The sequence below is a fragment of the Verrucomicrobiota bacterium JB022 genome, from assembly GCA_030673845.1.
Taxonomy (GTDB): Bacteria; Verrucomicrobiota; Verrucomicrobiia; order Opitutales; family Oceanipulchritudinaceae; genus WOUP01.
The window spans coordinates 57,672-115,342 of record JAUTCQ010000024.1; the positions used below are offsets into that span (position 1 = coordinate 57,672).

The window sequence follows — 57,671 nt, forward strand, 5'->3', positions numbered from 1 at the left end:
TGCTTCGAACAATGTTAACGTCAAGGCGTGCGCGCTTGATCTTAATTTTGACGGCCTCTGGCAAATCAAACAATGGGTCGTCAGCATCCCACTTTCGTCCCTCAAAGTCTGGTAGATAATGCGTTCGGGTCAACACTAAAGCTGGCCTCAGCACCCCATCCTTATCTTTAAGCTGCCCCATCACCTCCAATATTGTTGACAAGCGTTGCACTCCATCAATCACATCCCACTTAGAGTCACCTCGTTCCGCTACAAACACTGGAGGGACAGGAATACCTAAGACTAATGACTCTATCAGGCGGGTTTTTTGTTCCGGGCTCCAGCGAAAAAAACGCTGGAAGGCTGGATGCAACTCTAGCTCTCCATCAGCATACATTGCAGCAGCTTCGCTGACTGACATCGAGTAAGACTGAGTGCTTACAACTTTCGAGTTCTGCCTAATCTGATCTTCAAGACTCATAGAGTCATTTTTTCCCTCCCACTATTAATCTGCAAGCCTATTTGGGTGCCCCTCCCCCACCTTTCCCCCTTGCCAACGAGCGCCCGGCTTGCCAGCCTGAGACCTTTTGCCATGACGTCTGCCGAAGTCCGCCAATCTTTCCTGGATTTCTTTGCCAGCAAGCAACACGAGATCGTGCCCTCGGCCTCGCTGCTGCCGACCGCGCCGAATCTGCTGTTTACGAACGCGGGGATGAACCAGTTCGTGCCCTACTTCCTGGGTGATCGCCAGGCCCCCTACAATCGGGCGGCGGACACGCAGAAGTGCATCCGCGCGGGCGGCAAGCACAACGACCTCGACGATGTGGGCTTCGACGCCTACCACCAGACGTTTTTCGAGATGCTGGGCAACTGGTCGTTTGGCGACTACTTCAAGAAGGAGGCGCTCGAATGGTCGTGGGAGCTGCTGACCAAGATTTGGGGCTTCCCGGCCGAGCGCCTGTATGCGACCGTCTACATGCCCAAGGATGGCGACCCGGCCGATTTCGACCAGGAGGCCTACGACGTGTGGGCGGGCATCTTTGAGCGCGCCGGGCTGGACCCGAAGAAGCACATCAAATACGGCGGCAAGAAGGACAATTTCTGGATGATGGGCGACACGGGCCCCTGCGGCCCCTGCTCCGAGATCCACATGGACCTGACGGCCGAAAACAAGGGCGAACAGGTCAACGCCGACAGCCCGTGGTGCATCGAGCTGTGGAACAACGTGTTCATCCAGTTCAACGCGACCGAAACGGGCGACTTTGTGCCGCTGAAGGCCAAGCACGTCGACACGGGCATGGGTTTTGAGCGCGTCGCCGGCATCATCGCGACGACCAAGGGTTTCAAGGAATACAAGGTCCCGCCGAGCAATTACAATGCGGACCTGTTCGAGCCGATCTTCCGCAAGATCACCGAGCTGAGCGGTCGCACCTACGACCGCACGCTGCCGGTCGACCCGAAGCACCCGACGGAAGTGGAGATGAAGGACATCGTCTTCCGCGTGCTGGCCGACCACATCCGCTGCCTCTGCTGCGCCATCGCCGACGGCATCCTGCCGGGCAACGAGGGTCGCAACTACGTGCTGCGCCGCATCTTGCGCCGCGCGGTGATGTATGGCCGTCGTCTGGAGTTGAAGGCCGGTTTCTTTACGGAGCTGGTCGATCCGGTGGTGCAGACCCTTGGCGGCGTCTTCCCGGAGCTGAACGAGCGCCAGGACATGATCCGCAAGGTGATCGCGAGCGAGGAAACCGCCTTCGACCGCACGCTCGACCGCGGCATGGCCGAGTTTGCCAAGATGACCGAAGGCCAGAGCGAAGTCAGCGGCGTGCAGGCCTTTACACTTTACGACACCTACGGCTTCCCGCTCGACCTGACCCAGATCATCGCGGGCGAGCGCGGCCTGAAGGTCGATACGTCAGGCTTTGAGGTGGAGATGGAGAAGCAGCGCGAGCGGGCCCGGGCCAACCAGAAGAAGGAAATCGTCCGCGTGACCGACGATTCGAGCGCCAAGGCCACGCCGTTCGTGGGTTACGACCCGCTGCAGTGGCGCCAGCTCGACGCCCAAGTGCTCGACGTAGTGAAAAACGGCGACCGCACCTTCCTCGTCTTTGCCCGCACCCCTTTCTATGCGGAAATGGGCGGCCAGGTCGGCGACCGTGGCGAGGCCCGCATCGGCGGCCAGACGGTCAAGATCCTCGATACGCAAAAGGACAGCGGCGGCACCTTCCTGCACGAGGTCGAACTCGACGCAGCGACGGCTGCGCAGGCGGAGTCCTGGATCGGCCAGTCGGCCCTGTTGAGCCTTGACCTGCCCAACCGCCACCAGATCCAGCGCCACCACAGCGCCACGCACATCCTGCACTGGGCCTTGCGCACGGTGTTGGGCGACCACGTGCACCAGGCGGGCTCTTACGTGGGCCCCGACCGCCTGCGTTTCGACTTTGCCCACTTCGAGGCGATCAAGCCGGAGCAACTGGCCGAGATCGAGCGCCTTTGCAACGAGAAGATCCTCAGCAACGACTCGGTGCGCTGGTACGAAATTGCGTTCGACCAAAAGCCGGCGGACGTCGTGGCCTTCTTTGGCGACAAATACGGCGACCGCGTGCGCGTGGTCGAGATCGGCGGCACGGTGTCGGTCGAAGCGGCCGGCCAATCCTACGAGCTGACGGATCGTCCCGAAGGCGGCTGGTCGGCGGAGCTTTGCGGCGGCACGCACGTGCAGGCCACGGGCGAGATCGGTTTGCTGAAGGTCCTCGCCGACAGCGCAGTGAGCGCCGGCACGCGCCGGATTGAAGCCGTGGCCGGTGAAGCCGCGCTCCGGCTGGCCAACGACCGCTGGAATCTGGTCGACGGCCTCGCCAAGCGTTTTTCGAGCAAGCCGAGCGAAGTCGAAGGCCGCGTGCTGGATCTGCAGGACCGCCTCGCCCAAACCGAGCGCGAGCTGAAGCAACTGCGCGCCAAGGCCGCGGCCGGTCAAGCCGAAGAGCTGCTGAGCCTGGCCAAGGATAAGGACGGCCTGAGCGTGCTCGCGGTGGTGCTGGAAGTTGGCAACCCGAACGAGCTGCGCGAGCTGGGCGCCAAGATCCACCAGAAGATGCAGAACGGCCTCCTCGTGGCGGCCAGCGTCTTCGGCCCCAAGGTGACCGTCTGTGCATTCGCCTCCGACGCCGCGATCAAGGCGGGCTTCAAGGCGGGCGACATCATCCGCGACTTGACGAACGAACTCGGTGGCAAGGGCGGCGGCAAGCCCGACTTTGCCATGGGCGGCGGCACCGAACCGGGTCAGCTCGGGGGAGTGCTTGCCAAGTGGCAGGCCAAGGTGGTCGACTAATCGCGCGCCAGCAGGTCTTCAATGACTTGCTGCAATTCAGCTTTCGCTTCTTCGGGCGAAAGCTCCTTGTTTGCGGCGGCATGGGATAACCCCTCCGCCGCTCCCAGCATGGCATACATTCCTGCCATGCCGACGGCACCGGCTTTTGCCACGGCGTCCAGCGCCCGCTTGCAGAGGTGCAAAAAGTCGTGGTCCGACTGGCGCTTGACCGCCTCCAGTTCCGGCGAGGTGCCGAGCGCGGCCACGAGGCCCGGAATTTCTTGGGCCTGCGCCATCACGCAATCGACGTAGCCGACCGCAATGACCTTCGCAACGCCCTTCGGTGTAGGGGCTCCCTGCTCGAGCGCGGTTTCGATCAAGCGGGTCTGCCGCACGTCGAATTCTCGATAGAGCTCGATCAACAAGCCGGTGCGGCTTTCGAAGTGGTTATAGGCCAGCGGCTTGGTCACTCCCGCTTCAGCCGCGACTTGCGCGAGGCTGAGGGCTTCCGTGCCTTGCTGGCGAATCAGGCGCCAGGCCACATCGAGCAGTTGTCGATGGCGCTCATCCCAGGACAGGCGTTTCCGGGCCCCGGCTTCGTCGATGAAGTTGGAGTCGCTTGACATATTACCGACGGTAACTTACTTTAGGTAACTTTATATCCACTTGAATCTTTTTCAAGCGCCCTATCCATGCACGTTTTGATCGTATACTCTCACCCGAAGCCGACTTCATTGACCGCAAGCTTAGCCAAAACGCTCGCCAGCGCAATCGAATCATCTGAGGGATCCCATACTGCAGAAATTGCGGATCTTGCCAGCGAAGGCTTCGACCCTCGTTTCACCGAGCGCGACATCACCGTGCAGCATGGTAAATCGGATCAGCTACCCGAGATCGTGGCCGAGCAACAGCGGATCGACCGGGCGGACGCTCTGGTGCTGGTCTACCCGGTCTACTGGTGGTCGTTCCCTGCCCTGCTCAAGGGCTGGATCGATCGGGTGTTCATGAACGGGTGGGCTTATGATGATCGCACCGAACCGGGAAAGGTCAGGAAGCTACTCAGCCGCCTGCCTGTCCATACCATCGCGCTGGCCGGGGCCGACGAACGCACCTACGCCCGCCACGGCTATTTCGGCGCGATGAAGCTGCAGATCAACCAAGGCATCTTCGACTACTGTGGGGCTACCGTCCGGACCTCGGAACTGGTTTTCGAGTTCGATCCGGAAGGCGCGCTGCAGACAGCGAAGGATCTGGCCTCGCGGATCTGCGGAAAGCAGTGAGGGATTGAGAAGCGGCTACGATGGGCTAATGTCTGCCCATGCCAACGATGCGAGAGTTGATGTTGTCCGGGCAGCCCTACCGGGCCGACGACCCGGAACTGGTGGAGCTGCGTATCCGCGCCCGACGAATCGCCCAGCGCTATGCCCAGCTTGATCCGGCGGACGACGCCGGCAAGACAGCGCTGCTGAGCGACCTGTTTCAGGCCGACGCGAGCCAGATCAAGATCGAGCCTCCTTTCAGCTTCGATTACGGCTGCCACACACACTTTGCGGGCGAGGCGTATTTTAATTTCGGCGCTGTCGTGCTGGACGTCGCGCCAGTGCGGATCGGCCACCGCTTTCAAGCCGCGCCTGGTGTGCAGATCCTCACCGCCACCCACCCACTTGATCCAGTCGAGCGCGCCAGCGGGTGGGAGAGCGGCCAGCCGATCACGATAGGCGACGACGTGTGGCTGGGCGGTGGTGTGATCGTGCTGCCGGGGGTGACGATTGGGCATCGCGTGGTCGTCGGCGCCGGTGCGGTCGTGACCAAAGACGTGCCCGACGATGTAGTCGTGGCAGGCAATCCGGCTCGGGTCATTCGCCGGTTGCGGTAACTTTCGTGTCAACTCCCAACCTGCGGGCGATCTTTTGTGCGGTGTTCAGGCGGGCTGCCGTCAGGTCCGCACTTGCGTCGCGGGCGGCTTGGAGAATTGATGCAGGCGCACGCTCCGGGGTCCCGCAATCAAAAGGCGGCTCCGGTTCGTATTGCATCCGCAGTTGAACTTGCTGAGCGACCGCCTCGCCCCGCAGCAGTGCAGCCAGGCGGAGAGCCCCGTCGATCCCCGCCGTAACGCCTCCAGCAAAGATCCACTTGCCGTCAGTAACGACGCGGTCACGCACTGGTACGGCGCCGAAATAAGGCAACAGGTCGATTGCCGTCCAATGCGTCGTCGCGCGTTTGCCAACCAGCAACCCAGCCGCGCCGCACAAAAGCGCACCTGTACAGACGGAAAGGATGTGGCGCGCCGCCCGGGTATGGCGACGGATGAAATCCAGCGTCTCATCGTCTTCCATCAGCGCTTCCTGCCCCGGCCCACCGGGAATGAGCAGCACATCGACCTCTGGCATCGCTGCCAGCGTGGTGGTCGGGCAGATACCCAGTCCGCGATAGTCGCATACCGGCTCCAGCGTCTTGGCGGCCAAATGGAGCGATACGTTGGGGAGAGACGCCAGGACCTCGTAGGGCCCGGTCAAGTCGATCTGGTCGAGCCTCGGGAAAAGCAATATCCCGATCTGGAGGGGTTCGAAGTCCTGCGCCGTCATGGGCTTGATCCTGCAAAGCTCTTTGCTGCGGGTCAACTGCCGCCGCGCCTCTACGCTTGCCATCGGGGCGCGGGTATTTGAGGGTGTGGGTTTGCACAGCATGGATTGGCGGCGATACCTCAACTACATCCGGGAGCAGCGTGGGCGGCTCCTGATCGCGATTCCTTCGGGCGCGCTGGCCGGTGCCTTCAGCGGTTTCGGCGTCCCGTTCTTTATCCAGAAGGTCTTTAGTCGGCTGCTGGGCGAGGAAGGCCGCGACGTGGGCCTTTGGGTCGTCGTGGGCGTGGCCGCGCTGCTGCCGCTGGCGTTCCTCGGGCGTGCGGTGTTCATGTATCTGAGCACCGTCTATTCGTCGAAGGCGGCGGAGTCGCTGCTGCGCCACTTGCGGCATGATCTCTTTGCCAAGCTGCAGACGCTGCCCCTCGCGTTCTATGAGCGCCATCAAGTCGGCGACCTGATTGCGCGGGTGCTGGGCGATGCGCAAGTGATCCAGGGCACCATCCGCAATGTTTCCAAGGACTTGTTTGTCCAGCCCTTTGTCGCGATCGGTGCGTTGAGTTACCTCGTGTATCTCTCAATCACCCAAGCGGATGTAATCTTTCTACTTCTGTTGCTGCTGTCGATGCCGGTCATGCTGCTGCCGGTCAGCTTTGTCAGCAAGCATGTGAAACGACTGAGCCGGAAGAACCAAGCCGCGATGGGCCGCTTTACCTCGATCCTCGCCGAAAACATGCGCGCCCTGATGGAGGTGCGGACCTTCAATCTGGAGCAGCGCGAGCAGCAGCGTTTCGATGCGCAACTGGAGGAAAACGAGAAGCTGGCGGTGAGAACCGACCAGTATTACGGCCTCCACCAGCCTTCGCTGGAGATGATCGGCTCGTTTGTGATCGCGGCTGCGTTCGTCTACTCCCAGCGGGTAGCGCTCGGCATCGAGATCTTCATCGCGCTGGCCGTGGCCCTCTACTTTACGGGCGACCCCATCCGCAAGCTCTTCAATGTTTGGGCCAACTTGCAGCGGAGCCGCGGCGCGCTGGAGCGCATCGAGCAGCTCTTCTCCGAGCCCGAGGTGATCAGCGATGCACCTGACGCCGCGCCCTTGTCCACGGCAACCGGGCGGGTGCGCTACGACAACGTCAGCTTTCACTACAACGTGGAGGATACCACAGTGGCGGCGGCACTCGACGCGGTATCGGTCGACATCCAGCCCGGCACCGTCTGTGCGCTGGTCGGCCCAAGCGGCGCGGGCAAAAGCACTTTCGCCAAGCTGCTGATGCGCCTCTATGACCCGACTTCGGGTACGATCCTGCTCGACGAAACGGGCCTGCGCCTGGTCAAGCGCTCCGATGTGCGCCGTCAGATCGCGGTCGTGCCGCAGTCCCCCTTCCTCTTCGATGGCACTGTCGCCGACAACCTGCGGATCGGCAAGGCCGACGCCACTCGTGAAGAGATGGAAGCAGCCGCCCGCGCTGCCTACGCGCACGAGTTTATCGAGCGTTTGCCGCAGGGCTACGACACGCCGGTGGGCGAAGATGCCACGCGCCTCTCCGGTGGACAGCGTCAGCGCCTCGCCCTTGCCCGCGCTTTCCTCAAAAACGCGCCGATCCTGGTGCTCGACGAGGCCACCTCTGCCCTCGACGCAGAGAGTGAGCAGAAAATCCAGCAGGCGCTTGAGCAGCACGTCTCCGGCAAGACGGTGTTCATCATCGCGCACCGCTTCAGCACCATCCGCCTGGCCGACCGCATCCTGCTCTTCGAACACGGCCGCATAGTAGGCGACGGCACCTTCGACGAACTGCTCTCCCACCCGCTCTTCCGTAGCCTCTACGAGAACCAGCGGGCTTGATTTCCATACGGAGCGTTGACACTGATGCCCCTCCCCCTCGAATCACCACCCAAGCGGATCCTGATCATCCGGCTGAGCGCGATTGGCGACGTCATCATGGCGTCGAGCGTATTGCCGGCGTTGCGGCGGCAGTGGCCGCAGGCGGAAATCCATTGGCTGACCGAAGAGTTGGGGGCCGAGCTTTTGCAGGACCACCCGCACCTCAAGCGCGTGTGGGTCTGGCCGCGCCGACAGTGGAAAAAGTGGGGCAAGGAGCGCAAGTATGTGACGCTGGTCCGCGAGACCGCACGCTGGCGGCGCGAACTGCGGGAAGCCGGCTTTGATCTGGTGCTCGACTTGCAGGGGCTCCTGAAGAGCGCCGCCTTTGCCTGGCTCACGGGCGCAAAGGAGCGGATCGGGCTGCGGTCGCGTGAAGGTTCGCACCGCCTGATGACGGCGGTGGTGCCTGACAACCCGAACGAACCGGGACCATTTTGCCGCGAGTACCGCCAGATGGTCGCCGCCTTGGGCATCGACCCGGACTGGTCGCAGGTAGACCTCTATGCAACGCCCGAAGCGCGGGCACAGGCCGCGCAGGTGCTGGCCTCGGCCGAGCCGGGCGCGCCGATCCTGCTCTTCCCTTTTACTACACGGCCGCAAAAGCACTGGTTTGCCGACCGCTGGGCGGAGCTGGCGCATTGGCTGGCGCAGGAATTCAACCGCCCGATCTGGATCCTCGGCGGGCCGTTCGATGTCGAAGCCGCGCAGGCCATCGCCGCCGCGTCCAACAGCCCTCTAGTGCACGTCCGCGCGGGCTGGGAAACGAACCTACAGGAGAAGATCGCGCTCGTCTCGCAGGCGGGCTTGGCGATTGGCGTCGATACGGGCCTGACGCACCTCGCGGTGGGCCTCCGGGTGCCGACCGTCGTGCTGTTTGGCTCGACCGTGGGCTACTTGCGCACCGATCCCGGCCCCGGGACCGTGCTCTACGATCACCTCGACTGCTCGCCTTGCCGCCGCCACCCCACCTGCAACGATCGCTTTGACTGCATGCGCGCGTTCACGGTGCTGCGCGTGGCCGAAGCGGCCAAGGGGCTGTGGGACCAGCAGCCGGTCGAAGCCTAACCGCCCAATACCTCGCGATACAGCGCGTGGTTACGCTCGACGGTCGTTTCGATGGAAAATTCGGACACGGCCAGGTCGCGGCCTTGCTGGCCGAGGCGCTGGCGCAGCTCCGCGTCCGCCAATAGGCGTTGGAGGGTGCGGTGCCAAATCGGCAGGTCGTCGGGATCGAGCAGGTAGCCGTTGACGTCGTCGTGAATGATCTCGGGGATGCCGCCTGCCTTGCCCGCCACGACCGGCACCGCACAAGCCGAAGCTTGCAGCAGCGAAACGCCCAGGCCCTCCAGGTCTGCCGGGTGGACAACAAGGTCGAGGCCGGGCACGAGCGCGGGCAGATCGCCGCGGAAGCCGGGCAGAATGATGTGGCGCTGCAGCTCCAGGCGCTCGATCTCACTTTGCACAGTTTCGAATTCGGGGCCTTGCCCGAAGAGGATGAAATAGACGTTGGGGAACTCGCGGATCAAGTCGCGCGCGATGGCGAGCAGGCGGTGGTGGCCCTTGCGGCGGATGAACTGTGCGATCATGCCCACATAAAGGCCGTCGGCGGGCAGGCGGAAGAGGCGCTGCAGGCACTCGCGGGCCGGCTCGCGCTGCGGGCGGTATTGATAGACGTCGACGCCACTGCGGATCGTGCGGAGTTTGGGAGGCGGCACCCCCTCTTCGCGCAAGACCTGCGTAATGCGCTCAGAGATGCCGACCACGGCGGCGGCCTTGCCATAGCGCAGCTTTACCAGCCAGCGCGGCTCGGGGTTGTCGACCCGGCGGGTGATGATGTGAGGCACGCCGGCACTGCGCGCGGCCAGTGGCCCCCACAGATCGGCGCCCCGGCGCGAATGCACGTGCACGAGGTCGGGCTGCCAGTCGCGGATCACCTGACGCAGGCGGCCATACATGCGGGCATCGACTTCACCCGACCACGCGGCACCGTCAACCCGGGCGCCCGCGACGACCACTTCGGCAGAGAGTGGGCTGCGGGCATCGGACAGCAGCATATTTTCCACACCCAGCCTCTGCAGTCCACGGATCAGGTAGGCCACCTGGAGGGCGCCGCCGTAGAGGTGCTTGCCGGTTTCAACGTGCAGGATGCGCATGGCCAAAGCAGAAGCATTGCAAGGCGGGAAGGCAACGCCGTAAGCGGTTCAATTCAACCTGATATAGCTTACCCGGCATTCCGGTGGGGTTTGAGGCCTATGAATGCCGGATCTTTTAGCCTAACGCCAAGGAATGAGAACCATCGAAGCTTGCCAACCCCAGCGATTTTGCGTATAAGCGACGTTATACCAAACACTTCGAATCACGTTCTCAATGGATAGCAAGACTCTCGCGATTATCTCGTACATCACTATCATCGGTTGGGTTGCCGCCCTCGTGCTCGACAAGGAAAAGGATCCGCTGGTGCGCTTCCACCTCCGCCAGTCGCTGGCCCTGATCATCCTGGGCTTTATCTGCGCCTTTATTCCGTTTTTGAACCTCATTCTCTGGATCGTACCCTTCGTCTTCTGGATCATGGGCTTGATCTCGGCCATTCAAGGCCAGCAAAAGCCGCTCCCACTGATCGGTGAGCCGGCCCAGAAGTGGTTTGCGAACCTCTAGGCATACGACAGATCGCTTTGACAAGCCTCGGGTAAAACCGAGGCTTTTTTGTGCAAAAGACATTTGACCCGATAAGTATGAATTAATAATTATTGGCAAACACTACCCCTTGATTACCCCTATGAAGTTTGCCCCCTTATCGTGGTGTGCCTTGATCGCCGCCCTGCCCTGCCTCGTACATGCCAACCTCGAATTGCGCCAGCAGGTGGCAGATGCCGTCGGCCATGCCTCAGAGCGCTGGGACTCTGTCGTACGCACTCGGTTGACCACCCAAGAGACGTTCGTCGCCTACACTAATGAGGCGGGCGTCTGGCGCACCCAGAGCGACAGCGTCTGGACGAGCGGCTTTGCGCCCGGCGCGTTCTGGTACCTCTGGAGCCTGACGGACAACCCGACCTGGGCCGATCGCGCGGCGCGTTGGGATGCGGGCGTGCGCTCTCGCGCCACCGCGACCGACAACGACACGGGATTCCAGATCTACTGCGCCTTCGGCACGGCGCTGCTCGTCAATGGGGACGTAGACGAGTCTGATTATACCTCCGTCATCGTACAAGGGGCCCAAACCTTGGCCAACCAGCGCTGGAACCCGACCATCGGGGCCTTTCGCGCCTGGCCTGCGGAAGCGAACAACCCCACCGCCACACCTTTTGAGGTGAACATCGACATGATGATGAACATGGAGATCATGCTCTGGGCGGCAGAAAACGGGGGCAACCCGCTGTGGGCCGACGCCGCGATCTCCCATGCCGATATGAGCTGGACCGATCTCGTGCGCGACGATCATAGCACCTTTCATGTGGTAGACTATAACCTCGACGGCACCGTCGACTCCAAGCGCACGCACCAAGGCTGGACGCGCGATTCGACCTGGACGCGTGGGCAGGCCTGGGCCGTCTACGGCTACACGATGCTCTATCGCTACACCGAGCTGCCGCGCATGCTGGAGCGGGCGGAGCAGACCTTCGACTACTACTTGGAACAGACGGCGCTACAGAGCGACGACTATGTGCCTTACAGTGACTTCGATGCACCGATCGACAGCCGCAACCCCCGTGATTCTTCCGCCTCGGCCATCGTGGCCTCCGCTGCGCTCGAGCTCTACATGATCACGGGTGAGGCCAAGTATCGCACCGCAGCGGAAAACATCCTCAACACGCTGACGCAGCCGCCTTACCTGACCAAGGGCACCAGCTACGAATCGGCCATGGCACTGGGCTCCGAAAAGTGGGGCGAAGGCGAAGTCGGCACCATGACGGGCGACTATTACCTGATCGAAGCCCTTTGGCGCTACACCAACTGGATCCCGCAGGACGAGCTTGAAGCCTGGCGTGGCTACGACGTGCTGGAAGGCTATTGGAGCCCCACCGGCGACTTTCTACGCCTGCTCTATATCCTCAATGATCCGTGGGTCTACAGCCCTCGCGTCAAAAACTGGATCTATCTGCCAGAAGAGAACATGCACGATGAAGGGGCCTGGATCTACCTGCCCCGGCCTTAATCCGGCAGTTCCACATGCTCGGCGAGCTTGCGACGCAGCTCGTCGAGCAGCGCGGGCTCCATTGGCTGATAAATATCTTCGATGAAGAGGCAGACGATGCGCTTGCCGCTCGCGGCCGCCCGGTGGTCGCGCAAGATGCGGTCCTTGTGATTCTTCTCCATCACGAAGATCACGTCGGCCCAACCTAAATCGCCCGCCGTCAGCTTGACCCGGGCATGGCGGGCGACGCCGCGCGAACGTACCTGATAGCGCTGAGAGGCGGCAAACATCCGCTCGGCCGTGACGCTGCGGATGCGGTTTTGCGCGCAGACGAAGAGCAGCTTCTCCGGTTCGGGCACGTGGTTACTCTTCGCGTTTCGGCTCCGCCATCAGTTGGCCGAGGCGCAGCAGATTGCCGCGCTTGGCTGCCTTGAGCAGGCGCAGGAAGATTTGGGCGGTCAGGAAGGCGTCACCCGGTGCCGTGTGGCGGTCGTGCGCCTTGAGGCCGAAGCGGCGACACAGCCCGTCGAGCGAGTAGTCATGCGATTCGTCGTCCTCGAATATGCCCAGGTCGGCCAGCAGCAGGGTCAGGTTCATGGTGTCGACCCAGAGGTTGCGCAGCTCGAAATCGAAGTGCTTGCGGCAGGCGACGTTGAGCATCTCGATGTCGTGCGCAATGTGGTGCCCCACGATGATCCCGTCGCCCAGGTAGCGGAGAAACTCAGCGAGGGCTTCGGGCTCGGGCATGCCTTCCTCTGCAGCTTCCTCCCGCGTGATGCCGTGAATCATGACCGAAGCGCTATTGTAGGCGACGGGCAGGATCACCTCAAAGGCATCGTCGAGGCGGATTTCGAAGTCGAACACCACCACGGCGCCGATGGAAATGATACTGTCGCGCTGGGCGTTGAGGCCGGTCGACTCGGTGTCGAGCACGACAAAGCGGACGTTTTCCCAGCCAAGGTGGCGTTCCCACGTCCAGTCGAATCGTTGCTGATAGGCTTTACGGATAGCGGTGGGGTCGATCATGACTTCAGCTTGAGCCCGTAGCGGTTGGCGGTGAATTCGAGGGTATCGAGGATGGTGCGGAAGGCGGTCTTCAGCAGCTCGCGGGTCTCGCGGTCGAGCGAAGCAGGGCGGATGACGGCCCCATCGGTGCCAGCTGCGAGGCCACGGCTGACGCGCGCATAGTGCGAGACGAGGAAGGCTTCGGAGGCTTCGTTGAGCTGGCGCTGCGCCTCCGGATCGTCGGGGAAGAGGATGTCGGCCACCATCTGGAAGCGGCGGTAAGTGGCATTGCTCTCGACATGGCCGGCCTCGAGTGCGAGCACGCGGGCCGTGTCGACCAGCGGCAGCAGTGCGTGGGCCTTGATCTCCAGCTCTTCGCGGATCGTGCCGCGCTCGTCCACCGCGTAGCCTTGGAAGATCGTGCGCGGGGGCTGGTGCAGGAGGCTGTCGCTCGCCATGTGGTAGATGAAGCCCGGATTGTCACGCAGGTTGCGGATCATGCTCTCGCGCAGGGCCTTGGCCAATGAGCAGCCTTGCACGAGCGGGCGGAAGTCGAAGGCGTCGCGCGCGTTGAAGACGTTTTGCTCCACCGGGTGCGCAATCATCGCGGCAAAGCGGGCCTGCATCGCGCTGAGCGGCTGGCACCACTCCGGTCGGTCGGCCAGCACGCCTTGCGGGCTCTCGCGAAAGCCGCACTGGCGCAGGCCATCGCTCACGCGTCGGGCCAGCTCGCGGTAAAACGCGCGCACTTCGGTCGCCCGCTCCGGGGGTGGATCTTCGTAGATCAACGCATGGTAGACGGCCGAGCGGATCAGAAGTTCGTCGCGCCCGCCGCTGCCCATCATGAGCCACGAATAGCGCTCGGCCGGCTTCTCGTAGCCCTCGGCCTTCATCTGCTGGAGGCAGAGCTTGACGAGGCGGCGGTTGAGCCGGCGGTTGAGCACCCCCGTCATCTCCAGCAGCCAGGGGAAGGCCATGCGGTCTTCCATGAACTCGAGGATGAGCGCCTCCAGGCGGTCGCGCATCGCGCGGAGCGTCAATACGTCGGGCGAAGTGTCGATCGCCTGCCCCAGCACCGTGGGGAAACGGCCATATTGCAGGAAGAGGTTGCGCTCGGTGATGAGGCCAATCACGGGTGCCTGCAGCGTGCCGTCTTGCGTCACCACCAGGTAGGGATGGCCCGACTGGGTGAGCTTGATCAGGATCTGCCCGGTGTTGTCGCGCGGGCTGCAAGCGACCAGACGTCGTCGCATCACCGTGTGGGCAGGCGCGTCGGGGTTGCACTCGCCATGGGCCAGGCGGTCGCGAAGGTCTGCGTCGCTGATGCCGCCCATCGCGTGGCCAGCCGCGTCCACGATCACCACGCACTCAAGGTGGTTGCGGCGCAGGAGCTTCGCGATCTGGCGCACCGGCGTCTCCGGCGGCACCGTGCAGAGCATCGCCTGTGCAGTCTGCTGCGAGCGCTCGACCTCGAACAGCCCGCCTTTGCGTAGGGTAACCGTAGCCAAAGGCCCCACGCTGGTCATGCGGACGTTCCCGGCAGTGGCGGCCTGGGTAACCCACGGCGGGTTGGTGCCCGAGCTGCCGCTCGTAATCGGCAAGGGGTTGAGCGTAAAGTAGATCGCGAGGTAGCGGCGGGCTTGGGAGGAACGCTCGCACAAGCGTGAAAACTCCTCGCGCGGCAGGCCGTACAGGATCGTCTCGGCCTCGCTGTAACCCGTGTGCACGTAGTGGATCTCGCCACTGAGCCCCATCAGCCCCAGCAGGTCGCCTTCGCCCCGCAAGTCGACCAGCTCCTTGTCGTGCTGTTCGTCCACAATGCGGACGCGGCCCTGCTTGATCACGTAGATATAACGGTCGCGCGGTTGGCCATGGAGGAAAACGATTTCTCCTGCTTCGTGGAACTTGACCCGCCCTTGGGCCGCCAGCGCGGCCAGGGCATCTTCCGGCAGATACTCGAAGGGCGGATAGTTCTTCAGGAAATCCGCGATACGCTGCGCAATACTGGCGGCTTTCATGGAATACCGACAGGCTGAAGGCGCTGGGCACCAGTAGCAAGGGCAATCGAAGCGCGTAAGGCCGCCACCACACTTTATCATAAAAATGTGACAGAGTTTCACATCCTTCGCCGACTCTTAACCTGAAAAACCACATTTGGCACTTGCAACGACCCCAATGTAGACCAACTGGTATGTCTACCTCTAATATCATGGCTACTCAACCGCTACTGCAACCACTTCAACTCGGGGCGCTGGCCTTGCCGAATCGCGTCGTGATGGCGCCGCTGACACGCATGCGCGCTACACCGGAGGGCAATGTGCCCCGGCCGATTAACGCTGCCTATTACCGCCAACGCGCTTCCGCAGGCCTCATCATTTCCGAAGCTTCGCCCATTAACGCCTACGGCCATGGCTATGCGCTGACTCCGGGCATCCATACCGACGAACAGGAAGCGGGCTGGAAGCAAGTGGTGGAAGCCGTGCACGAGGCTGGCGGACGCATCTTCCTTCAGCTGTGGCATGTGGGGCGCCTGTCGCACCCCGATCTGCTGCCGGGCAACAGCTTGCCCGTGGCGCCTTCTGCCCTGCCCGGCCTGGGCGAATCGCCGACTCTGGAGGGCATGAAGGCTCGCCCCACCCCACGCGCACTCACGACCGAGGAGGTCGAGCAGACGATCATCGACTTCCGCCACGCCGCCGAACGGGCGAAGCGAGCAGGCTTTGACGGCGTGGAAATCCACGGTGCCAACGGCTACCTGCTCGAGCAGTTCCTCAGCGACAGCTCCAACCATCGCGATGATCGCTACGGTGGCTCGCTCGAAAATCGCGCGCGTTTCCTCCTGCAGGTGACTGAGCAGGTCGTCGATGTATGGGGCAGCGACCGGGTGGGTATCCGCCTCTCGCCCGACAATACCCACGGCAATATCGCCACCACCAACCGCTTTGAAACCTACCGCTACGTGCTGGAAGAGCTGCAACGCTTCAATCTCGCGTATGTACATCTCGTGGAGCCGCGCGTCGATGGGAGTCAGGATGTTGAGCGGGAATCGGACCTCTATGCACGTAACTTCCGCCCGTTTGTGGTCGGCCAGACGCGTCTGATTGCGGCCGGCGGTTTTACCCGTGAAAGCGGCAATGCAATCATTGCCAATGGCGAAGCCGACGCCGTGGCCTACGGGCGACTCTATATTGCCAATCCCGATCTGCCGGAACGCTTTGCGGCGGATGGCGAGCTGAATCCTTACGACCGGGACACCTTCTATGGGGGCGATGAGAAAGGCTACCTCGATTACCCATTCATGGAGCGGTCAGCCTTGGATCACGAATGAAGAAGCCTTCAAATCGCGACACGTTATTCTACAGCAAGCTAGGGGTTTACGAACGGTAAAATCCGCTGAAACTTTCAGGTGACAGCCTCAGATGAGGCTTGCCCGAGCCCGCAGCACCCGCCATAAAAATGGTTATAGTTTTGCCCTCGGTTACACCTGTCCTGTTTACGATAGAGCCCCAGTTGCGACTGGGGCTTCTTCGTAGCTAAATGGATCGAAGGCCTTGGGCAGAAAAAAACGCGAGGCAGCCTTCGCTTGTCCTCGCGTTGCAAATCCAGAACCGTAAACGGCTTACACTGTCACCAGCTCGCCCTCGCGCACATCGAACCGGATTGTCTGCCCCGGCTGGATTTGGCCACCGATGATGGCCCGCGCCAGGCGATTCTCCAACTGCTTTTGCAGGAAGCGACGCAGCGGGCGCGCCCCGTAGACGGGGTCATAACCGCGCTCGGCGGCCCAGTCGATGGCTTCGGGCGTCAGCTCCACCTTCAGCTCCTGCTCGGCCAGGCGGCGGTTGAGGTTGTCGAGCAGCAGGTGCACGATGGTATGGATCTGTTCCAGGCCCAGCGGCTTGAAGAGCACGGTGTCGTCGAGTCGGTTGAGGAACTCCGGGCGGAAGGCGCGCCGCAGCTCGGCGAGCACGCTTTCGCGGATCGACTCCGGGATTTCGTCACCCGCCACGCCCTCGGTCAGGAAACGGCTGCCAATGTTGCTCGTCAGGATGATGACGGTGTTCTTGAAGTCGACCGTGCGCCCCTGGCTGTCGGTAATGCGGCCATCGTCCATGATCTGGAGGAGCGTGTTGAAAACGTCCGGGTGCGCCTTTTCGATCTCGTCAAAGAGCACGACACTGTAGGGCTTGCGGCGCACGGCTTCGGTCAGTTGGCCGCCCTCGTCGTAACCGACGTAGCCGGGAGGCGCACCGATCAGCCGCGAGACGCTGTGCTTTTCCATGTATTCGCTCATGTCGAGGCGCACGATGGCGTCTTCGCTGTCGAAGAGGGTGGCGGCGAGCGTCTTGGCCAGCTCCGTCTTGCCAACCCCCGTGGGGCCGAGGAAGAGGAACGAGCCGATGGGCCGGCGCGGGTCCTTGATGCCTGCGCGCGCGCGCAGGATAGCTTCGGAGACGGCCGTGACGGCTTCGTCCTGCCCTACCACGCGTTCATGGAGGATGTCTTCGAGGCGCAGCAGCTTGTCCTTCTCGCCTTCGAGCAGGCGGGTGACGGGGATGCCCGTCCAGCGGCTGACGATCTCGCCGATTTCCTCGTCGGTGACTTCTTCCTTGAAGAGGCTGTGCGTCTTCTGCTCCACCTCCGCGTTCGCCGCCTTCAGCTTGGCCTCGAGGTCCGGCAAGCGACCGTGGCGGATCATCGCGACCTTGTTGAGGTCGTAGTTCCGCTCGGCCTGAGCCATTTCGAGCTTCAGCTGGTCGATCTGCTCACGCAGTTGCTGGGCTTTGTTGACGGTTTCCTTCTCCGCCTCCCACTGGGCACGCAGGGCCTGATAGCGTTCGCGCACATCGGCCAGCTCGCGGCGCAGCTCTTCCAGCCGGTGTTGCGAAGCGGCGTCCTTCTCCTTGGTCAGCGCGGCCTCTTCGATCTCCAGCTGGAGGGTGCGGCGCTGCAACTCGTCGAGCTCCTGCGGCATCGAGTCCATCTCGGTGCGGATCATGGCTGCAGCCTCGTCCACGAGGTCGATCGCCTTGTCCGGCAGGAAACGGTCGTTGATGTAGCGGTGGCTGAGCGTGGCGGCATTGACGAGCGCGTTGTCGGTGATGCGCACGCCATGGTGCAGCTCGAAGCGCTCACGCAGGCCCCGCAGGATCGAGATGGTGTCCTCGACCGTGGGCTGGTCGACCTGCACCGTCTGGAAGCGGCGTTCGAGCGCGGCGTCTTTCTCGATGTACTTGCGGTATTCGTCGAGCGTCGTCGCGCCGATACAGTGCAGCTCGCCCCGCGCCAGCATGGGCTTGAGCAGGTTGCCGGCGTCCATCGCACCATCCGTCCGCCCTGCGCCCACGATCGTGTGCAGCTCGTCGATGAAGAGCAGTACGCGCCCTTCCGACTGCTTCACTTCGTTGAGCACGGCCTTGAGGCGTTCTTCGAATTCGCCGCGGAACTTGGCACCCGCGATCAGGCCGCCCAGGTCGAGCGAGACCACCGTCTTGTCCTTCAGCCCCTCGGGCACGTCTCCGCGCACGATGCGTTGGGCAAGGCCTTCGACGATGGCCGTCTTGCCGACGCCGGGCTCGCCGATGAGCACCGGGTTGTTCTTCGTCTTGCGTGAAAGGATGCGGATGACGCGCCGGATTTCGGCATCCCGCCCGATTACCGGGTCGAGCTTGCCGGACCTCGCCATGGCGACAAGGTCTTGCCCGTATTTCTCCAGGGCCTGATAGGTGGCCTCCGGATTCTGCGACGTCACCCGCTGGTTCCCCCGAACCCTCTTGAGGGCCTCCCGCACACGGTCGGCCGACAAGTCAAAGCTGTTGAAAAATTTGCGCAGCGCGGCATGCTTCTCCGTCTCCAGCAGCCCTAGGAAGAGGTGCTCGACGGAGATGTATTCGTCCTTCATGCGCTTGGCCTCCGCCTGCGCCTTGCTTAGCGCGTCGTTAAGTGCCTCGGTTACATAAAGGCGACCGGCTTCGGTGGTCCCGCTGACCGCCGGCAGGCGATCGAGTTCGCGGGTCAGGGCAAGCTCGAAGGCGGCAGGCTGCAGGTCCAGCTTTTGCAGTAGCGCGGGCACGGTGCCCTGCTCCTGCGTCACCAAAGCCGCCAACAGGTGCCAGCCGTCGATCTGCTGGTGCTGGCGTTGTTGGGCCTGTTGCTGTGCGGCAAACACTGCTTTCTGGGCCCGCTCGGTAAACTGGTTCAAATCGAGGTTCATTTGCAGCTTCAACTGCATAGCACGGGCCGGGAGGCAGATAAGTCGTAATATTTTCCTTAGTCACCGATCATCAAGCACATGTGAGGCATAAAACCAGATGCGCCCACCGCTGTGCGCGAACAAACGAGCAGATTGCTCGGCACAAGTGAGCCAAAATGGCGCAGCCCTTTCTCAAGCTGGCGTCAGATGCCCGTTAGCCTCTCTCGACTTGGCACAATTCACCACTCACCGCCAAGTCCTCGCCGTTCGCTGAGAGCGATGGTATCAAAAATGCAGAGGCGCCGGTATACTATGCGAATGTCTCTGGATCTCGATGTGCGCCTCGCCGCGCGGCAAATCCCCGAAAACGCCAAGCCTGCGATGTATCAGCGGTGGGTGTCGATCCTGTTTGCGCACTGGGCAATCGAGCCGGAAGAAATCCAGCGCACCCTCCCGTCGGGATTGCAAGTCGACACCTACGACAGTAAGGCCTGGTTGGCACTCGTCCCCTTTTTCATGCGCGACGTGCAGCCGACCTGGGCGCCTGCGGTACCCGTGATCTCCAACTTCCTGGAGCTGAACGTGCGTACCTATGTGATCGACGCTGAAGGCAAGCCCGCCGTCTGGTTTTACTCGCTGGACTGCAACCAACGCCTCGCGGTGCTGCTGGGGCGGCAATTTTTCCACCTGCCCTATGAAGTCTCCCGCATAAAAGCCAACGAGCCAAAACGTGCAGGCGACTGGATCGACTACCAGTGCCAGCGCCGGGGAGCGCCACACGAGGCCCGCTACCGCTATCGCGGCTTGCCAGTCGAGCCCGTAGAAGCGCGCCCGGGATCCCTCGAGTTTTTCCTGCTGGAGCGTTACTACCTCATCAGCGAACACGAGGGGCGCTTTTACCGAGGTCAGGTGGCGCATGAGCCTTACCGTTTTCGCCCGGCTGAGCTGGAACGCTGGGATTTGACGCCCTTAGCGCAGGCGAGAGTGCCCGCCCCCGTGCGTCCGCCCGACCACGTTTGCTACATCGACGACGTGCGCGTAAAAGCCTACAAGGTCGAACCGGTGCGGGGCTAAAGAGGCCCTACCCGACCCGCACGCCACTGGTGCGCAGGGTGCCGCGGGTGACGCCAAGCTGGCTGACGAGGTTGAGTTCGCGCCAGAGCGTTTCGCCGTCGATCTCGCCGCTGAGCAGGCGCTCGTAGCGCTGCACCGTATCGCGGATCACGCTCGGGCTCTCGTCGATAAACTCCACGCGAAAGCGGCGGACGCCCAGCTTGAGCAGATGCGGCACAAATTCGGCCCCCGTCTGCGTGCGGGCGTTGTAGAGCGTATTGCGGCAACCGGCATCGGCCCGCAGCAGGTGCTCGGCCCCGGTCCGGTCGCGCAGGTGCACGCGCTTCTTCTCGCACGGGCGGCCACAGTCGCGGTAGTCCTTGCCGCTGGAGAGGAAGGTACAGAACACACAGTGCTCCATGTGGAAGAGCGGCATGTGCTGGTGAATCGTCACCTCAAACCATTCCGGCGGCGCGCTCTCCAGCAAGGCCGTCAGCTGCCCCACGTTGAGGTCGTAACTGGCGGTGAGCGATTCCAGATGGAAGCGCTCGCGCAGGTAATCGGCGGTAAGCGCATTGGAGACGTTGAGCGAAAAGTCGCCCCGTACTCGGTAATCGCCCGGCAACGCGCGCAAGTGCTCGTGGTTCCGCGCGAGGAACCCGTCGGGCTCGGCACTGCGGCAGATGCGCATCACGTAGTCTTCGCCCATCTTGTACATGCGCGGCGGCATCACCCACAGGCGGACTTCGCGGCCCGTCTGCTCGCGGTAGGCGCGCACGGCGGCCATGGCATCGCGGAAACGCTTGGGGTCTTCGAACTCGGCGTAGATATCGCGGTGGACAAGCGGCAGCGCGGCATGGAGCTGCCCCAGATCGCGCACCACCAGCACCAGCTCGGGCGTCACCGAGCCCTGCGGCTCACGCGCGAAGGAAAGCGTAGGCGTCACCTCCTCATCGCGGACCTCCCAGCGCGGCGGCTGCGCCCGCACTTCCAGCAGGCGATCGACCACCGCGCGGCGGAGGCGGTTCAGCTCGCTTACCGGCAGGATCAGGCCCGGCTCCAACTGGTTGTCGACGCTGCTTTGGGTAAAGGGGCTGTCTCCGAGGCGACCAAGCTGTTTCTCCAGTCGCTCCTGGTCGAGCGGCTGCTTTTGCGCCACTTCCAGCGGCAGGGCCGAGCTTTCGCGCACGACGTTGCCCCGCTCGTCGCGTCCTTCGAGCGACAACGGGCCTCCCGCATGGCCAAACACCGTCCAGCGAATCGGACGCCGGTGGTTGGGCTGCTCGGTCTCAAAGCTCTGGCGCAGACGTTTGTCGAGCGAAGGGTCGCTCGTCTTCCACACTTTGGCCCCGGGCTCGACCAGGCTCCAATCGAGGTGCTGGCCCTGGAACGAAAGCCACGTCACCCCGCCCTTTTGCTCCACCGCTTGCACGCGGGCACCGGTTTCGCCCTCTTCCGAGCGGCCCAGATCGAAAACCACGCCATCTTGGGGTTGCACGTGTGCCAGCCCTTGCACGGCCACGCGCTGGCCGCGCACCTCGCGCACTTCGCCGAGGAAAAAGCCGCGCTTCTTCGCAAATCGGGCGTGCACGAGTTGCTGATTGTCGATCCCGCTCAGCCAGCCGGTATAAAGACCACGCGAAAAGGCCATCTCCAGTTCGTAACGTTCCTCTGGGGTGGTCGTATCGGCCGACTTTTGCTCCCCGAGCGCCGCTACCGCACGGTCCACCGCCTGCCGATAAACGCGGGTGATGCTGGCGACGTATTCCGGACGCTTGAGGCGCCCTTCGATCTTGAGGGACGCCACCCCAGCCTTGATCAGGCCCGGGATCACGTCCACACCCGCCAGGTCTTGGGGACTCAGGAGATACTTCCGGTCTCCCAGGTCCTGCAGCTCGCCGTCGGAGACCAGCTCGTAAGGCAGGCGGCAGGCCTGTGCGCATTCGCCGCGGTTGGCTGAACGCCCGCCGAGGGCTTCGGATGTCAGGCATTGGCCGGAGTAGGCCACACAGAGCGCGCCATGCACGAACACTTCCAAAGGCACGGAAGTCTCACGACCTTTGAGGGCCTCTTGCATCTTTTCGATTTCCGCAATCGAACACTCCCGCGCCACCACCACGACCGACGCGCCCAGCTCTTTCGCAAACTCGACGCCCGCATCGCTCGTCACGCTCATCTGCGTGCTGGCGTGGATCGGGAAATCGGGCGAGATTCGGCGAATCAGGCGGCACACGCCCACATCTTGCACGATGGCGGCATCCACTCCCGCCGCGATGGCCGAGCGCAGGAAATCTTCCGCCTCCGCCACCTCGTCGGCAAAGACGAGCGTGTTGAAGGTCAAATAGCCCTTGACACCCCGGCGGTGCAGGTAGGCCATCAGTTCCGGCAGATCGGCCTCGGTAAAGTTGTCGGCCCGCATCCGTGCGTTGAAGCGGTTGAGGCCAAAGAAGATCGCGTCGGCCCCGTTTTCGACCGCCGCCCGGGCACAGTCCCAGTTGCCTGCAGGGGCCAGCACTTCGGGCACGCGCACAGGAGTCTCTACAGGTGAAGGGCTGATGGATAACGACATGGGCTCGACAAAAACACGAAAGGCAACGGAGAAAACGAAAGCCGATAATGGTGAGCGAGACTTCGTTTGCTGCGTTGCCTTATTTGCTGGCTGCCGCGTGGCGGCAAAATGGCGCTCCCATAGGGACTCGAACCCCAACTTAGGCCTCCGGAGGGCCGCGTGCTATCCATTACACCATGGGAGCGAAAGAATTTGGAAGTGTGGGCGAGCCACTGCTCCGAGTCAAGACACCAAATGCAGCCTTCCATCATTTGAGAGGAAGCGCATCCAGAGCGGTGGATGTCATCACGCGAAGGCTGCGCAACGATGCGCACCAACGCCCGATTGTGGTCAACCTGAAACCAGTTACCCTGCAAACAACCCCGTCACTTCGGCGTCTCATCCTTCCTACCCCAACCCGTTCTTCATGAAAGCTCCTTTACCCCACCAGAGCATTCGTCTCGCCTCCCTTTTTCTATGTTCCACCCTCTCCCAGCTCAGCGCAGCAGTCCCCGCCTTTCCCGAGGCAGAGGGCTATGGTGCCATGACCACCGGCGGTCGAGGCGGTGCGGTGTATGAGGTGACCAACCTCAACGATAGCGGCGCTGGCAGTTTGCGCGCAGCGGTCGAAGCCTCCGGTGCACGCACCATCGTCTTCCGCGTCTCCGGCACGATCCCCCTGCAGTCGAACCTGCGCATCCGCAACGACAACATCACCATCGCCGGGCAGACGGCGCCGGGCGACGGCATCACGCTCGCCAATTACACCCTGCAGATCAGCGCCGACAACGTGATCGTGCGCTTCATCCGCGTGCGGGTGGGCGATCAGGGGAGCGCAGACGGCGCGGATGGGCGCGATGCCGTATTTTGCCGCGACGTAGAGCAGGTGATGATCGACCATTGCTCCTTTTCGTGGTCGATCGACGAATGCGCCAGCCTCTACCGCAACCGCAACACCACGATGCAGTGGTGCGTGATCGCGGAGAGCCTCAACCGCTCGCTGCACAGCAAGGATGCGCACGGCTACGGCGGCATCTGGGGCGGCCAGGGGGCCACGTTTCACCACAACCTGCTCGCCCACCATGCCAGCCGCAACCCGCGCTTTAACGGCAATGCCGCCCTCACCGGCGAGGCCGCCGTGGACCAGGTCGACATGCGCGCAAATGTGATCTACAACTGGGGCGGCAACAGCAGCTATGGCGGCGAACCTACGTCGGACGGCTTCCTGAGTTCGTTCAACATGGTCAACAACTACTTCAAGCCAGGGCCCGCCACCTCCAGCGACAAGGCCGACCGCATCACTTACCCCGACGACGCGCCCAACGGCAGCCTGATCTACAGCCGCTATCACATCGCGGGCAACATCACCGAGGGTACCCCCGAGACGACCGCCGACAACTGGCGAGGGGTCGATGGCTTGAGCGACGAGCTGAAGGCGGGGATCCGCGAAGACGAGCCGTTTGCCTCCCCGCCCTTGACTCAACAACCGGCAGAGGTCGCCTACGCTTATGTGCTGCAATATGGCGGTGCGATGGTGCCGAAGCGGGATGCCATCGACGAGCGGGTGTTGAACGAAGTCGCCACCGGCACGGCCACCTACGGCAACAACGGCATTATCGACTCACAGAGCGAAGTGGGCGGTTTTCCGGAGCTGACCTCGCTGCCGCCCCCCGACGACAGCGACCACGACGGCATGCCCGACGCCTGGGAGCTCGCCTACGGTCTCGATCCGAACAACGCGGCCGACCGTAATGGCGACCTTGATGGCAACGGCTACACGGCCCTGGAAGACTACCTGAACAGCCTCGTAGTCCATGCCTTCCCGGCACGCTCATTCGAGGCATTGGTCGGCAATGGCGAAGTCTCCCTCGAGTGGAGCAATTATCCGAACGACTGCCGCCTGGAAGCCTCGACCAACGGAACGCTCTGGCAGGCCCAGGACGGCGTGGAGGCGGGCTCGCACGGCGCAGCCACGGCAACCGTCGAGAGTAGCAGCCCCCGCTACTTCCGCGTGGTCCAACCTTTTGTGAGTAATCATTCAGCAGCAGTGGAGTAAGTAATACAGGCAACTCACGCAGTGTGAGAGTAGTAAAAAACGCCGCACGATCTGGGGATCGTGCGGCGTTGATTTTTTGAAAAAGCTGGCAGGCGGCTCGGCTTACGGCTTGATCACGACCGAGCTGCGTTGCGCCCCCTGCCCGATCACGGCGGCTTCCCTGGCTCCTTCGAGCTTGCTGGCCTTGATCTCCACATCGCTCGGCTCGGAGCCTTCGAGGCGCACAAAAGCGGCGGTGCCTGGCGTGGCCGTGGCGTTGCGGATCGTCACATCGGTCGCGTGGTCGAGGATAAAAGCGGCGCCCTCCGAGGGGTTGATCTCGACATTCTCGAAGGTCACATCGGTCACGTTACGGAGGAACGCGCCCTTTTGGGAGCGGATCCGGATGTTCTCAAAAGTAACGTCTTCGATCAGGGAATCCTTCATGCCCACAATCTTGATGGCTTCGGGCGCGCCGTCGCCTTCGATGTTGCGGATATGGATGTTGCGGAAGACAGGCGGGTGCGGGTTGGTGATCGCGCTCTTGTCGGCCGAATAATCCATGTTGAGGATCACGACTTCGTATTGCATGTCCTTGACCTTCAGGTTCTCGGCCCAGACGTTTTCGACCACCCCGCCACGGTCGGCGCGGGACTTGAGACGCACGGCACGGTCGGTCCCTTCAAATTCGCATTCGTACATGTAGACGTTGCGCACGTCGCCCGACATTTCGCTGCCGATGACGAGGCCGCCGTGCCCGCGTTTGGACGAGCACCAGCGCATGACCACGTTTTCGGTCGGCTTGCCCACACGCCAACCGTCCTGGTTGTAGCCCGACTTGAGGACCACGCAGTCGTCCCCGGTGTCGAACACGCAGTGCTCGATCAGCACGTTGCGGCAGGAGTCGGGGTCGATGCCGTCGTTATTGGGCCCGTCGGTCAGCACCTGCACGCGGCGGATGATGATGTTCTCGGAGTAGATTGGGTGGATCGTCCAGTTGGGGCCGCTGCCGATCGTAAACCCTTCCATCAACACGTTGCGGCAGTTGAGAAACACGACAAAGCTGGGGCGCACGGCATCTTCCGGCGTGCCAAAGATACGTTCCTCCACGGGAATACCCTGCGCACCGGATTGGAAGACGCGGGAGGACTCCTTTTTCTTCCAGCCCCACCAGGCTTCGGCGTTGCCGTTGAGCTTGCCCGGCCCGGTGATGCCGACGTTTTCGCAGTCGCGGGCGTAGACGAGCGGCGAGTAGTTGTAGATCTCGATGCCGCCAACGCGCTGCAGCACCACGGGCAAGTAATCTTCGTAGCGGTCGCTGAAGATGACTTCTGCGCCTTCAGCAAGGTGCAGCTCGATGTTGCTCTTGAAGTGGATGGGGCCTGTCAGCCATTTGCCGGCAGGGACCACCACGCGACCGCCACCTGCCTCCGCACATGCGGCAATGGCCTTGGCGATAGCTTCGGTGTTCTTGATCTTGCCCCCTTCCTTGGCCCCGTAGTCGCGGATATTGACGACGTGGGACCCGAAGTCCGGACGTTGCAGCTCGGGCATGCTAAAGGGGGCCTTGATCGGCGCGATGGGATCACCGCCCCAGAGCCGCCCGTCTTGGGTGTAAGAGGGGGTGGAAACGGCGGTGACGAGGTGCACGAGGGTGGCGCAAAATACGCCGAGGAGAGGAAGACGTAGGGGTAACATGGGAAGGCTAGGCGATGGTAAAGTATTGGAAATGCGCGTGACCGGCCGGGCGACGTTCGTTGCTGGCGGCAAAGAGCCCCACCTTGGCACCGACCCAACGGCTTTCGCGAGCCTGGAATTTTGGCCCGATGGGCTGGTAAACGGTGCCGTCGATGCTCCAGGCAAAGCGGCAGGCCCCACCCTTCGCGACCACGACTTGCAGGTGGCAGACCTCCGCTGGGGCCGGCATTTCGATCTCTTCGCGCTCCGGGCTTCCGCTTTCAGCCTCATGGCAGAGGCGCATGACCAGCTTCAGCCCCTCGCTGGCCTGCACGAGGCCGGCCCAGGCATAGTCGTAGCCGAAGACGATCAGGCCAGCCTGATCGCCCGTGCTCACGGCCTGCAGGTCCAGCACCGTCCGGGCGGTAAAGGCCGGGGCGGGGAATTTTTGCAGGAGCAACTGCGGGGCTTGCCAGAGGCTGGGCTCCAGCTGCGGCACACACGCCAAACGTAGGCCCGTGCTACCGCCCGGTAAGCTGGCCCAGCTGCGTTGCGGGTTGGCCTGCCATTGCCATTGCCGCCCCAACTGGCCAGAGCTGAAGTCGTCGGAAGTGGGCGGCACGGCCACCTTTTGCGCGGGCAGGGCGGGCTTGGGGTGGATCAAGACAGGCACGCCGCAGGTGGCAATATCGTCCGCCTCCCCCATCACCGGCCAGCCGTCTTCGCGCCAGCGCATGGGCTGGAGGTGCACAATGCGGCCATAAGGTTGCAGCTCCTGAAAGTGGAAAAACCAGTGCTCGCCTTCGGGCGTATCCACCCACGCCCCTTGGTGCGGGCCATTGACCGGTGTCTCGCCCTGTTCCAGCACCATGCGGGCTTCGTAGGGGCCGTGAGGGTTCCGAGACCGGAAAACCGCCTGATAGCCAGTCGCCACGCCACCAGCCGGGGCGAAGACCCAGTACCAGCCGCCGTGCTGGTAGAGCTTGGGGCCTTCGAGCGTGTCCCAGCCCTCCATCTGGTTGGCGTCGATGATGACTTTGCCGTCGTCGAGCAGGCCGCTGCCGTCGGGCGCCATCTCGTGCAGCGTCAGCATGTTGTTGATACCCGAGCGGCTGCGCGCCCAGGCGTGCACGAGCCAGGCACGCCCGTCTTCGGCCCAAAGGGGGCATGGGTCGATCAGACCGCGACCGCCCTTGAGTAGATGCGGGGCCGACCAGGGGCCGCGTGCGTCGGTCGCGGTGACGACGAAGATGCCGTAATCGGGGTCGGGATAGAAGATCCAGAACTTGCCCGCATGGTGACGGATCGCCGGGGCCCAGACCCCGCAGCCGGGCTGGTGGCGTTCATAGGCCTCCGCCGGGGTCAGGCGGGGCAGCGCGTGGGTTACGAGCTCCCAGTTGACCATGTCTCGGGAGTGCAGGATCGGCAGGCCGGGAAGGTGGCAAAAGCTGGAGGCCGTCATCCAGTAGTCCTGCCCCACGCGGATGACATCGGGGTCGGAGTAATCAGCGTAAAGGACCGGGTTTTGATAGGTGCCATCGCCGAGGTCGGGTATCCAGGGGCCGGTCGCCTGATGGGCTGTTTCGGTGGCGCGGGTCAGACTCATGTGAAAGGGGATTACGGGGCGGTGATGTTAAAGGGGTTCCAGCCGTCGGCACCGCCGAGGACGTGGAGCGGGGTTAACTGCGCGGCTTCTTTCGGGCTCAAGGTATGCGCCCAGGGCACGCGCTGGGCTTTGTCGGCACCGGGGCCGGTGCTGGCATGTTCAAAATAGCGGCTGGTCTGCTCACGGGCGGGTTGACGCCAGTTGTGCCAGCCTTCGGGGCGGATGTTGGCCGGCAACTGCGTGTGGAGGAATGTCACCGCCGCGTAGTCGCGCCACGGGCGGCCAAAGTAGATCCGCACCTCCGGCGTCTCAGCCGTCACCCGGCAGTTGTGGAACACGTAGCCATGCGGGTGGTCCTGCGGTGTTGAGGCCGCGGTGATGTAACCGTCGGAGAGCGAATGCAGCACGCAGCGCTCGAAGTAGGCCGTGGCCCCGCCAAAAATGTAATCGACCGTGCCCGCGATATAGCAGTCTTCAAAGTAGTGGCGACCGGTGTTGCTGAGAAGGGTGTCCTGATGGCCGAGCAGGCGGCAGCGGCGCAGGATCGCGCGGTCTCCCTCCAGCCGGAGCGCAAGGGCCTGCGAACCGACGCCGAAGCTGTTTTCTAACGTCAGGTCTTCGATCAACACGTCGCTGGCGTCCACGCGCACGGTCGCGGTGGCTCCGGTGCCGATCGGGTTGCCATCGGGGCCTTTGTGGCCGGCGCTGAGGTCGTAAGTGATGACGGTTTGGGCGGCGTCGATCCCGCGCAGCACAAGGAAGTGCTTCTCCGGCCCGATCTGCAGGCGCTCCCGATAAGTCCCGGGTTGGACCAGCACGATCCAGGGTTGTTGCCAACTGGAGCGCGGGGGCATGGCGTCGATGGCCGCCTGCACCGTCCGGTGGGTGCCGCTGCCGTCGGCGGCGACCAGTGCGTGGTACCGGTGCGACTGACCCGCCGCATCGGTATAGACGTGCCCGGCTTCATGGCCGGCGAGCGTGCGCTCCATCCACGCGGCCATCCTGGGCAGCCATTGCGGGTCGTAGTCGTTCCACTGGGTGAGGCGATGCGGGGCGTCTTCGAGCAGGAGCAGGTCGCAGGGCACACCGTAGGTCTGCAGGCGCTGTTGAAAGGCGATCGACTGCGCCAGCGGCACGGTGCGGTCGGCACTGCCATGCACCAGCAGAAACGGCGGCAGGCCGGGCCTGATGAGGTTGATCGGCTGGGTGCCGCGCAGGATGGCCAGCGCCTCAGGCGTCACCTCTTGCGGACGGTCGAAGAGGTCTTGCAGGGCACGGCTGAGCCCACCGCGTTGGGGCAGGTCTTGCTCGAAGCTCGTCACCGGGGCGCAACCGACGACGGCCTGCACACGCTCTGCCGGCCCGCCCAGAGCGGCAGCCATGGCCACGAGGTGCCCGCCGGAGGAGTGCCCCACCATGGCGACTCGGGCAGGGTCGCCGCCATAGTCGGCCGCGTGGGCCTTGACCCAGCGGATGGCCGTAAAGGTATCTTCGAGACAGGCCGGCCAGCGGTGCTCCGGCGCGAGGCCGTAGTTGATCGAAAACCAGACGAACTTGTCCGACAGGCCGTCGAACCACGGGGAAATGTCGGCGCCGCTGTTGGGGCGGTCGGCTCCGCTTTTATCGCCACTGGCCCAGCCTCCCCCATGCACGAGAATGGCGACCGGAAAGGGCCCCTGCCCTTCCGGCACGTGCACGTCGAGCAACAGCGGCACTTCACCGGCACGCCCGTATTCGATGTCGGTGAGCAGCCGGGCCTGCGCCAGCGAACAGATGGAGATACCCAGCAGGCAGAGGAAAAGGCGGGAAAGTGGCCGGAGTAGAAAGAACATCGTAAGGGGGCTAGGCTTTGACGTGGCGCAGGCCAATGACGGGCACCAGCAATTGGATGGCGAGGAGCGACAGCACATACATGCCGGAGAAGTAGGCAAAAACGGCGACGTAGCTGCCCGTGCGCTGCAGGATCTGCCCGGTGAACTCGTTCACGAAACCGCCCGTGAAGTAGCAGACAAAGCCGCCCAGCCCCACAACGGAGCTGATCGTCTCCTTCGGCATGGTGTCGGACACCACACTGAAGAGGTTCGACGACCACCCTTGGTGAGCGGAGCCGGCCACCCCCACGATGAGGATCGCCAGCACTACATTGGGCGCATAGGGGGCGATGAAAACGGGCACGACCGCCAAGGCGCAGATCAGGAGCGAGAGCTTGCGCGCGGAGTTGATCGACCAGCCCTTGTTCATCAGAAAGCCAGCCAGCCAACCACCCGCCACGCCGCCAATGGAGGCGATGATGTAAAAGGCGCTCGTGGCCCACCCGGTGTTCTGCAGCTCCAGATCGAACTGCTTTTGCAGGAAGTCGGGGATGAAAAACTGGTAGAAGCCCCAAGCCGGCCCGGCGAGAATGCTCGCCAACATGAAGGCCCAGACGGGGCGGTAGCCGAGCAAGGCCAGCCATGGCACCTTGCGCGCCTTTTCTTCAAAAACCGGCTGCCCGTCGAGGATGTAGGCGCGTTCGGCTTCGGAGAGGCGTTTGTGTTTGGCCGGGACTTCGTAGGTGTAGCACCAGGCGACGAGCCAGAGCAGGCCAGTGCCGCCGGTGGCATAGAAGGTGGCTTCCCAACCGAGGTGGCTGTAGATCCAGGGCACAAGGATCGGGCACAGCACCGCGCCGACCGTCGTGCCGGTGTTGAAGATGCCGGTGGCCAGCGCGCGCTCCTTGACCGGGAACCATTCTGCCACGGCCTTGATGGCACCGGGGAAGTTGCCGCCTTCGGTCAACCCCAAAGCGATTCGGGCAAACATGAAGCCTGCCGCCGTCATCGGCATCGCCAGCGTCAACATGACGAAGCCACCTTCGGCCCACGAAAACCAAGGGTAGGTGAGACGAAATTCATCGGCCACATTGAGGAAGCCGCAGAGGCCATGCGCCATTGCAGCAAAGCTCCAGGCGGTGACGAAGATCGGCAGGCCTTTTTTCACGCCCAGGCGGTCGATCAGGCGCCCGCCCAGGAGGTAGCCGAAGGCGTAGGCAAAGGAAAAAGCGGCGGCAATGTGCCCGTAATCGGCATCGCTCCACCCGAGTTGCTCGCTGAGGGGGGCTTTGAGGATGCTGATGACGAGGCGGTCAATGTAGTTGACGGCGACGGAAAGAAAGAGAAGCACGCAAACCAGCCAGCGATATTGACCGCCAGCTGACTTGGCAGAAGAAGGAGAGGCGCTCATGGGGTGCGAGGCTCAAAAAGAGGGGTAGGTATATTCGGCAAGGAAAACCGAATGCCTGTTCTCTACGCACCCGGACCGTGCTACTCAACCCAACCGCCTGTGCGCATTGTTGCGCAAGCGCTAAAACCGCTCCGGCAACGACCAGCCATCGCGCCAGCGGCCCGAGAGCAGCGTCTCGTGCGGATGGTCGGGGATGCCCGTCTCGTTGCGGTGCAGCAGGCCGATCAGCATCTCGACTGCGAGCATCCCGATGCGCGCCGGCTCATAGAAAACGCCGGCGCAGCCCAGCTCCGGGTCGGCCTGCAAGTCGATCAACGCCACGTCGTCGGGCACCTTTACGTTCAGCTTTTCCAGCCAGCGCAACACAGGGCCGGCATGCGTAGCCAAAATGGTGCGTGGGCGCTCCCGCAGGTACCATTCCGCAAACTCCTCCTCGGTCGGCGGCGACTGCGGGCAGACGCGCGGTGCCTCGTCGGGAAAGCGCTTGGCGTGAAAGCCCAGGTAGGCGGAGAGCCACTGGTTGCCGACGCGCGGGCTGTCGTCTTCTTCGGAGAAAACGAAGCCGATGCGGCGACACCCACGCTGGTAGCACTGCCGCATGGATTGCCAGGCGGTGTCGAAGTGGTTTTCGGTCACGAAGTTGAGCTGCGGCGAGCGCAACGTCATGCCGAGCGCGACCGATGAGAAGCGCTCCCACGGCAAGTCGATCTCACTGAGGCCCGGGGGCAAGCGCCCGATCAGCAAGCCATGAATGTTACGGGTGGCGAGGATATCGCAAAAGCGCTCGGTCGTCATCCCCGGTTCGGCCAGCCAGAAGTGTTCGAGTGAGTAGCCCAGCTCGCGGGCCCGCTCGACGGCTCCGGGGTAGAAATCAGGCCGGGAGTGGTGCGAGGGGCGCCAGCCATAGCGCGTAGGGTAGACGGTGACGAAGGCGAGCGTCACATGTCGCGTTTCCGTGCCGCTGCGGCGCGACTGCATCAGCGCCGCCACCAGGGGGTTGATCCGGTAATCGTGTTCGTGCGCAAGCTGCTGGATCTTGTCGCGCATGGCGGTCGAGATCCGGGGGTGGTTGCGCAGGGCCAGGGAGACGGTGGAGCGGTGGACGCCGGCCATCCGGGCCAAGTCTTCTAGGGTAACTTTCTCAGCCATACGGGGTAACAGAGGGGGTTAGGAGTCGTGACGAGCGGAGCTTGAGTAAAAGCTGCGGTCAAGTCAACAATGCGACCTGCAGCGCAATTGCTCGCCAAAAAACTTTTACGTATCCGATAAGCAGGTTTCAAAGCAGGAGCCCTGAGCAACACCCCATCTACCCCGCCCTTCCTGCCGCGACCCTTTCCCCAAAAAAATCAGCGATTCTACGACGGTTGCTTCACCTGTGCCTCCAAAAGGCACAACTAACGCCTTTTAGAAATGCTGATTTGCCTCAAACTCCAAACCCACCCCAATGAGTAACTGCAATGTCGCGCCCCTGAAGTGGCGCCATCTCTCCCTCCTGTCTGCCCTCATCCTGGTTGGTCCCGGCGCCTTGCTGGCGCAGCAAACCTCGCCTCGGGATGACGAGCAGGTTTTCGAACTGTCTCCGTTTGAAGTCCAAGCCTCGGAAGACGACGTAGGCTATTACGCCTCCAGCACGCTGGCTGGCACCCGCATGAATTCGCAACTGAAGGACCTGGCCTCCGCCATCACGGTGGTGACGGCCCAGCAGCTACAAGACACCGCCGCGACCGACCTCAACGACGTCTTCCTCTACGAGGCGAGCACCGAAGGCACCCATACCTACACCTCTTTTTCCACCGACCGCAGCGGCGCTGTAACGGACAACACCCAACAATCGCCGACGTCTTCCAACCGGATGCGTGGCTTGGGTAGCGTAGACATCGCACGTAACTACTACGTCGGCATCCGCGAGATCCCGCTCGACTCCTACAATGTGGAGGCCTTGACGATTCAGCGGGGCCCCAACTCCGTGCTCTACGGCCTGGGCAGCCCCTCGGGCCTAGTGAATTCCACCCCTTCCCGCGCGAATATCGGCGGCAACAAGGGCAAGGTAGAATTCCGCCTCGGAAGCTGGGGAGATGTCCGGACCTCGTTTGACTACAACGCAACGGTGCTGAAAGACAAGCTGGCGATCCGCGTCGCCGCCCTCTACCACGACAAAGGCATCCAACAAGAACCGGCTTTCGACCGGACCCGCCGCCAATATGCCACGGTGACCTACGAGCCTTGGAAGGGGACAACGATCCGCGCCAGCTACGAGCACTACGACAACGAAGCGCAACGCGCTGCCTCCATCACCGCGATGGATCTGGTGACTCCCTGGATCGAAGCGGGTCGCCCCGCCTGGAACCCCACCACGCTAACCGCAACTTACGACAACGGTCGCACCGAGACCGTGACGAACAACTACGCCTTCTCGACCTGGACGCGTTACCCGGAGCTCTACAAGGACCAGATGCCCGGTCTGGCCCCCGACCCGAACATGACCAATGCCATTACCCTGGTCGACCGCGGGCAGGTAATTGGGCGGTGGCAGGGGCAGCTGGGCACGCGCCGCGACTTGAATCTGGACAGCGAGCCCGGCGGAAAGATCCGCTACTACTTCCCCGGCGTTACCGGCCCAAATCAGCCCGAGCGTCTCTTCACCTCCGACGGCCCGTATGAACAAAAGTCGGGCGAATTCCCCGGCTACATCACCCCGGGTGTTAGCGACAAGTCGATCTACGACTACGAAGAGCTGAATCTGGCAGCCGCCAATTTCTTCGACAGCGAAGGGCACGTCTATGAGTTCTCGCTGGAGCAAAAGATCCTCGACAATCTGTTCGTTGAGCTGGGCTACCACCGGGAGCAACTCGACCACAATTACATCAACGACTTGTCGTCCGGTAACATGAAGCTGCGGGTGGACGTGAACACCCACAACCTCGACGGCACCGTGAACGAGAACTTTGGCCGCCCCTTCATGGACGGGGGCTATGAGCCGCGCTACTACATGCGCGACCAGGAATCCGACACCTGGCGTGGAACGGTGGCCTGGAATCTCGATTTTACCGAGAACGACAATAGCCTAATCTCCTGGCTCGGCCGCCACAACATCATGGGGCTCGCCCAATTCAACGAGACCTCTCAAGAACAGATTGCCTTCACCCCACGGGTCATCACCAAGAACCCGTACTGGATGGACATCAACGCGGACGGAACCTACAAGGAACTGGCCTCGCAGCCCAACCCGGTCAAAAACCGGCCCGTGCGCTACTACATGGGCGACAACAGCACCAACGTGCTCTATGGCTCGGGCCAATCCATCCAATACGGCTACTTCCCCAGCTGGGGAGACTATTACGGCCCAGTTATGCCGAGCGCCCCGCTGCGCCATTTCGTCTGGGACATCAACAGCCCGACGAAGCGTGCGGCGGACCCCTCCTACCCCGTTTCCGGTGGCCGCCCGGTGGGCGCCTGGGAGACCAATGAAGCGGACTGGGCCTTCGCGCTGACGGACAACGCCAGCCATGAGCAGCAGAAGCTGACTTCCTATGCGACCGCCGTCCAGAGCTTCTTCTGGGAAGACCGCATCGTCACCACCTTGGGTTGGCGCTACGACAAGCTGGAGTCTCGCCAGGCCAAGAACCCCGGCAACTCGATCCGCATGGATGAATCGAACGGCTACGCCTACGATGATCCGCTCTGGGGTGCGCGCGACGCCTACATGCTCCTAGACAATTTCCCGGATGACTGGACGGAAGCAGACGGCACCACCACCACCAAGGGCGTCGTCGTTCACCCGTTCCTGCGCCAGAAGTGGGCCCCGACCTGGCTGGAAGGCTTCAGCGTCTTCTACAACGAGTCCGATTCGTTTGAGCCCGCCCAAGTGGAATACAACCTGTATGGCGAAATCCTGCCCGACCCGAACGGCGAAGGCCAGGACTATGGTTTCACCATGGCGCTGCTCGACAACAAGCTGCACGTAAAGGTGAACTGGTATGAGCAGACTGCCTACAATGCTCGCCATGGAGGCGACACCACCACGATGACCCAGCGCCTCCAGCGGATGGAGAACGAAAGCAACTGGGGCGTGATGGACTTTTGGGAATGGAACATCGAGCTGCGCGACGGCCTGCCCTTCGGCACGCTCGACTTCTTCGACCCGGCCAACGTTGCCACCCAAGATTATGTTGACGAGCTCTATGAGCTAGCGCGCTATCCGGTAGAGCCCCCTGTGCCGCTGCGCGATACCACGCAGCGCTTCAATGACGTGCGCAACGTCAAGTCGAAGGGCACGGAGTTCACCATCGACTACAACCCGACCAGCAACCTCAACATCAAGATCGCCGCCTCCAAGCAGGAGAGCATCATCGAGGGTGCCGCGCCCGCCACTGCCGAATGGGCCGCCCAGCGTTACACTGTCTGGACGACGATGAACAACTACGATGAGTTCGCGCAGTCTCATGGTTTTGGCAACAATCCGCCCGTCGACTGGTGGAACGGCGTGAACCCCGAGAATGGCGAACTCGCCAGCAGCGATCCTGAGTATCCCTTTACGGCCGGTGACCCAGGCCTTGATCCGCGCAAGCCGGGTCAGGACATCCGCTGGCAGGGTCGCCCGGCTGGCCCCGAAATCACCAACGTCTGGATCGCCAACGGCCTGAACCTGCTGAAGGAACTCGATGGCAAGCCGACCCCGCAATACCCGGAATGGCGCGCCAGCATCCTGGCCACCTACCGCTTCACCGAAGGTCCGCTGCAGGGCTTCATGATCGGGGGCTCCGCCCGCTGGGAAGACAAGAAGGTCGTCGGCTGGGCCGGTGAGCTCGTCAACGGAGAGCTGAAGTACGACGTGAACCGTCCCTTCCATCAAGATGCAGACATCACCTTCGACATGTGGGCCGCCTACCGCTTCAACATCGGTGAAGATCTCCGCATGAAGGTGCAGCTGAACGTCCGCGACGTGTTCGAAAGCGGTGGCCTCGAAGCCATCCGCTACAACCCCAACGGCAGCGTCTCGACCTACCGGATTGTCTCGCCGCGCACCTACTACATTTCCACTTCACTGGAATTCTAAGACCTCCTCTTTGCCTGGTTACTACAGATCTACCCCGGTGGCGCTACGGCGCGCCGGGGTTCTTTGTTTCATCGGTGGGCGGCGAATAGCGTTGAGATTTGCACCAAAAGGTAATATATATTAGAGATGTTACCCCTTGCCCGCCTCCTTGTTTTGCTGTGCCTGTTCGCTTCCACTTCCGCCCATGCTGCGGCCTCGCGGCTCTGGGGAATGGAGGGCGAAAACTGGTCGGAGAACAGTCGCCTGCCTGATTTCTCCCGCGCTGGCTACCACCAGGGAGAACAAGCTCTCCCGGAGGTCCCGACTGGGGCCAATGTGCGCGACTTCGGTGCAGTGGGCGATGGCAAGGCAGACGACTCGGCGGCAATCCAGGCCGCCATTGACGCGACATCCAAAGGCGCCGTCTATTTGCCAGTGGGGCGCTATCTGATTACCCAGCCCCTGTCGATCAAGCGTAGCCAAGTGGTATTGCGCGGCGCCGGCCCGGAGCGCACGATCCTGTGGTTCCCCAAGGGCTTGAACGAGATCTTCCCCACCGACGCCAAAACCAGCGAGGGCCGCCCTACCACGCCCTACTCTTTCGGCGGCGGCTTTGTCACCATCGAGGGCGATTACCAGAGCGAAGTGCTGACCCCGATCAGCGCCGAAGCCAAACGCGGCGACCGCGCGGTGAGGGTCGAATCATCCCAAGGGCTCGCGATTGGCCAACGCGTGCGCATCGTCGCACACGAGACCGAGGACCAGAGCCTCAAGACCTACCTCTACAACGGCGAACCGGGCGACATCTCGCGCGGCAAGCCCTACGACGCCCGCCAAGTCGTGCGAATCGTGGCCATCGACGGCGATCGGGTGACGCTCGACCGGCCCCTGCGCTTCCCTACTCGCTCAGAGTGGCAACCGGTAGTCGAACGCTTTGAGCCGACGGTGCGGGAGTCCGGGATCGAGGGCATTGGCTTTCACTTTCCTGCGGGCCAGTATCAGGGCCATTTCGAGGAAAAGGGTGCCAACGCGATCGAGCTGAAAAATGTGGCCGATTGCTGGGTGCGGGATGTGCGCCTTCACAATGCCGACCTCGGGATCAACATCATGGCCTACGGCAACACGCTGGAGCAGATCGTGATCACGGCCGATGCCGAGCGGGGGCGCGAAGAGGCGGAGATAACCGCCTGCACGGGGCACCATGCGATCCAGCTCAAGCACGCAGAGGACAACCTGGTGACGGGCTTCGACCTGCGCACGAGCTACATCCACGACCTCTCACTGGAGCACGCATCAGGCAATGTCTTCGCGAACGGGCGCGGCGACAACCTGGCACTCGATCACCACAAGGACACGCCTTTCGAAAACCTGTTTACGGATGTGGATTGCGGGGCGGGCACGCGCGTCTGGTATCACGGCGGCGGGCGTGGGCTGGGCCTGCCCTGCGCCGGCTGGGGCACGTTTTGGAATCTGCGGGCGGAGCAGCCGGTAACGCCGCCCAGCCGCGACTTTGGGCCGCCGAGCATGATCTTTGTGGGGCTCGATGGCGTGGAAGAAAGCGAGACCGAAGGCGGTTGGTGGATCGAGGCAGTCCCAACCGATAAACTGCAGCCTGACAACCTCTATGAGGCCCAACTGGAGCGCCGCTTGCGTGCGCAAAAAAGCCTTCCCCAAGGCGAGGAAGGCTGAGACGGGGCTGGCGCTCAGGCGGGGTTAGAACACGCCTTTGACGCCGAGCTTCCAGATGGTGCCGGTCTTGAGGATGCGCTCGAAGTTGTCTTCGTGGTTGCGGTAGGTGTAGACCGACGGCTCGTTGGTGATGTTGCGCGCATCAAGGAAGATGCGGTAGCGGCTGCTGAAGGCGTATTCGAGGTTCAAGTCGAGGAAGAGGCGCTCCTTCTGGTAATACTTGACGTAGGGTGCCGCGAAGTTCCACTGGCCGGTATTTTCATCATAGGCGGCACCGGGAGTGTTGAGGATCTTGCCGGTGTAGTTGGCGTTGAGGCGCGCCGAGAATTTGCCGATCTCGACGTTGAAGCCGCCGTTGGCGGTCATCTTGGGTGAACCTTGGAAGTTGCGCCAGTCGTCGTAATCGAGGAAGGTCGCGTTGGCAAAGATGCCGAGGCCGTTGAGCGGCTGTGGCAGGTTGGCGAACTGCTTGTTGAAGTCGAACTCGATCCCGTTGAGTTTCACCGAGTCACGGGCATTGGTATTGGTGAGCAGCGTGTAGCCGGCATAGGTCGTATCGCCGAGGTAGCCATCTGGCCCGAGGGTGATCTGGCTGCCCGCCAGGAGGCGGTCTTCCCAAATGCGGTGGAAGGCAGAGACGGAGAACACGCCGACCGGCTCGAAGTACTTTTCGACGGTGAAGTAGAAGGTCTTTGCCCGCTCCTCTTGGATGTTGGGGTTGGCCGCTGTAATCGTCTTGGCCGTGTCGTCGATCGACGAGATGCCGGGGATGAGGTTGGCGATGTTGGCCCGGGTGACGGAGTCGTGATAGGAAGCACGCAGGACGAGAGTGTCCGTAAGGTCGTAAGTCAGGTGCAGATACTTGAGCAGCACGTCGACCGAGTCGCCTTCACGAGAGATCGGGCGGTCATTCTGGCGGTCGTAGCCGCGCCCGGTTGGAGTCGAGGTCTCGTAGCGCAACCCGGGCGCAACTTCCAGCGAGCCTAGGCTGATGACATCGGTGAGGTAGGCTCCGAAAATCTCTTCCTCGAAATACCAGTTGTTCTGCCGGCGCTGGGTCCCGTTGTCCGTGGCGCTATCCACAAAATCGCCGGGGTATTCCCGGTAGCGCTGATAGAGCTGCCAGGGGCTGAGGGGGTGGATGCCGTCGAGGTTGGTGCCGACGTCGAAGTCCATCGTGTAGTTGTGCTGCACGTAGTCCGCCGGGTTGGGGTCGTCAGCCGTGCCGAGCACCCCGTCGGGGCCGGTAAAGCTGGTGCGCAGGGCGCCATAGCGGTGCACCTCCAGCTCGCGCCGATTGTAGAGCACGCCGTATTTCAACTGTTGCGGCAGGCTCCAGTTGCGCCAGTCGTGGACCACGTCGATGCGGCTGGTCGACTGGACGTCTTCGGAGTTGCGCTCGTGCCAGGCCAGGGACTGGGCTCCACCCTGGAAGTTGTAGTTGGAGTGGTCGCGCCAGTCGGGGCCCGATAGCTGGGTAAACTGCAGGCCGGTATCGCCCTCAAAATCGCGGTCCCAACGCCACGAAATGTTATCGAGGCGCACGGCATAGTCGGTGAAGTGACCGTTCTCGAAGTTCTCGTACCAGTTGCGGGCCTTGCCCCAGTTGACGCGCCCGGTGATGGTGAGGTTGTCGTGCTGGTATTCGAGGCCGGCGGTAAAGATCGTGGTGTCGCCCAGCTTCTCCATAAACTGGTTGGAGTCAATGTCGATGGAGCCATTGGCGACCGTCTGGCTGGTCATGGAATATTCCTGATCCAGATCGTAGCCGAAGTTGGGAGCTTCCTGATCGGGCCGCAGGCTGATCGTGCGGTTGTAGAACATCGACTCGTATTTGCTGAGGTCGGCCCGGAAGAAGGCGGTCAGGCGGTCGGAGAAGCGGTAGTCGATGCGGCCGTAGTAGTTGCTGCGCTGGGTGGGCTTGGGCCCGTCCTGCAGCCAGATCCAGTTGTAGACGGGGATCTCGGTGTCGTTGTCGTTCGGGTTGGTGTTGTAGTCGTTGGCCCAGAGCCAGATGTGCTTTTGCGCGGCGATGGTGTGGTGGTTGCTGGTGCCGAGGACCACGCCAAGGTCTCCATCCATGAACACGTTGGAGTATTCGAGCGAATAGTTGGGCAGCAGCTTGTAGTGCTTGTCGCTGTCCCAGCCTTCCGTCTGCTGGAGCGAGGCGTAATAGGAGTTGGTGGCGAGGCCGAGGGAGTATTCGATGTGCTCGCCGTCGCGGTCGAACGCGCTCTTCGTCACGAGGTTGACGGTGCCGGAGAGGGCCGAGGGCTGATCGGGGGTAGGCGTCTTGGTCAGCGCGACCATTTCGACGCTGTCCATCGAAAGCTGCTCAAACTCGAAGGTACGGCCGGTGGCGATATTGGACGAGCCGGCGTTGGGCACGAAGAGCCCTTCGAGCAGCACGTTGCCGTATTGGGGAGCGAGGCCGCTGATGCGCACGGCCCGGGCGTCGGCCTCCACGTAGTCGAGCGAGACCCCGGGCATGAGCTTGAGAAACTCACCCGCGTTGCCTTCGGAAATGTTGCCGAGCGAATCGGCGGCAATGACCTTTTGCGGGTTGATCGCCACCTTCTGCTCCATGATCGCGAGGGCGTTGCCGGAGCGGACTTCGCTGGAAATCTCGAAGGCTTCGAGGTCGACGATGTCGTCCTCGTCCGCCGAGGGTGTGGCGGCAAAGGCGCTGCGGAGGGTGAAGTTGGCGGTAGCGGTTTCGCCGGGCGTCACCTCGACGGTCTGCTCCGTCGTTTCGAGGCCCGAATAGGCGGCGCGAATCGTGACGGTGCCGGCCGGGACACCCGAGATCACGTAGTTGCCGCCCGAAGTGGAGAGCACTTCCTGATTGCTCCCTACCACCGTGACGATGGCGTTGCGGACGTAGGCCTGGGTGGAGGCGTTCTGGACCCGCCCGCGGACGGTGCCGGTCTCCTGCGCCAAGAGCAGGCTGGGTGAAAGCAGACACAGGATCGAGAGGCAGGCGAAAAGCAGGCGCACGGCCCACTGCCCCGCCGGTAAGGGCGTCGGGAGTATTTTCATGGAGACGAACTGGTTTGAGGGGGGTAACGGGTAGGCTCCCTGGCAGGTCGTCTCCCTACTGCGGATGGGCCGCGCGTGAGGAGCATCACGGCCAGGAAAGCGAACCTGTTTCGTCTAGAATCGCTTCAAAATCAAAGGCTACCATTTCTGACTGTAATACATTAAAGCAGAATTCCTAATGACTAGGAGCCAATCCTTCAGGCCGTGCCAAAAGTTTACTTTACCCAACGTTATCACGCAAAAAGCCTCCGGTAGGTACCGGAGGCTGAAGCAAACGTAACGTTGGCGAACCGATCAGTCGTGCGTGTTGCTGAGGGCGAAGAAAGTCGCCTGAGCGTAGTCGCTGGTAGAACCGCTATTGTTCTGGTTGTAGACGCCGGCCTTGAAGTACATCCAGTCGTTGGCAAAACCGCTGCCGCTCATGTTCATGGTTTCGACCACGTCCGGTTTGCCTTCGCGGCTGATGGTGACGGTCAGCGTATTGCCCACCACGTCGATGGTGTAGCTGAATACCTCCCCCAGCTCGATGCCGTCGGAGGGGTTGGAGGCACTGTTGCTGCGGCTGCCGATCATCTCATACCACTGGGTGCTGCCGATGTTGGGCTCGTGCGCGAAGTAGATGGAGCCTTTGCTGTTTCCCGGCAGCTTTCGGTAATAGAGGCGGCAGGGCTCGGCGTCGGAGGCGTGGATCTGCCCCACGATCACGCGCCCCACCTTGCCCGAGTCGCCCGTGGTGGAGACATGGTCGACACGCAGGGTGGCCGTGAGGGTACCGTCGACGCCGCCCGCCGCGTTCTGGTTGGACGTGGTGGAGGTGGAGAACACCCAGTTGTTGCCGTTGATACCGTGCGTACTGATGCTGGTGTTGCCGGCGCGCAGCATCTCGCGCAGCTCCGTGCGGGAGTAGTTGCTGCCGCTGGTGCTGCCCGCGATGTTGGGGCAGCGGAAGACCATGCCGCCGCTGCCGGGATCGGTAAAGAACTCGCCAGGGCTTTCGTTGCCCGCATTCACCCAGGATTCCTGCCTTTCGGAAGCGTCGGGCAAGGTGATCTTCCAGGTGCTCAAGTCAAAGTTTTCGCTGGGCGGCGCATCGGGATCCAGCCCGGTGTCGGGGTCGGGATCGCCTCCGCCGCTGCCGTTGAGCGTCACAACCAACTCGGGGCGGTTGGCGTGCTCGCGGGAGCGATATTTGGTGTAGACGTTGTTGTTGCCCGCCAAGCGGAAGCTTGCCTCGCTGTTACTGGCGGCGACCTCGGAAGCGATGTAGGAGGTGACGTCGTATTCTACCCAGACGCCGTCGTCGCTGTCGCTGAGCGAAGCGGTGTCGAGTGCAAGCGATACGGAGGGGCGATTGTTCCAGGTGAGCGTGCTCTCGGTCCAACTGTCGCTGGCGGAGGAGACGGTGTGGACGGTGTTGCCGTTGCTCTGCGCGAGGTAGACCCGCAGCTTGGCCTCCGTGACGGTGCCGCTGAGGCTGCCGACGTCGAACTGCAACCACGATTCGCGGGTGTTGTCGCTGGTGGAGCCTTCGGCTTTCACCTCCAGATCGGTGTTGGTACCGTAGTTGGTATTGGCATTGGCGCCCGCGCGGACAAAAGTGTCGTCCGTTGGGTAAAGCGTGGAACTGCTTGGCGTGGCGGTAGTCGTGGTGATCACCAACTCGGGCTCGTTGCTCGTCTCGCGCGAATCGTAGACCGTGTAGGCATTGTCGCCCGCCACGAGCACGAAGGTCGCGAGGCTGCTGCTGTTTGCCACTTCCGTCGCCACGCGAGAGGTGACGTCGTACTCCACCCAATAGTCTTCGACGCCGCTGCTGAGGCTGGCGGAGTCGAGGGCCGGGCTGTAGGAGGTGGGTTGATTGTTCCAGGTGAGGCCAGACTCGCTCCAGCCGTCGTCACCATAGTGGACACTGTGGGTGCTGGAGGCGTTAACTTGGGTGATGTAGACGCGTAGGGTTGCGCTCGTAACGGTGCCGCTGACGCCGCTGAGGTCGAAGCCGAGCCAGGACTCGCGGGTATTGTCGCTCGTATCGCCTTCGTTTTTGACGACGAGCTGCGTCGCGGTGCCGTAGTTGCTGCTGGCGTTGCTGCCAGCGCGCACGTAGGCATCTCGACTGGCGGTGAGGGTTTGAGTGGTTTGGGCTTGGAGGGGGTTGAGGAGCAGACAGAGGGCGGCAACTGAGGCCACCCGGAGGGTTTCGGGGTAGTTTCTTCGTTTCATAGGGAAGAGCCAGCGCACCTGGTCTTCCATCTCCTACTGCCTCGGCCGGGGTAAGCGTCATAGGCAATAGTTATGGCTTTCAAGACTTTTAACTATTACAAATTAGTCAGATTGATGACAAGGGGGAAATTCGTGAAACAGAAGTCGCTCTACCGCTGAAAGAAGGCGCGCTGCTTTTCGGAAATGGGCAGCCCTACCCGCTCCATCACTTGCAGCATGTCTTCCCACAACTGGCGCTTGGCCTCCATGGTGCTGTTGCGCAAGAGGAAGCTGGGGTGGTAGGTCGGCATGAGCGGCACTCCGTGGAAGTCGAGCCAGTTTCCGCGTGTGCGGGTGACGCCGAGCGGTTTTTCTCCTTGGATGAGGCCGTTGATGGCGGTGCCACCGAGAGCGACAATGACCTTGGGCTGCACGATATCGAGCTGAGCGCGCAGGTATGGCAGACAGTAGGCCATCTCTTCCTGCGTGGGCGGACGATTGCCCTTGCGCAGGGGGTTGGGCGGTGAGGGACGCCAATTCATGATGTTACCGATGTAGACCTGCTCGCGCTTGAGGCCCATCGCGCCGATCACCTTGGTCAGCAGCTGACCGGCGGCCCCGACGAAGGGCTCGCGCTGGATCTCCTCATCCGCGCCCGGGGCTTCGCCGCAGAAAAAGATGTCGGAGTCGAGGCTGCCCACGCCGAAGACCACGCGCTCGGGGTCGCCCGCCTGCTCGTGGCAAACGGGGTCGGCGTAAATCTGCTCGCGCAGGGCGTCCCACTGCTTCTGCTTGCTCCCCTTGGGCAGCTTGACCTTGGGGGCCTCGGGCAGTTTCGACTGGGCGGCACTCGCCTTGACCTTGGGCTTGGGCGCGGCCTCGGCCACCGTCGGCAGCTCCAGCTTGAGGTCGGCGGAAGACGTCATGGCGCTGGCCGTGCGCAAGGGAGGCAGCTTGATCTCTGCCGGCGTCTTCGGGCTGGCGGCGGCCAAAGCGCTCACCCGCTCGCGGAGCTGGCTCAGCGTCTCCGGCGTGAGATAGAGGGAGTCGACCCCTTCCCGGCGCAGGTGACGCAGTTCGGCGATGACGGCTTCCAGTTGGGCGCGCATGTCTTCATTAGAGGCAGAGGGGGCGTGCGCGACCAGCACGAAATGCAGCCGCTACTCAGCTGGCGGCGTAAACGCCACGATCTCGCTGCGCACGGGCGGCTGCGTCATGAGGAAGTCGTAGATCGCACCCAGGTCGTCCGTGCTCATCCCGGCGTAATAGGTCCAAGGCATCGCGGTATTGAACTCGCCGGGGACCACGGTCGGGGGGCGGTAGGTCAGAAGATCGAAGGACTTGAAGCGGGCGATGAACATTTCGCGCGTCCATCGCCCGATCCCGGTTTCGTGGTCGGGCGAGATGTTGCGCGAGCGTGCGATACCGCCAGTGGGCAAAGGGAATTCGCGACCACCGGCAAAGCTGCGGGTGAAGTCGGGCTTGCCCTGGATCATCGGCGTATGACAGTCGGCGCAGGCGCCCATGGTGGTGAGGTAGGCACCGTAGGCCACGGTGTCGCTTCGCTCGGGCGGCTGCGGGGCCAACTCAACGTCGCTCGGCATGAGGTGCACGATGAAGTTCATGGGGAAGTTGTGCTTCGAGCCCGGCACCGCATTTTCGATCGGCGGCAAGGTGCGCAGGTAGGCGATCAGCGCCTTGATGTCGGCGTCGCTGGTGCGCGCATAGCCGTGGTAAGGCATGATGGGGAAATACGGCTCGCCCTCGCGGTCGACCCCGACGGTCAGCGCGCGGTAGAGCTCGCCATCGGTCCACTCGGCAAGCGCCGCCGGGGTGATGTTGGGCGCGTAATAATAGCCGGGCAGGCCCTCGGCGGGGGTGAAGGGCTTGCCTCCCTGCCCAAGCGTGCCGGGCTCGAACGGGAACGAAAAGCGCGTGATTTGCGGGGCCGAATGGCACTCCGCGCAGGCCGCCACATGATGGAAGAGGTAACGGCCGCGCTCGACCATTTCGGGCGTGGCAACGACCGTGAGATCGGGGGCGGGCTTGACCTTGGGCAGCGCAAAACGCACGTAGCCAAGCAAAGCGGCAACACCGATGACGACCATGAGAACGAGAGCAGCAAGCAGACGCAGGAGCAACTTCATGAGGGGCGGACGATATGAGCGCCCCTGATGCCCGCAAGCAGGATTTGTTAAGCTCTCGGAGATTTACAAATTACTTGAAATCGGTCCAGGCAAACGGCGTTTACGATGGATCTCAAACGCTCCTGGGGTCAGACAGGCCCGCGCGATAGCGTTTGGCAAGCAAGTCGACAATCGCCGGGTGCGTGCCTACCAGGTCGGTGCGGTAAGTCTGCAGCCTTGGGTATTCAGCCTGAGCCTCTGCACAGATGGTGGCCACGTCTCCCCCTTCACCGGCGTGTCGCCCCGGGGACAGGAACAGCAGCGAGACGATGACCGGCCCGTCGTGGAAGCCCGGCTGGCGCAGGAGACGCGCCAGCAGCGGCTCGTTGAAGTCGTATTCCGGCCCCTCGCGACGTTCCATCGAGCAGCCCACCACCTGATGGCCGAGGATATCCGTCAACTGCTGGGCCACCTGATCGCGCACCGCCGCCACCTCGATCTTGGGCGATCCGTGGTCGCACAGCGCGAGCGGCACGTCGCGCAGGCCCTCGCGCTGCTGCACTTCGCGCACGCGCGCAGCAAGGATCTCGGCGAGGTCTGGCTGGGCGGGGTCGAAGAGGAACGGCGCCACCTGCACGCGGATGTCGCCGTAGCGCTCGCGCAGCTTGGCCAGGCGCTCAGGCAGGTAGTCGTTGATGGCACCCGTTGGCCCGAAGAAAAACGGGATGAGGTAAAAGTCTCGCTCCCCGGCCTCGATCGCGCGTTTGGTCTGCCGCTCCCATACCAGGGCTTCTTCGCCCCCGAGCAGGGCCGGATCGATCTTGCTGCTGTGGAGCATCGAAACGGGTAATACTTCGTGCCCCACCCGCTCGCTCAGCGCCGCAGCCACCGCGCGCAGGTTGAGCACCGAGTCGGGCCGCAGCGAGCCATTGTCGATCAGGAATGCTTGCATGGCCCACAAGATGGACGCCTGAATCGCAAAGGCCAAGCGCGCGCTACGGTTTCAACGACTGCCCCACCGCCCAGCGCAGGGCAAACGGCAGCGACTCGGTCAACATCGGGCCGTGACTCAAACCCGGCAGGGTCTCGAAATGCACCTCCAGCGTCGACAAGGCGTCAAGGCGACTCGCCAACTGCTCCGCCGCATCATCCGGGAAGCCGGGAGCACGTCGGCTGGCATCTTCCTTTTCGCCCACCAGCAGGAGGAGGCGCTTCGGGTCGTGGCGTTCCCGGGCGGCAAAGGCACGCTCTTCCCTCGCCATGAGTTCGGGAGCCCACCAGAGCGAGGGGCTCGCGGCAACGTAAGCCGTAAAGCTATCGGGGCGCGTAAACAGTGTATGCAATACGAGCAGGCCGCCAAACGAGTGGCCCCATAGTGTCTGACGCTGCGGATCGACCGTCACCCGCCGCTCGACCTCCGGGCGGATGGTCCCCTGCAGCAGGTCGAGGAAGGCATCGGCTCCCCCTTGACGCCTGCCACGCGCGTCTTCCGATTCACCGCCGGGCAGGGTGTAGTCGTAGATCCGCGCGGGAATGTCGAAGCGCAAGTCGGTCTGGTAACCAATCGCGACCAGCACGGGCAAGGCATCGGGCGCAACCGCCGTCAAGGCATCCGCATCCAGGTCGGAGAAGGCAGCATTGCCGTCGAGCAGGTAAAGCACCGGGTAGCCCGCTTCCGGGGCCGGTCGCTGCGGGATCGCGAGATAGATGCGGTAGTGGCGCGCGCCGTCTTGCGAATCGAGGGCCCACTCCTGAAAACGGTAGAGTTCTGCCCCTGCCTGCGAGAGGGTCGGCTGCATCTTCTGCTCGATCCGTGGTTGGGCGGCAACTGGTGTGCAGAGCAGCCATGCCAGCGTGAGGAAGGACAAAAGAGCAAGGGAGCGAGGAAAGGATTTACAAGCGTAGCGCATCTTGAGATTAAGTATCGGTATCATCCAATGAAGCAGACGCAGAAAAAACAAGTCGCGAGTGCACTGGATCGCTTGACGCGTTGTGTTTTGCTGGCGCTGGGGCTGGGGCTGACCCTCGCCGCGACGGCCTATGGGCAAACGGCAGTCGACGCCAAACTGGGAGCACCGTTTGCCCAGAAGGAGCGCCCTACCCTCGGTGCCGAAGGCGCGACGATCCAGGTGATCGAGGTACGCGCGTTTGACTGCGATCATTGCCAGGCCTTCCACGCCCAAGCCTTCCCGACCTTGCGTGAGCGCTTTGTCGACAGCGGCCTCGTGGCCTGGACCATGCTCGATACGGCCCTCGACCCCAAAGCTGACCGAACCCTGCTGAAGGTCGCACATTGCCTGCGGAAACGGGGCCACTACTGGGACAGCCACGAGCTGTTTTTCGCCGATCACTTTTCGACCGCCTTCCTGATCTTCGACGCCGCCGACCGCGCAGGAGTGGAGCCCGACGCCTTCAAGGCTTGCGTGAACGACCCGACGATCCAAGAGCTGGTGGAGAGCGATTTCGCGGAAGTCGCAAAGCTGAAGATCCGCCAGCTTCCGACCTTTCTCCTGCGCAAGAAGCGCTGGGACGGCTTGCCCGTCGAAGTCCGCCTCGAAGGCGAGCAGACGGTCGAAAGCCTGCAGCGCGCGATCGAGCGGCTGAAGGACGTGCGCTGACGCTGAAGCAGCACTACAGTTAGCGATTAGCTTGTTTGATATTGAGATTCTTTCGCATGAAAGGTTGACTTCTGTGCATCAGAAGAATGTGTCTCAATATCATGTTGGTGAACTCCACATCCTGTCTCCTTGCAAATTCCCTGCGCCGTTTCGGCAGCCTGCAGCAAGCCCTCGCGCTTGGATTGCTGGCTGCGACCCCGGTTTCCGTCGCCGCCCAGGCTGGCGCCCCGAGCGAAGAAAACACTGTCGAACTGGACGAATTCGTGACCACGGCGTCCTCGCGCTCGATGCTGATCGAAGACGCGCCGGCCAGCATCTCCGTCGTGTCTACAGAAGACCTGCAGATCCGCCCGATCCAGGACATTACGCAGGCTCTCGGCCTCGTCGAAGGCGTGACGCTCCTGCGCAGCGGCAACCAGCGCAAGATCCAGATGCGCGGCCTTGGCGCGGATTACACGCTGATCATGATCGACGGCAAGCGCGTCAACACGGCTGCGAACATGTTCCGTGGCAACGACTACGACGCCAGTTGGGTGCCGATCGAGGCCATCCAGCGCGTGGAAGTGGTGCGTGGGCCGATGTCGACGCTCTATGGCTCCGATGCGATCGGGGGCGTGGTCAACATCATCACCAAGCCGGTCGGCAGCACCTGGGCAGGCTCGCTGACGGGTGACTACACCTTCCAGGAAGACAGCGATGCGGGCGATGCCTACAAGGGCGGCTTCTTCGTCAGTGGCCCGATCGTCAACGACACCCTCGGGATCAAGGTGTGGGGCGGCTTCAGCAAGCGCCAGGAAGACGACGACGATATCAACCCCGCAGATCCGAACACGGGAGCGCGCCAGCCGGGCTTCGCCGACCGCGAAGAGAAATTCGTCAACGGCACCGTGACTTACACCCCGACCGACGACACCAAGATCGACGCCCAGTATGGCTTCAGCCGCCAGAACCATGACGACTTCATCATGGAGCGGCAGGACTACATGCTGTCGGCCGAGCAGTATTTCGGCTTCGGCGATGGCCGCCTGCGCCTTTATGGCGACCAGGTCGAAAACCTGACCGGAAGCACCACCGGCGAAGAAAACCCCAACAAGGCCAAAAATTGGGCGGCCGATGCCCGCCTTGTGGTGCCGTGGGAGCGTGCGCGTCAAACCTTCAGCCTCGGCGGCGAATACCGCAACCAGCACCTACGCGACGAAACGCTACTGGCAGGCTGGCCGGGGGCGCCCGACTTTGGGCAAAACCCGACGACGGAAGTAGACCAGTACGCGTTCTTCATCGAAGATGAAATCAAGCTGCTGGAAGACTTGACGCTGACCATCGGCAATCGCTTCGACGACCACGAGAACTTTGGCAGCCACAACAGCCCGCGCGCCTACCTGATCTACCAGCCAATCGACAGGCTGAGCTTCCGTGCGGGTTGGGCTGAAGCGTTCCGCGCACCGACGCTGCTGCAAAACAGCCCCAACTGGGGCTCCGTCTCCTGCGGCAGTCGCACGGAAGGTTGCTTCATCATCGGTTCGGAAGACCTGAAGCCCGAGGAAAGCACCAGCTACGAGTTCGGCGCTCGCTGGGACGATACGCGCTGGGCTGCGTCGATCACCTTATTCCACAACGAGCTGGAAAACATGATCGACATCACCAGCCGCACCCGCGACCCCGCGCTTGCGCCGAGCTACCCCAACTTTGTCGGTTTCCTTGCCGACGGCCGCCCGATCTTTGCCTACCAGAACATCGCCAAGGTCGAATCCCAGGGGGTGGAAGTCAGCGTGCAGGCCGACGTAACGGAGCAAGTGGGCCTGCGCTTCGCCTACACCTTCCTCGAAACGGAAAACAAGTCGACCGCCAACCCCTACCCGCTCATTTACCAGCCGAAGCACTCCGGCTCGGTCACGGTCGACTGGCGGCCCACCGACAAGCTCTCGTTCTTCGTAACGGGCAACTACATCGGCAACCAGTATATCTTCTCGTCGGCTTCCGCGCAGATCGAGCAGGGCGACTACACGCTGTTCGACTTTGGCACGCGCTACGAGCTGGCCGAATGGCTGACCTTGCGCGCCGGGGTGCTCAACTTTACCGACCGCACCTTCGAGCGCATCAGCAGCTCCGAGTTCAACGAAGAGGGCCGCCGCTACTTCGTGGCGGGCACGTATCACTTCTAGCCTAATCATGTCGCGCACCCTTGGTTCGCTGTTCATCCTGGCCGCGAGCGGGCTTAGCCTCCCGCTGGCGGCCTCGCCATCTACGGCACCGGCGGCCGCCGCTCAGGCCACGCAGTCGCTCACCCTGCAAACGGGCGACTACGTTCGCCTACGGGTTACGGTACCCGAGCTGGGGACCGCGTTGCAGGTGCACAGCCCAGGTGGCGACGCCTTCCGGCGCTTCGAGCTGAAGGAGGGCACCCATGATCTGGCCTTTGTGGCAGAAACGGTCGGCGACTACCGCCTGACTTGGATCGGTAAAGCGGGCGAGCTGGAAGTCCTTCACCGCATACCACGAGCAGAGCAGCCGGTGCCCGCACGGCATCCGATGGTGCTGAAGAGTCCACGCCTGCAGGCCTTGCTAAGCGCGCTGGCGGCGGGCGAGCTGAAAGTCGAAGACGCCTTCTGGGCGGAAATCGAGCAGGAGGGCGCACCGCTGGTCGAGGCGAAGGACGATGCGGAAGTGTGGGTGACGTTTCTTTGGCGGGGCAATGCCCATACCACGGGCATTTTCCTGAATTGGCCGGTGTTTTCGCCGCACAAGGAAGACAACCTCTTCCAGCGGCTGGGCGACTCCAACGTGTGGTTCCATACCGCAGCCATGCCCAAGGGGCTCCGCCTGAGCTACAAGTTGGCCCCGAATCCACCCTTTGGGCCGGAATCGTCGCGGGCGGACCTACGGCGGGCGGTGATCGCCACCACGCAGGCCGACCCGCTGAATCCGCGTCGCTGGCCCCCGGATCCGGCGCGCGACAAGTTTGCCGTGTCGTCGGTCATCGACCTGAGCGGCGAAGGCGTGTCATGGATCGATACTCCAGCCGCCGCCCGTGGTCAGGTAGAGACCTCGGCGTTCGCGAGCGAATTGTTGGGCAACACGCGCGAGATTACCGTCTACACGCCTCACGGTCTGCCTCAGGGAGCCCCACACCTGCCGGTATTGATTGTGTTCGATGCCGATCGCTATCTGAACGAGATCCCGACTCCGGCCATTCTCGACTACCTGATCGAAGCGGGCGAGATTCCACCTGCCATCGCGGTTTTTGTGGCCAACCCGACGGCGCAATCGCGCGCGGTGGAGCTGCCGGCCAACCCTCGCTTTGCCGATTTTCTGGCCGACGAGCTGTTGCCTTGGGTGCGAACTCGCTATGCCTGCACTGCCGATCCGCAGCAGACCATTGCCGCCGGTTCCAGCTTTGGCGGGCTGGCGGCTACATCGGTGGCTTTCTTCCGCCCGGATGCGGTGGGCGCGGTTTTGAGCCAATCCGGCTCTTACTGGTGGGCACCCGATGGGGCCGAAGGCGCGGCGGGCACAGAAGCGGAGCCGGCATGGCTCAACCGCCGTCTGGCCCAGCACGAGCGTCTGCCCATTCGCTTTTACCTGGAGGCCGGCATCCTTGAAACGGTTTCCGACATCCGACCGACCAACCGCGCATTGCGAGATGTGTTAACGGCCAAGGGCTACCCGGAGGTGGCCTACCATGAATTCCCCGGCGGCCACGACGACTACTGCTGGCAATTCGGTCTTGCGCGCGGCCTGAAGGTGCTCCTTCAAAACGCAAGCGACTGATTGCCAGCCAACTGCACGATGCCCTGCGTCATTGAAAAACAAAACCGTCAAACACCTTGAGTGCTTGACGGTTTTTATTGTCTGAAGTTTCAGAAAGGCGGCGAGGCTCGATCAGATGGTCACGCCATGGCGTTCGGCCAGCTCGCGCCCGTGCTGAATGGACACGGCGTAGGAGAGGTGCGAAGCGATATTGAGCTCTTCCGGCACCTGTTGCTGGCTGATCTGGACCGGGTCGAAGCGGCCTTGGATGATGCCGATGATCCGGCCGTCGTTGGAGTTGACCAAGGGGCCGCCAATCGTGCCGGGGTGCGTGACCGCGTCGAAGAGGAACAGGCGCGTCTCATTGGGCGACAGCATCTTGGCCGAGACGATCCCCTGCATCACCATGATATTGTGAATGCGGAGGTGCCCGAAGGAGACGCCAAAACTGAGCACATAAGTGCCCTCGTTCGTTTCGTCGGCATTGCCGATAATGTCTTGGGGAGCGGCCACAGGCTCCTCGAAGTCGAGCTTGAGCAGCGCCAGATTGCGCGCTCGGTCCATGTCGATCAGGCGCACCGGGTAAGGCGTCACTACCTCCATGCTCAGGGGCGTATAGCCGCCGGCCTGGGCGGGCGAGACGAGCACCAGCTCGTCGTCGGGTTTGAGGTAATGGGCTGCCGTGAGCAGATAGCCTTCGGAGTGGACGATAAAGGCCGTCCCGAGAAAGAGCACACTGTCCTGGCTGCGCTTCATGAGCATCATGCAGCCATTCTCGTAGCGTTGGATCATGGTCTGGTGCATAAACGAGAATCGGTGGGGATTACGAGGAGGGCTTGCGCGGGTTCGAATCGGGCTTGGGATCAGACTTGCGACCACCGAGGCGGACCCACATTTCGCGGTTGCCGGAGGTGGCTGGTGCGAGCTTGCTCACGATCGTCTTAAAGCGCTCGCCGCGATGGTAGGTCGGCAGCTTGAAGCCGACGGTCGAGTCCTTGTAGTCCGCAAAGCCCTTGCGCAGGCTGAGGCACATCAGGAGCAGCACGGCTGCAAAGGGCAGCCCTGTCGCGATTGCTGCCGTCTGCAGCGCGGACAAGCCGCCGCCGACCAGCAACACCGCCGCGACTACGCCTTCGAGGATGGCCCAGAAGAGGCGCTGCGGGATGGGCGGATCGGGATCGCCGCCGGAGGTAATGATGTCGATCACCATCGAGCCGGAGTCCGACGAGGTGACGAAAAACATGATGATCGAGCCAATCGCCAGCAGAGAAGTCACCATACTCAGCGGGAAGTTTTCGAGCACGACGAAGAGCGAGACCGGGATGTTGTCGCGCACCGCCTCGACGATGCCGCCGGGCCCGAACATTTCCAGATTCAGGGCCGTATTACCGAAGGTGGTGATCCAGAAAAAGGTGATGAGCGTGGGGGCGAGGAGCACGCCAAGGATGAACTCCCGCACCGTGCGGCCATAGGAAACCCGGGCGATGAACATGCCGACAAAGGGTGACCACGCGATCCACCAGCCCCAGTAGAAGACCGTCCAGGTGTTCTGCCAGGCGGTATTTTCGTAGGTTTCGTTCCAGGTGGCGAGGCGCGGCAGGCTGTCGAGATAGTAGCCGATATTCTCGATAAAAGCGTTGAGAATAAAGAGCGTGGGCCCGAGCAGAAGCACGAAGCACAACAGCGCGGCTGCGATCCAGAGGTTGATCTCCGAGAGGAAGCGGATGCCTCCGTCGAGGCCTTTCACGACCGACCAGGTGGCCAACGCGGTGATGCCGGCAATCAGCAGAAGCTGAATCGTAGGGCTCTGGCCGATGTGGAAGAGGTGATCGAGCCCGGCATTGACTTGCCGCACACCGAGGCCCAGCGAGGTCGCAACGCCAAAGAGCGTGGCGACCGTGGCCATGATGTCGACCACGTTGCCGATCCAACCGTGAATGCGCTCGCCAAAGAGCGGGTAAAAGACCGACCGGATCGAAAGCGGCAGCCCGCGGTTAAAGGAAAAGAAGGCGAGCGAGAGCCCTACGAGGCAGTAGATACCCCAGGGATGCAGGCCCCAGTGCAGGAACGTCAGGTCCATCGCGACCCGGGCGGCCTCGGGCGTCATCGGCTCAACCAGCGGAGATCCACTGAAGTGGAAGATCGGCTCGGCCACCCCGTAGAAGAGCAGGCCAATGCCCATGCCGGCGCTGAAAAGCATCGCCATCCAGCCCATGGTCGTGAATTCGGGCTTGGCATCGTGTCCACCGATACGGATGTCGCCGTAACGGCTGATCAGCAGGTAGAGCACGAACACCAGGATGATGTTGGTCGTGGCGACGAAGAACCACCCGCCCATCGTGGCGATCCAGGTCTGCAGGCTGGTGAAGACCTGATTCATCCGGTCGTGGAAGATCAAGGTAACCGCGACGGTGGAGATGATAAGAAAGGCCGAGATAAAGAAGACGTATGGATGGACGTCGAACCTCAGCCAACCCTCTTTACCCTCTTCCCCGCCATTTGGCGCGTCGGTTTGTGGGGAATTGCTGGCGTTCATGTATGAGACTGGTTGGAAAGCAAGCGCCGCCCCATCAGGCAATGGTGCGGCAGCGAGAGTTGAGAATACATCAAGGTAGGCATGAAAAACAAGCCCGCGACCCAATTAACGTTAAGCCAACGCCTTTGGAGATAGACGAGGCGCGGCTCTAGCGGTCGGCAATCACAGGCAGCCAAACGTCCTCGACTGGTTGTCTGCCCGCCAGCGCTTCCTACGGTCTGAAAAGACTTACGGTGTGGCAGGTGCGACTACTGGATAATTTTAGACGTTCCTCTCTTCCGATTATGAAGCTACTCCAACGACCCCTGTTTACCCTGACCAGCCTTGCCCTGCTCTGCAGCATGGCTTTCGCCTCCAATTTTGGCCGCATCTACCCCTCCGAAAAGCGGCAGATGACCGACGAGCAGACCGGCGCAACCCTGACCGTCCTGACCGAAGGCGAGTCCAGCGACTCCAAGCCCTACCAGACCCACACGACCTGGACTTCCGACCACGAGTGGATCATTTTCCGCTCCGACCGTGGCGGCAATGGTGGCCAGATCTTTATCGTACATGAAGGCACGGGCGAGATCCTGCAACTCACGGACAACCCCGTTACCAACACCGGCAGCATCAACCTCTCCGAGAGCGACATGATCCTCTACTACGTGCGGGGCGGACGCTCCCGTGATGCAGAGGAAGGCCAGGAGCGCCCGCGCGAGCTGGTGGAGCTGGACCTTGCCAAACTGATCCCCGATGCCCGCGCGAAGAAGGTGAAGGAGCCTTCCGCCTACGAACGCGTCGTGCTGACGCTGCCGGAAGACTTACGCGACTCGGGCGGCATGGCCCTGGATCCCAACGGCAAGACGATGTACTGGGGGGTCGGATGGGAAACGCCGGAGCAAAAGAAGGCCCGAGAGGAGGCGGCCAAGAACCCGCCAGCCAATGCCGGTAACAGCCGACGCGATATTGATTCGAGCAACACCGACCCGAATCAGGCCCGTGAAGCCGCTCGCAAGCGCTTTGAAGAACGCGGGCGCGGACCGGGCGGTATCCGCGCAATCGACTTGAAGACCGGCAAAGTGACCAAGGTGATCGATGTGGACCTGCGCATGGGCCACGTGCAGACCAACCCGTGGAAGTCGGGCGAGATCATCTATTGCCACGAGACGACCGGCGATGCACCACAGCGTATGTGGACCGTCCAGGCCGACGGCAGCGACAACCGCCCCCTCTACCCCGAGACGGAAGACGAATGGGTGACGCACGAGACCGTGGCGAGCCGTGACGAGGTGCTCTTCAACATCATGGGCCACCTGCCCTACCTGCGCGAGCGCCCGACCGGCATCGCCGTCGTCAATCTGCGCACCAACGACATGAAGATTATCGGCCAGGTGGAGGAAGATTTGCCCAACGGCACGCTGGGCGGCTTCTGGCATTGCAATGCTTCGCCCGACGGCAAATGGGCGGTCGGCGACACCTTCCTCGGCAACGTCTTCCTGATCGACCGCGAAACGGGCGAGCGCATCCTGTTGACGACCAATCACAAAATGCGCCCCGACCACACGCACCCGATCTTCAGCCCCGACAGCAAGCGCGTCGTGATCCAATCGGGCCTGCTGAGCGATGGCGAAAAGCTCGACCTCATCTCCATCCCGGTGCCCCAACGGTAGGGATCTGACGGATTGAAAGGGTCGGCACTGACGGCTTGCAGGGGCAATGCAATCGTTTTAGCTCCTACTACGTCATGCCGATCCTTGACCTACCCCTCGACAAGCTGCGCACCTACACTGGCCGTAATCCACGGCCCGCCGACTTCGACGCCTTCTGGCAACAGTCGCGCGAGGAGCTGGCGACCATCGCGCCTGAGGTGGAGCTGAAGCCGGCCGCTTTTCAGACGCCGCTGGCCATTTGCAGCAACCTCTATTTCTCCGGCACGCACGGCGCACGCGTCCACGCCAAGCTGCTGCGGCCCAAGCATCGCCCGGCCGACGGCAGCCCCATCCTGCTGCACTTCCACGGCTACTCCGGCAACTCGGGCGACTGGATCAATCTGCTGCCGTGGGTGGCCTCCGGCTTTACCGTAGCGGCAATGGATTGCCGGGGCCAGGGCGGCTTGTCCGAAGACATCGGCCCGGCGCGCGGCGGCACGCTTTACGGGCACGTGGTTAAGGGCCTGGACGACACCCCTGATCGGCTTTACTACCGCAACGTGTTCCTAGATACCGCTCGGCTGGCGGAGGTCGTGCGCGGGCTGGACGGCGTCAATCCTGACCGCGTCGCCAGCATGGGCGGCAGCCAAGGGGGTGCGCTCGCATTGATTTGCGCCGCTCTCGTGCCGGAGGTGTCGCGCACCGTCTCGATGCACCCCTTCCTCTGCGACTATCAGCGCGTGTGGGAGATGGATCAGGCCAAGGCCGCCTACATCGGCCTCTACGAATACTTCCGCCGCTTCGACCCGCGCCACGAGCGCGAGGTGGAGGCCTTTACACGGCTCGGCTACATCGACGTGCAGCACCACGCGCCCAGCATCCAGGCGGAGGTATTGATGGCCACCGGCTTGATGGACCCGATCTGCCCGCCCTCAACCCAGTTCGCGGCCTACAACAAGATCCGCACGCCGAAGGACATAGCTATCTACCCCGATTTCCACCACGAGATGCTGCCGGGCTTCTACGACCAGGCTTACGGCTTTCTGGGTCGGGGCTGGGTGATGTAGGAGCGGCGCACCGCATATCGGCACAAAAAAGCCAGCGACCCGGTTTGGATCGCTGGCTTAAAGTAACGGAAGAACCGAAACCTAGTAGGCGGCTTGGGCGCCCTTCAGGTTGGCCTTCTTGACCCAGGGCATCATGGAGCGGAGCGACACGCCGACTTCTTCGATCGGGTGCTTGGCTTCGTCTTCACGGATCTGGTTGAGCTTCTTGTAACCGCTTTCGTGCTCGGCCACCCAGTTCTTGGTGAAGGTGCCGTCCTGGATGTCCTTGAGGACGTCCTTCATGCGTTTCTTCACTTCGGGCCCGATCACGCGGGGACCGCTAACATAGTCACCCCACTCGGCCGTGTCGGAGATGGAGAAGCGCATGCCGGAGAGGCCGCTCTCGACCACCATGTCGACGATCAGCTTCATCTCGTGGCAGCACTCGAAGTAGGCCATTTCGGGGGCGTAACCAGCTTCCACCAGCGTCTCGAAGCCGGCCTTGACCATCGCGCTGAGGCCGCCGCAAAGTACGGCTTGCTCACCAAACAGGTCGGTCTCGGTTTCCTCGCGGAAGGAGGTCTCGATCACGCCGGCACGGCTGCCGCCGATACCCTTGGCCCAGGCCAGAGCGATGTCCTTGGCGCCCGCGCTGGAGCCTTCGAGCACGGCGATAAGCGTCGGGACGCCCTTGCCTTCCTTGTACTGGCTGCGCACGGTGTGGCCGGGGCCCTTGGGGGCGACCATGATGACGTCGACGCCCTTGGGGGCTTCGATC

At 62.6% G+C, this 57,671-nt stretch carries 40 protein-coding genes and 1 tRNA gene (2 of these 41 cut by a window edge); 17 read left to right on the top strand and 24 right to left on the bottom strand.

All coding sequences use genetic code 11. The features are described 5' to 3' along the window. A protein-coding gene (locus Q7P63_17945) for a DUF262 domain-containing protein (protein MDP0501980.1) crosses the window boundary here: on the bottom strand, positions 1-400 show its 5' end (the start). The gene continues 647 nt to the left of window position 1, outside the view; only the first 400 of its 1,047 coding nucleotides appear in the window; the start codon lies at positions 398-400; its stop codon lies off the left edge, out of view. A 171-nt stretch (positions 401-571) separates the two neighbouring features. Between Q7P63_17945 and alaS the strand changes: the two genes are divergently transcribed. Continuing rightward, complete coding sequence (gene alaS, locus Q7P63_17950; GenBank protein MDP0501981.1) at positions 572-3,310, top strand: alanine--tRNA ligase; 2,739 nt, start codon at positions 572-574, stop codon at positions 3,308-3,310. Here the strand turns inward: alaS and Q7P63_17955 are convergent. Further along, positions 3,307-3,915 carry a TetR/AcrR family transcriptional regulator gene (locus Q7P63_17955; protein MDP0501982.1) on the bottom strand — a complete coding sequence of 203 codons (609 nt, stop codon included), beginning with the start codon at positions 3,913-3,915 and terminating at the stop codon, positions 3,307-3,309. The two genes, alaS and Q7P63_17955, sit on opposite strands and share 4 nt — an antisense overlap. Before the next feature lie 66 nt (positions 3,916-3,981). On the opposite strand from Q7P63_17955, the gene Q7P63_17960 reads away from it, so the two are divergent. Both Q7P63_17960 and Q7P63_17965 read left to right on the top strand, forming a co-directional pair. Beyond that, on the top strand, positions 3,982-4,569 hold the full coding sequence (locus Q7P63_17960; GenBank protein ID MDP0501983.1) for an NAD(P)H-dependent oxidoreductase: 588 nt from the start codon (positions 3,982-3,984) through the stop codon (positions 4,567-4,569). Positions 4,570-4,607: 38 nt separating this feature from the next. Continuing rightward, positions 4,608-5,165 carry a sugar O-acetyltransferase gene (locus Q7P63_17965; protein MDP0501984.1) on the top strand — a complete coding sequence of 186 codons (558 nt, stop codon included), beginning with the start codon at positions 4,608-4,610 and terminating at the stop codon, positions 5,163-5,165. Here Q7P63_17965 and Q7P63_17970 read toward each other — a convergent pair. Beyond that, the gene (locus tag Q7P63_17970) at positions 5,146-5,874 is read right to left on the bottom strand and encodes a DJ-1/PfpI family protein (protein MDP0501985.1); all 729 of its coding nucleotides are present in this window, start codon (positions 5,872-5,874) and stop codon (positions 5,146-5,148) included. The two genes, Q7P63_17965 and Q7P63_17970, sit on opposite strands and share 20 nt — an antisense overlap. Positions 5,875-5,974: 100 nt before the next feature. On the opposite strand from Q7P63_17970, the gene Q7P63_17975 reads away from it, so the two are divergent. Both Q7P63_17975 and Q7P63_17980 read left to right on the top strand, forming a co-directional pair. Continuing rightward, positions 5,975-7,717 (top strand): ABC transporter ATP-binding protein, encoded by a 1,743-nt coding sequence (locus tag Q7P63_17975; GenBank protein MDP0501986.1) that lies wholly within the window; start codon positions 5,975-5,977, stop codon positions 7,715-7,717. A gap of 24 nt (positions 7,718-7,741) precedes the next feature. Continuing rightward, the gene (locus Q7P63_17980) at positions 7,742-8,821 is read left to right on the top strand and encodes a glycosyltransferase family 9 protein (GenBank protein ID MDP0501987.1); all 1,080 of its coding nucleotides are present in this window, start codon (positions 7,742-7,744) and stop codon (positions 8,819-8,821) included. Here the strand turns inward: Q7P63_17980 and Q7P63_17985 are convergent. Further along, a complete protein-coding gene (locus Q7P63_17985) occupies positions 8,818-9,909 on the bottom strand; it encodes a glycosyltransferase (GenBank protein MDP0501988.1) in 1,092 nt (363 codons plus the stop codon). The two genes, Q7P63_17980 and Q7P63_17985, sit on opposite strands and share 4 nt — an antisense overlap. Before the next feature lie 214 nt (positions 9,910-10,123). Here Q7P63_17985 and Q7P63_17990 point away from each other — a divergent pair, with 214 nt between their 5' ends. Together Q7P63_17990 and Q7P63_17995 are read left to right on the top strand one after the other, a co-directional pair. Then, positions 10,124-10,411, top strand: a complete 288-nt coding sequence (locus Q7P63_17990) for a hypothetical protein (GenBank protein ID MDP0501989.1) — start codon at positions 10,124-10,126, stop codon at positions 10,409-10,411. Positions 10,412-10,532: 121 nt separating this feature from the next. After that, positions 10,533-11,909, top strand: coding sequence for a glycoside hydrolase family 88 protein (locus tag Q7P63_17995; protein MDP0501990.1), 1,377 nt, complete (start codon positions 10,533-10,535; stop codon positions 11,907-11,909). Here the strand turns inward: Q7P63_17995 and Q7P63_18000 are convergent. The 3 genes from Q7P63_18000 to Q7P63_18010 are packed head-to-tail and all read right to left on the bottom strand — an operon-like array spanning position 11,906 to position 14,911. After that, the gene (locus tag Q7P63_18000; GenBank protein MDP0501991.1) at positions 11,906-12,247 is read right to left on the bottom strand and encodes a protein tyrosine phosphatase; all 342 of its coding nucleotides are present in this window, start codon (positions 12,245-12,247) and stop codon (positions 11,906-11,908) included. The two genes, Q7P63_17995 and Q7P63_18000, sit on opposite strands and share 4 nt — an antisense overlap. 4 nt (positions 12,248-12,251) lie before the next feature. Then, complete coding sequence (locus tag Q7P63_18005; GenBank protein MDP0501992.1) at positions 12,252-12,914, bottom strand: 3'-5' exonuclease; 663 nt, start codon at positions 12,912-12,914, stop codon at positions 12,252-12,254. After that, entirely contained in the window at positions 12,911-14,911 is a 2,001-nt protein-coding gene (locus tag Q7P63_18010) for a DUF294 nucleotidyltransferase-like domain-containing protein (protein ID MDP0501993.1), read from the bottom strand. Before Q7P63_18010 ends, Q7P63_18005 begins: the two co-directional genes overlap by 4 nt. A 191-nt stretch (positions 14,912-15,102) precedes the next feature. On the opposite strand from Q7P63_18010, the gene Q7P63_18015 reads away from it, so the two are divergent. Continuing rightward, positions 15,103-16,221 (top strand): alkene reductase, encoded by a 1,119-nt coding sequence (locus Q7P63_18015; protein MDP0501994.1) that lies wholly within the window; start codon positions 15,103-15,105, stop codon positions 16,219-16,221. Between the two features lie 291 nt (positions 16,222-16,512). Here the strand turns inward: Q7P63_18015 and clpB are convergent, their stop codons facing one another. Next, the gene (gene clpB, locus Q7P63_18020) at positions 16,513-19,125 is read right to left on the bottom strand and encodes an ATP-dependent chaperone ClpB (protein ID MDP0501995.1); all 2,613 of its coding nucleotides are present in this window, start codon (positions 19,123-19,125) and stop codon (positions 16,513-16,515) included. Positions 19,126-19,404: 279 nt separating this feature from the next. On the opposite strand from clpB, the gene Q7P63_18025 reads away from it, so the two are divergent. Beyond that, complete coding sequence (locus Q7P63_18025) at positions 19,405-20,160, top strand: DUF2071 domain-containing protein (protein MDP0501996.1); 756 nt, start codon at positions 19,405-19,407, stop codon at positions 20,158-20,160. A 7-nt stretch (positions 20,161-20,167) separates the two neighbouring features. On the opposite strand, the gene Q7P63_18030 is transcribed toward Q7P63_18025, so the two are convergent. After that, a complete protein-coding gene (locus Q7P63_18030) occupies positions 20,168-22,708 on the bottom strand; it encodes a U32 family peptidase (GenBank protein MDP0501997.1) in 2,541 nt (846 codons plus the stop codon). Between the two features lie 109 nt (positions 22,709-22,817). After that, positions 22,818-22,892: transfer RNA gene (locus Q7P63_18035), tRNA-Arg, on the bottom strand. 222 nt (positions 22,893-23,114) lie between these two features. On the opposite strand from Q7P63_18035, the gene Q7P63_18040 reads away from it, so the two are divergent. Continuing rightward, positions 23,115-24,743 (top strand): pectate lyase, encoded by a 1,629-nt coding sequence (locus Q7P63_18040; protein ID MDP0501998.1) that lies wholly within the window; start codon positions 23,115-23,117, stop codon positions 24,741-24,743. A gap of 102 nt (positions 24,744-24,845) precedes the next feature. Here the strand turns inward: Q7P63_18040 and Q7P63_18045 are convergent, their stop codons facing one another. The 5 genes from Q7P63_18045 to Q7P63_18065 form a co-directional block, all read right to left on the bottom strand. After that, positions 24,846-26,420, bottom strand: coding sequence for a glycoside hydrolase family 28 protein (locus Q7P63_18045; protein MDP0501999.1), 1,575 nt, complete (start codon positions 26,418-26,420; stop codon positions 24,846-24,848). Between the two features lie 7 nt (positions 26,421-26,427). After that, entirely contained in the window at positions 26,428-28,005 is a 1,578-nt protein-coding gene (locus tag Q7P63_18050; protein MDP0502000.1) for a glycoside hydrolase 43 family protein, read from the bottom strand. 11 nt (positions 28,006-28,016) lie between these two features. Then, on the bottom strand, positions 28,017-29,837 hold the full coding sequence (locus Q7P63_18055; protein MDP0502001.1) for a pectinesterase family protein: 1,821 nt from the start codon (positions 29,835-29,837) through the stop codon (positions 28,017-28,019). Between the two features lie 10 nt (positions 29,838-29,847). After that, entirely contained in the window at positions 29,848-31,227 is a 1,380-nt protein-coding gene (locus Q7P63_18060) for an MFS transporter (GenBank protein MDP0502002.1), read from the bottom strand. Between the two features lie 120 nt (positions 31,228-31,347). After that, entirely contained in the window at positions 31,348-32,376 is a 1,029-nt protein-coding gene (locus Q7P63_18065) for a LacI family DNA-binding transcriptional regulator (GenBank protein MDP0502003.1), read from the bottom strand. A 295-nt stretch (positions 32,377-32,671) separates the two neighbouring features. Here Q7P63_18065 and Q7P63_18070 point away from each other — a divergent pair, with 295 nt between their 5' ends. Then, positions 32,672-36,283: a TonB-dependent receptor plug domain-containing protein gene (locus tag Q7P63_18070; protein MDP0502004.1), complete on the top strand. Its 3,612-nt coding sequence runs from the start codon at positions 32,672-32,674 to the stop codon at positions 36,281-36,283. Between the two features lie 126 nt (positions 36,284-36,409). Then, the gene (locus Q7P63_18075; protein MDP0502005.1) at positions 36,410-37,951 is read left to right on the top strand and encodes a glycosyl hydrolase family 28-related protein; all 1,542 of its coding nucleotides are present in this window, start codon (positions 36,410-36,412) and stop codon (positions 37,949-37,951) included. A gap of 24 nt (positions 37,952-37,975) precedes the next feature. On the opposite strand, the gene Q7P63_18080 is transcribed toward Q7P63_18075, so the two are convergent. From Q7P63_18080 to Q7P63_18105, 6 genes are all read right to left on the bottom strand, one after another. Further along, on the bottom strand, positions 37,976-40,990 hold the full coding sequence (locus Q7P63_18080; GenBank protein ID MDP0502006.1) for a TonB-dependent receptor: 3,015 nt from the start codon (positions 40,988-40,990) through the stop codon (positions 37,976-37,978). Between the two features lie 294 nt (positions 40,991-41,284). Next, the gene (locus Q7P63_18085) at positions 41,285-43,210 is read right to left on the bottom strand and encodes a polysaccharide lyase family 7 protein (GenBank protein ID MDP0502007.1); all 1,926 of its coding nucleotides are present in this window, start codon (positions 43,208-43,210) and stop codon (positions 41,285-41,287) included. A gap of 149 nt (positions 43,211-43,359) precedes the next feature. Next, complete coding sequence (locus tag Q7P63_18090; GenBank protein ID MDP0502008.1) at positions 43,360-44,298, bottom strand: uracil-DNA glycosylase; 939 nt, start codon at positions 44,296-44,298, stop codon at positions 43,360-43,362. Positions 44,299-44,349: 51 nt separating this feature from the next. Next, on the bottom strand, positions 44,350-45,336 hold the full coding sequence (locus Q7P63_18095) for a cytochrome c (protein MDP0502009.1): 987 nt from the start codon (positions 45,334-45,336) through the stop codon (positions 44,350-44,352). Between the two features lie 112 nt (positions 45,337-45,448). Continuing rightward, positions 45,449-46,267 (bottom strand): CbiX/SirB N-terminal domain-containing protein, encoded by an 819-nt coding sequence (locus Q7P63_18100; protein ID MDP0502010.1) that lies wholly within the window; start codon positions 46,265-46,267, stop codon positions 45,449-45,451. A 43-nt stretch (positions 46,268-46,310) separates the two neighbouring features. Continuing rightward, positions 46,311-47,183 (bottom strand): alpha/beta hydrolase-fold protein, encoded by an 873-nt coding sequence (locus tag Q7P63_18105; GenBank protein ID MDP0502011.1) that lies wholly within the window; start codon positions 47,181-47,183, stop codon positions 46,311-46,313. A gap of 114 nt (positions 47,184-47,297) precedes the next feature. Between Q7P63_18105 and Q7P63_18110 the strand changes: the two genes are divergently transcribed. The 3 genes from Q7P63_18110 (at position 47,298) to fes (ending at position 51,701) form a co-directional block, all read left to right on the top strand. Next, entirely contained in the window at positions 47,298-47,933 is a 636-nt protein-coding gene (locus tag Q7P63_18110; GenBank protein MDP0502012.1) for a thioredoxin domain-containing protein, read from the top strand. Between the two features lie 107 nt (positions 47,934-48,040). Further along, the gene (locus tag Q7P63_18115) at positions 48,041-50,095 is read left to right on the top strand and encodes a TonB-dependent receptor (protein ID MDP0502013.1); all 2,055 of its coding nucleotides are present in this window, start codon (positions 48,041-48,043) and stop codon (positions 50,093-50,095) included. Positions 50,096-50,102: 7 nt separating this feature from the next. Further along, positions 50,103-51,701: an enterochelin esterase gene (gene fes / locus Q7P63_18120; GenBank protein ID MDP0502014.1), complete on the top strand. Its 1,599-nt coding sequence runs from the start codon at positions 50,103-50,105 to the stop codon at positions 51,699-51,701. A gap of 111 nt (positions 51,702-51,812) precedes the next feature. Here fes and Q7P63_18125 read toward each other — a convergent pair whose 3' ends face one another. Both Q7P63_18125 and Q7P63_18130 read right to left on the bottom strand, forming a co-directional pair. Further along, positions 51,813-52,472, bottom strand: coding sequence for a serine protease (locus Q7P63_18125; protein ID MDP0502015.1), 660 nt, complete (start codon positions 52,470-52,472; stop codon positions 51,813-51,815). 31 nt (positions 52,473-52,503) lie between these two features. Beyond that, a complete protein-coding gene (locus Q7P63_18130; GenBank protein MDP0502016.1) occupies positions 52,504-54,216 on the bottom strand; it encodes a BCCT family transporter in 1,713 nt (570 codons plus the stop codon). Positions 54,217-54,500: 284 nt separating this feature from the next. Between Q7P63_18130 and Q7P63_18135 the strand changes: the two genes are divergently transcribed. Beyond that, the gene (locus tag Q7P63_18135) at positions 54,501-55,868 is read left to right on the top strand and encodes a hypothetical protein (GenBank protein MDP0502017.1); all 1,368 of its coding nucleotides are present in this window, start codon (positions 54,501-54,503) and stop codon (positions 55,866-55,868) included. Between the two features lie 74 nt (positions 55,869-55,942). After that, entirely contained in the window at positions 55,943-56,914 is a 972-nt protein-coding gene (locus Q7P63_18140; GenBank protein MDP0502018.1) for an alpha/beta fold hydrolase, read from the top strand. An 81-nt stretch (positions 56,915-56,995) separates the two neighbouring features. On the opposite strand, the gene ilvC is transcribed toward Q7P63_18140, so the two are convergent. Beyond that, positions 56,996-57,671: the 3' portion of a ketol-acid reductoisomerase gene (gene ilvC / locus Q7P63_18145; protein ID MDP0502019.1), read on the bottom strand. 350 nt of this gene lie beyond the right edge of the window; 676 of the gene's 1,026 nt are visible here — the last part of the coding sequence; its start codon lies off the right edge, out of view — the gene reads right to left on this strand; it ends in the stop codon at positions 56,996-56,998.

Excerpts from the sequence above, each read along its gene's own strand:
- Q7P63_18075 (MDP0502005.1), top strand. The coding sequence starts at position 36,410 with ATGTTACCCCTTGCCCGCCTCCTTGTTTTGCTGTGCCTGTTCGCTTCC.
- Q7P63_18025 (MDP0501996.1), top strand. The coding sequence starts at position 19,405 with ATGTCTCTGGATCTCGATGTGCGCCTCGCCGCGCGGCAAATCCCCGAA.
- Q7P63_18030 (MDP0501997.1), bottom strand. The coding sequence starts at position 22,708 with ATGTCGTTATCCATCAGCCCTTCACCTGTAGAGACTCCTGTGCGCGTG.
- Q7P63_18050 (MDP0502000.1), bottom strand. The coding sequence starts at position 28,005 with ATGAGTCTGACCCGCGCCACCGAAACAGCCCATCAGGCGACCGGCCCC.
- Q7P63_18040 (MDP0501998.1), top strand. The coding sequence starts at position 23,115 with ATGAAAGCTCCTTTACCCCACCAGAGCATTCGTCTCGCCTCCCTTTTT.
- Q7P63_18100 (MDP0502010.1), bottom strand. The coding sequence starts at position 46,267 with ATGCAAGCATTCCTGATCGACAATGGCTCGCTGCGGCCCGACTCGGTG.
- Q7P63_18090 (MDP0502008.1), bottom strand. The coding sequence starts at position 44,298 with ATGCGCGCCCAACTGGAAGCCGTCATCGCCGAACTGCGTCACCTGCGC.
- Q7P63_18005 (MDP0501992.1), bottom strand. The coding sequence starts at position 12,914 with ATGATCGACCCCACCGCTATCCGTAAAGCCTATCAGCAACGATTCGAC.
- Q7P63_17955 (MDP0501982.1), bottom strand. The coding sequence starts at position 3,915 with ATGTCAAGCGACTCCAACTTCATCGACGAAGCCGGGGCCCGGAAACGC.
- Q7P63_17980 (MDP0501987.1), top strand. The coding sequence starts at position 7,742 with ATGCCCCTCCCCCTCGAATCACCACCCAAGCGGATCCTGATCATCCGG.
- Q7P63_18130 (MDP0502016.1), bottom strand. The coding sequence starts at position 54,216 with ATGAACGCCAGCAATTCCCCACAAACCGACGCGCCAAATGGCGGGGAA.
- Q7P63_17960 (MDP0501983.1), top strand. The coding sequence starts at position 3,982 with ATGCACGTTTTGATCGTATACTCTCACCCGAAGCCGACTTCATTGACC.
- Q7P63_17995 (MDP0501990.1), top strand. The coding sequence starts at position 10,533 with ATGAAGTTTGCCCCCTTATCGTGGTGTGCCTTGATCGCCGCCCTGCCC.
- alaS (MDP0501981.1), top strand. The coding sequence starts at position 572 with ATGACGTCTGCCGAAGTCCGCCAATCTTTCCTGGATTTCTTTGCCAGC.
- Q7P63_18055 (MDP0502001.1), bottom strand. The coding sequence starts at position 29,837 with ATGTTCTTTCTACTCCGGCCACTTTCCCGCCTTTTCCTCTGCCTGCTG.
- Q7P63_18045 (MDP0501999.1), bottom strand. The coding sequence starts at position 26,420 with ATGTTACCCCTACGTCTTCCTCTCCTCGGCGTATTTTGCGCCACCCTC.
- Q7P63_17990 (MDP0501989.1), top strand. The coding sequence starts at position 10,124 with ATGGATAGCAAGACTCTCGCGATTATCTCGTACATCACTATCATCGGT.
- Q7P63_18070 (MDP0502004.1), top strand. The coding sequence starts at position 32,672 with ATGAGTAACTGCAATGTCGCGCCCCTGAAGTGGCGCCATCTCTCCCTC.
- Q7P63_18010 (MDP0501993.1), bottom strand. The coding sequence starts at position 14,911 with ATGAAAGCCGCCAGTATTGCGCAGCGTATCGCGGATTTCCTGAAGAAC.
- fes (MDP0502014.1), top strand. The coding sequence starts at position 50,103 with ATGTCGCGCACCCTTGGTTCGCTGTTCATCCTGGCCGCGAGCGGGCTT.
- Q7P63_17970 (MDP0501985.1), bottom strand. The coding sequence starts at position 5,874 with ATGACGGCGCAGGACTTCGAACCCCTCCAGATCGGGATATTGCTTTTC.
- Q7P63_18125 (MDP0502015.1), bottom strand. The coding sequence starts at position 52,472 with ATGATCCAACGCTACGAGAATGGCTGCATGATGCTCATGAAGCGCAGC.
- Q7P63_18085 (MDP0502007.1), bottom strand. The coding sequence starts at position 43,210 with ATGAAACGAAGAAACTACCCCGAAACCCTCCGGGTGGCCTCAGTTGCC.
- Q7P63_18080 (MDP0502006.1), bottom strand. The coding sequence starts at position 40,990 with ATGAAAATACTCCCGACGCCCTTACCGGCGGGGCAGTGGGCCGTGCGC.
- Q7P63_17975 (MDP0501986.1), top strand. The coding sequence starts at position 5,975 with ATGGATTGGCGGCGATACCTCAACTACATCCGGGAGCAGCGTGGGCGG.
- Q7P63_17985 (MDP0501988.1), bottom strand. The coding sequence starts at position 9,909 with ATGCGCATCCTGCACGTTGAAACCGGCAAGCACCTCTACGGCGGCGCC.
- Q7P63_17965 (MDP0501984.1), top strand. The coding sequence starts at position 4,608 with ATGCCAACGATGCGAGAGTTGATGTTGTCCGGGCAGCCCTACCGGGCC.
- Q7P63_18015 (MDP0501994.1), top strand. The coding sequence starts at position 15,103 with ATGGCTACTCAACCGCTACTGCAACCACTTCAACTCGGGGCGCTGGCC.
- clpB (MDP0501995.1), bottom strand. The coding sequence starts at position 19,125 with ATGCAGTTGAAGCTGCAAATGAACCTCGATTTGAACCAGTTTACCGAG.
- Q7P63_18095 (MDP0502009.1), bottom strand. The coding sequence starts at position 45,336 with ATGAAGTTGCTCCTGCGTCTGCTTGCTGCTCTCGTTCTCATGGTCGTC.
- Q7P63_18140 (MDP0502018.1), top strand. The coding sequence starts at position 55,943 with ATGCCGATCCTTGACCTACCCCTCGACAAGCTGCGCACCTACACTGGC.
- Q7P63_18060 (MDP0502002.1), bottom strand. The coding sequence starts at position 31,227 with ATGAGCGCCTCTCCTTCTTCTGCCAAGTCAGCTGGCGGTCAATATCGC.
- Q7P63_18065 (MDP0502003.1), bottom strand. The coding sequence starts at position 32,376 with ATGGCTGAGAAAGTTACCCTAGAAGACTTGGCCCGGATGGCCGGCGTC.
- Q7P63_18135 (MDP0502017.1), top strand. The coding sequence starts at position 54,501 with ATGAAGCTACTCCAACGACCCCTGTTTACCCTGACCAGCCTTGCCCTG.